Below are 56,236 nucleotides of genomic sequence, written 5' to 3'. Positions count from 1 at the left end.
AAGGACCGGCGATGGGCGTTCGCGGCGGTGCCGTTGAGCGCGCTCACCGGGGGAATGCTCTGGTTCTTCCGCGACCCCGACCGGACTCTCGGCCAGGGGCGCGTGCTGTCGCCCGCCGACGGCGTGGTGCAGAGCATCGACCCCTGGCCCGACGGCCGCACCCGGGTCGCGATCTTCATGAGCCCGCTGAACGTCCACGTCAACCGCGCCCCTCTTGCGGGAAATGTCGCCTCCGTGCAGCATGTGGCGGGTGGGTTCCTGCCGGCGTTCAACAAGGACAGCGACCAGAACGAGCGTGTGGTGTGGCATTTCGAGACCGCGCTGGGCGACATCGAGATGGTGCAGATCGCGGGCGCGGTGGCGCGCAGGATCGTGCCGTACCTGAGCACGGGCGCGAAGGTCGCCCAGGGCGACCGGATCGGGCTCATCCGGTTCGGCTCGCGCGTCGACATCTACCTTCCCGAAGGGATCTCGCCCGCGGTGTCCGTGGGCGAGAAGACGGTTGCGGGGGTGACCAGAATTGACCGCGGCTGACGCCGGCAGCTGGCAGGCGAGCGAGGAAGAACCGCGGGGCCCGGTCGGCAAGGCCTTCCGCCTCTCCGCGGCGGACTCGCTCTCGCTCGGCAACGCGGTCTGCGGCTTCCTCGCCGTGTGCGTGCTCGCCTACTCCGCGATCCAGCAGCTCCAGGTCGCGGGCGGGCGTTTCACGCCGGATCCGAGCTACTTCGCCACCGCGATCGTGCTGCTGCTCATCGGCGCCACGTGCGACCTGTTCGACGGGCTCGTGGCGCGGCGTTTCCGGGCCTCGGCCATGGGCGCCGAGCTCGACAACCTCGCCGACGTCATCAGCTTCGGGTTCGCCCCCGCGTTCATGGTGGTGATCTGGGGAGGGTTCACCGACCAGGTGCCGTTCGCGGCCGTGCTCGTGGCGGCGGCGTCCGTGCTGGTCGCCGGAGTCGTACGGCTGGCCAGGTTCGCCTGCGTCAAGACCAAGAGCGGCGACTTCATGGGGTTGCCCATCCCGATGGGCGCCATGACGGTGATCTCGATCGTGCTGCTGTTCCAGCCGAGCATCTGGACGCTGGTCGGCGTTCTCGGCGTGGCCTGGCTCATGGTCAGCCGGATCGAGTACCCCAAGCCGAAGGGGCAGCTCGCGGCGGTCGTCCTCGGCTGGATCATGGTCAACGTGGCCTTCCTCACCTTCTGGGTGGCCTGGCCCGAGGGCGGTGACCTGCCGATCAAGATCGGTGCGACCATGCAGATCGCGCTCGTGGCGGCGATCCCGCTGCGGATGATGTTCTACAAGCGGGAGCAGCGCCGGGTGGCCGAGCGAATCCACAACTGACGGGATTTTTCGGCATACTTCGGCTTTGATGGATCCATGTCAGCGATGCCGCGCGAGCACACGCGCACGTACCATCTCGGCAAGCTGGCCATGGAGCTGGAGCAGCGCGGGCTGACGGCGACGCTTCGCGCATACCCGCCCGCGCTGCGGATCAGCGTCCCCGACGCCGCCATGCTCGTCGAGACGGTGGACTGCGTACCCCTGCAGGAGGGGTGGTTCTACCGGTGGTCGTGGGGCGAGCTCGTCGGCGTCACGGACGATCCGGCCCTCGCGGCCGATCACATCACGCGCGTGCTCGCCCGCCGCTGACCGCCGAAGGCCCCGCCCCTCCCGGCCGGAGGCGCGAGGCCGGCGGGGCTACCAGCCCCTGGCCTTCCACTCGGGCAGGGAGGGGCGCTCGGCGCCGAGGGTGGTGTCCTTGCCGTGGCCCGGATAGACCCAGGTCTCGTCGGGCAGCCGGTCGAAGACGCGGGTGACCACGTCGTCGTAGAGCTGGTTGAAGCGCTCGGCGTCCTTCCAGGTGTTGCCGACGCCGCCCGGGAAGAGCGAGTCGCCCGTGAACAGGTGCGGCCCCGCCTCGCCGCCGTCGTACAGCAGGGCGATGGAGCCCGGCGTGTGACCGCGCAGGTGGATGACCTCCAGCGAGACGCGGCCCAGCGGGATCGTCTCGCCGTGCTCGACCGTGCGGCGGGCCGGCACCGGGAGCGCCGGGGCGTCGAGCGGGTGGGCGATCACCTCGGCGCCCGTCACCTTGGCCACCTGCTCAAGCGCCTGCCAGTGGTCGCCGTGCTGGTGCGTCGTGACGATCGCGCCGAGGGGCTGGTCGCCGATCAGCGCGAGCAGGCGGTCGGGCTCGGCGGCGGCGTCGATGAGCAGGCCGTCGCCGGTCTCCGCGCAGCGCAGCAGATAGGCGTTGTTGTCGAACGGGCCGACGGCGAGCTTGCAGACCGTCAGCGCGGGCAGCTCACGCACGTCGGCGGGACCGCCGACCTGGACGTCACCTGTATAGGTCATGAAGAGTCCTTCGGGGGCGTCGCGGGCAGATCAGCGGGGGCCGGCATCGTCAGCCACGACGGCGGCGGGTGAAGCCACCCCGCGCGGCCGGGCAGGAACGTCTGCCCCACGAGCACCAGACTAACGCCCCCGCCCTCAGATCTCCCCGCGTGCCGGACCGGCATGTCGGCAGGCGGCCCAACGGCCTCTCCCGAGGGCATGAAACCGCAGGTCAAAGCGTTGATATCGGAAGGCATCCTGCCCAGTCGGCGGATGGCCGTAATCTGGGAGGGAGGGGTTTTCGGGGGACGCGCTGCGGGCCGCCGAAATTGTCGGAGCCCCCGTCTACCATCCCCCGTGGACCTATCCGCCTTTCGACTACCGGGATCGCCGTGGCCGACCGCCTGATCGTGCGTGGTGCACGAGAACACAACCTCAAGGACGTCTCGCTCGATCTGCCGCGAGACTCGCTGATCGTCTTCACCGGCCTCTCCGGCTCGGGCAAGTCGAGCCTGGCCTTCGACACGATCTTCGCTGAGGGCCAGCGGCGCTATGTCGAGTCGCTGTCGGCGTACGCCCGCCAGTTCCTCGGCCAGATGGACAAGCCCGACGTCGACTTCATCGAGGGCCTGTCGCCTGCGGTGTCGATCGACCAGAAGTCCACCAGCAAGAACCCCCGTTCGACCGTCGGCACCATCACCGAGGTCTACGACTACCTCCGCCTGCTGTGGGCCCGGATCGGCAAGCCCCACTGCCCCGTGTGCCGGCGGCCCATCGCCCGCCAGACGCCGCAGCAGATCGTCGACCGCGTGATGGACCTCGACGAGGGCACCCGCTTCCAGGTGCTCGCGCCGGTCGTGCGCGGGCGCAAGGGCGAGTACGCCGAGCTGTTCCGCGAGCTGCAGACCAAGGGCTTCGCGCGGGCCAGGGTCGACGGCACGGTGGTGCGGCTGGAGGAGCCGCCGACCCTCAAGAAGTACGAGAAGCACGACATCGAGGTCATCGTCGACCGCCTGTCGGTCAAGGAGTCGGCGCGCCGCCGGCTCAACGACTCGGTCGAGACCGCGCTGCAGCTGTCCGGCGGCACGATCACCCTCGACTTCGTCGACCTGCCCGAGGACGACCCGGGCCGTGAGCGGTTCTACTCCGAGCACCTCTACTGCCCCTACGACGACCTGTCGTTCGAGGAGCTGGAGCCGCGCTCGTTCTCCTTCAACTCCCCGTTCGGCGCCTGCCCCGAGTGCACCGGCCTCGGCACCAAGATGGAGGTCGACCCCGACCTGGTGGTGCCCGACCCGGAGCGCACGCTGGGCGCGGGCGCGCTGCACCCGTGGTCCGGCGGCCACACCAGCGAATACTTCGTCCGGATGATCGAGGCCCTGGGCAACACCATGGGATTCGGCCTCGACACCCCGTGGGAGCAACTGCCGAAGAAGGCGCAGAAGGCCCTGCTGTACGGCTACGACGAGCAGGTCCACGTCCGCTACAGCAACCGCTACGGCCGTCAGCGCTCCTACTACACCGACTACACCGGCGTCATCACCTGGGTGCAGCGCCGCCACGCCGAGGCGGAGAGCGACTCGAGCCGAGAGCGGTTCGAGGGCTACATGCGCGAGATCCCGTGCCCGGCCTGCAAGGGCGCCCGGCTCAAGCCGGTCACCCTGGCCGTCACGGTGGCCGACAGGTCGATCGCCGACGTCGCGTCCATGTCCATCGGCGAGTGCGCCCAGTTCCTGGCCGAGCTCAAGCTGTCCGACCGCGACATGCACATCGCCGAGCGGGTGGTCAAGGAGATCAACGCCCGCCTCGGGTTCCTGCTCGACGTGGGCCTCGACTACCTCACCATGGACCGCGCCGCCGCCACCCTGGCGGGCGGCGAGGCGCAGCGCATCCGGCTGGCCACGCAGATCGGCTCCGGCCTGGTCGGCGTCCTCTACGTCCTGGACGAGCCCTCCATCGGCCTGCACCAGCGCGACAACCTGCGGCTGCTCGACACGCTCGTCAGGCTGCGCGACATGGGCAACACGCTGATCGTGGTCGAGCACGACGAGGACACCATCGCCGCCGCCGACTGGGTGGTCGACATCGGCCCAGGCGCGGGCGAGCACGGCGGCCAGGTCGTCGTGTCCGGCACCGTCCAGGACCTGCTGAGCAGCGAGGAGTCGCTGACCGGGCAATACCTGTCGGGCCGGCGCGGCATCGAGGTGCCGTCCGGCCGGCGCAAGCGCGACAAGAAGCGGCAGATCACCGTCAAGGGTGCGCGCGAGCACAACCTCAAAGGCGTCGACATCGACTTCCCGCTCGGCCTGTTCACGGCCGTCACCGGCGTGTCAGGGTCGGGCAAGTCGACGCTGGTCAACGACATCCTCTACAGCGCACTGGCCAAGGAGCTCAACGGGGCGCGCACGGTGCCGGGGCGGCACTCCCGCATCAACGGCATGGACCTCGTGGACAAGGTCGTCCACGTCGACCAGTCGCCGATCGGGCGCACCCCGCGCTCCAACCCGGCCACCTACACCGGCGTCTTCGACCACGTCCGCAAGCTGTTCGCGGCCACGACGGAGGCCAAGGTGCGCGGCTACCAGCCCGGGCGCTTCAGCTTCAACGTCAAGGGCGGCCGCTGCGAGGCGTGCGCGGGCGACGGCACCATCAAGATCGAGATGAACTTCCTGCCGGACGTCTACGTCCCCTGCGAGGTCTGCCACGGCGCCCGCTACAACAGGGAGACCCTGGAGGTCCACTACAAGGGCCGGACGATCTCCGAGGTGCTCGACATGCCGATCGAGGAGGCGCTCGGCTTCTTCGACGCCATCCCGGCGATCCGGCGTCACCTGCAGACCCTGCACGACGTGGGTCTCGGCTACGTACGGCTCGGGCAGCCGGCCACCACGCTCTCCGGCGGCGAGGCGCAGCGCGTCAAGCTCGCCTCCGAGCTGCAGCGGCGGCAGACCGGCCGGACGATCTACGTGCTCGACGAGCCCACCACCGGCCTGCACTTCGAGGACATCCGCAGGCTGCTCGGCGTGCTCGGACGGCTGGTCGACGGGGGCAACACCGTCATCGTCATCGAGCACAACCTCGACGTCATCAAGACGGCCGACTGGGTCATCGACATGGGGCCCGAGGGCGGCTCGCGCGGCGGCACGCTCGTCGCCAGCGGCACGCCGGAGGAGGTCGCGCTGGTCGAGGAGAGCCACACGGGGCGGTTCCTCCGCAAGATCCTGTCCGTGTGAGCGCCCGCCGGGCCGCCGCCGGTCCCGCCCCCGGAGCACCTACCCGGAGGCGGGACCGGCGGGGTGCGGCAATACAGTTGTGGCACGGGTAACGGCCTGACCTGCAGGGGGTCAGCGGCGACGCGAAGGGTCGAGGCGATCATGACAGTTACGGAGCGGGGCGGAGCCATGCCTGGACGACGGGGCGAGGGCGTGCCTGGACAGCGGGACGGTGGCGTGCCTGGACAGCGGGACGGTGGCGTGCCTGGACGGCGTGAGGTGCTCGGGGTGGCCGGGGTGGCGGCGTGCGGCGTGGCGCTCGCCGCCTGCGGCACCGGCGACGCCCAGTCGCGGCCCAGCCTGAAGGGACAGGTCATCGCCAAGACGGCAGACGTGCCTGTGGGCGGCGGCAAGCTCATCGGCGACCTGAAGCTCGTGGTGACGCAGCCTCAGCAGGGGGTCTACAAGGCGTTCAGCGCGGCCTGCACGCACAAGGGCTGCACCGTCAGCACGCCGAAGGACAACGTCATCACGTGCGCCTGCCACGGCAGCGAGTTCGCCGCCGACAGCGGCGCCCCCAACAAGGGGCCGGCCACCGCGCCGCTGACCGCCATCGCGGTCAAGGTGGAGGGCGACGGCATCGTGGTGGCCTGAGCAGGTAAATGTACGTGGTCCCCAGGATTGGGTTCGGGCACGCTGAACCGGCGCGCGGGCGCTGCCCGTACCTGAAGGAGAAGCAACCTGGGAGGACGCACCATGACGGATACGACGCGCCGGACGATGATGCTGGGCGCGGGAGGCGCCGGGCTCGCGGCGTTCCTGACGGCGTGCGCGAGCTACGGCACGCCGACGACCGACGCGAGCGCGGCGCCCGCGGACGAGCCGGCCGACGAGGCGTCGTCCGAGGCGCCCAAGAAGAAGACGGCCAAGGCGAAGGCGCTGGCCGACACCTCCGACATCGAGGTGGGCGGCGGCAAGGTCTTCGAGGCGCAGAAGATCGTGGTCACGCAGCCGGTGGAGGGCGACTTCAAGGCGTTCTCGGCGGTCTGCACGCACGCGGGCTGCACGGTCGCCACCGTCCAGAACAAGACGATCAACTGCCCGTGCCACGGCAGCAAGTTCAGCATCGAGGACGGCTCGGTGGCGGACGGGCCCGCGCCCGAGCCGCTCAAGGAGAAGAAGATCACGGTGGACGGCGGCAAGATCCGCCTGGCTTAGCGGAACCGTGGGCGTCTCTCATGCAGGTCTCATGAATTTCTCACCTGGCTGCGGTTGGGTGATCCGCATGGGAGATGACCTTCGAAGCCGACGGACAGTGATAGCGGGCGTCGGAGCCGGTGGCCTCACACTGGCCCTCGCGGCCTGTGGCGGCGGCACCGATGCGGCGACCGGCACCGATGCGGCGACCGGCGGCGACGCCACCGGGTCGGCGGCGCCTCAGGCGAGCGCCGGCGAGTCCAGCGCGCCGCAGACCGCCGAGGCGCTGGCCAAGACGGCCGACATCCCCGTGGGGGGCGGCACGATCCTCAAGGACCAGAAGATCGTGGTCGTGCAGCCCACCGCGGGGGAGTTCAAGGCGTACAGCGCGGTCTGCACGCACAAGGGGTGCGTGGTGGGCAGCGTCGACGGCGGCGCCATCGTCTGCCCGTGCCACAACAGCAGGTTCAACATCGCCGACGGAGCGGTGGCGGGCGGGCCTGCCCAGGGACCGCTGCCGGAGAAAGCGATCAAGGTCGAGGGCGACCAGATCACCCTGGCCTGATCGCTGATTGCTGATTGCTGATTGGCTGGCCGGTTGGCCGGTTGGCCGGTTGGTTGGTCGACGGGCGGCGGGCGGCGGAAGGCGCGAGGGTGCGGGCCCGGCTTGGCGCGAAGCCGGGCCCGCACCCTCGCGCCCTTCGTCCGGCACCGTCGTGGGCCGTCGGCGGGCGGATGAGTCTGTCGGTGGGGGCTACTAGGCTTCAAATGTGGCGAGATCTGCGGGCAGTCCTCTGAGTTTCCGGCCGAAGCCGGGTTCGATCCCCGAGTCCCCGGGGGTCTACCGGTTCAGGGACGCCCACGGCCGGGTGATCTACGTCGGCAAGGCCAAGAGCCTGCGGCAGCGGCTCAACTCGTACTTCGCCGACTTCTCCGCGCTGCACCCGCGCACGCAGTCGATGCTGACCACCGCGGCCGACGTCGACTGGACGGTCGTCGGCACCGAGGTCGAGGCGCTGCAGCTCGAATACTCCTGGATCAAGGAGTTCGACCCGCGTTTCAACGTCAAGTACCGCGACGACAAGTCCTACCCCTACCTCGCGGTCACGATGGGGGAGGACTTCCCCCGGGTGCAGGTCATGCGCGGCGCCAAGCGCAAGGGCACCCGCTACTTCGGCCCCTACTCGCACGCCTGGGCCATCCGGGAGACCGTCGACCTGCTGCTGCGGGTCTTCCCCGTACGCACGTGCAGTGCCGGGGTGTTCAAGCGGGCCGGGCAGATCGGCCGTCCCTGCCTGCTCGGCTACATCGACAAGTGCTCCGCGCCGTGCGTCGGCCGGGTCACCCCCGAGGAGCACCGCGAGCTGGCCGAGGACTTCTGCGACTTCATGGCGGGCAACACCAGCCGCTTCATCAGGCGGCTGGAGAAGGAGATGCGCGCCGCCGCCTCCGAGCAGGAGTACGAGCGCGCCGCCCGGCTCAGGGACGACGTCCAGGCGCTGCAGCGCGCGCTGGAGAAGCAGGCGGTCGTGCTCGGCGAGGGCACCGACGCCGACGTCATCGCCCTGGCCGAGGACCCTCTCGAAGCCGCCGTCATGGTCTTCTACGTGCGCGGCGGGCGCATCCGCGGCCAGCGCGGCTGGGTGGTCGACAAGGTCGAGGAGACCACGCCGGGCGAGCTGGTCGAGCAGTTCCTGCTGCAGATGTACGCCGAGGCCGGCGCCGAGTCGATGCCGCGCGAGGTGCTCGTCCCCGCTCTGCCGCCCGACTGCGAGGCGGTCGCCGAGCTGCTGAGCGAGCAGCGCCGGGCCAGGGTCGAGGTCCGGGTGCCGCAGCGCGGCGACAAGCGCACCCTCATGGAGACCGTCGAGCGCAACGCGAAGGAGTCGCTGGCCCAGCACAAGATCCGGCGCGCCAGCGACCTCACCACCCGCAGCAAGGCGCTGCAGGAGATCGCCGACGCGCTCGACCTCGACCAGGCGCCGCTGCGCATCGAGTGCTACGACGTCTCCCACCTGCAGGGCGAGAACGTCGTCGCGTCCATGGTGGTCTTCGAGGACGGCCTCGCGCGCAAGAGCGAATACCGGCGTTTCTCGGTCAAGACCAAGGAGGGCGACGTCGCCTCGATCCACGAGGTGATCCTCCGCCGGTTCCGCCGCTACCTGCAGGAACGGTCCGACACCGGCGAGCTGGTCCCCGACGAGTACGGCGAGGAAGGCGGGCCCGCTGAGGACGGCGGGCACGGCCCGATCGACCCCGAGACCGGCCGGCCGCGCAAGTTCGCCTACCCGCCCAACCTGGTCGTGGTCGACGGCGCCGGCCCCCAGGCGGCCGCGGCCCAGCGCGCGCTCGACGAGCTGGGCGTGGACGACGTGGCGGTGTGCGGGCTGGCCAAGCGGCTGGAGGAGGTCTGGCTGCCGGGCGACGACCAGCCGGTCATCATGCCCAGGTCCAGCGAAGGGCTCTACCTGCTGCAGCGCGTGCGTGACGAGGCGCACCGCTTCGCCATCACCTACCACCGGTCGAAGCGTTCGCGCGGCATCAAGGAGAGCGCGCTCGACGGCGTTCCCGGGCTCGGGCCGGCGCGGCGGCAGGCGCTGCTCAAGCACTTCGGGTCGGTGAAGAAGCTGCGCGAGGCGAGCGCGGCCGAGATCTGCGAGGTGCCGGGCATCGGGCCGGCCATCGCCGAGGTCATCGTCGCCACCCTGGCGGACGGGTCGCCCAGGCCCGTGTCCACCGAGGCCGGGGCCGGCGCCCGTACGCGGGAGCTCGCGCCCCGGGAAGGGGGAGCGGGGTGACAGGGCGACGCATGGTAGAGGCCGCGTCGCGCTGTGCCATCGCCGCCGTCCGCTATGGTGGATGGCGTGCCGCGATGACCGGGCCGGGCGTGCCGGACGGCCGCCGTGCGGGATGCGCCCGGATCGCTGGGCCGGCGGGCGGTGTCGGCCGGGAAGGGCGTTGACATGGACAGCCGTGAGGGCAGTGCCGGTGGCCGGACTGACGGGCGGAAAGAGCAGATGAGCGCCGACCCGGCGTTCGTCATCGTGACCGGCATGTCCGGGGCGGGCCGCAGCACGGCGGCCAAGGCCCTGGAGGATCTGGGCTGGTTCGTCATCGACAACCTGCCGCCGGGGCTGCTGTTCGCCATGGCCGAGGAGGCGGGCAAGGTCAAGCTGGCCGCCGACAAGGTCGCCGCCGTGGTCGACGTGCGCAGCCTCGCCTTCACCACCGACCTCAACGCGGCCATCGAGGAGCTGGAGGCGCGCGGGGTCCGAGTGCGGGTGGTGTTCCTGGAGGCCAGCGACGAGGAGCTGGTGCGCCGGTTCGAGAACGTCCGCAGGCCCCACCCGTTGCAGGGCGAGGGGCGGCTGGTCGACGGCATCACCCGCGAGCGGGGCATCCTGCGCGAGGTGCGGGCCAACGCCGACCTGGTGATCGACACCTCCTCGCACAACGTCCACGACCTGCGCAACAAGATCGTCGCGTACTTCGGCGGCGAGGACAGGCCGGGGCTGCGGCTCAACGTGGTGTCCTTCGGCTTCAAGTACGGGCTGCCGGTCGACGCCGACCTCGTCGTGGACTGCCGGTTCCTGCCCAACCCGCACTGGGTGCCGGAGCTGCGGCCCATGAACGGGCTCGACGCCTCCGTCAGCGACTACGTCCTCGGGCAGCCGGGCGCCAAGGAGTTCCTCGACGCGTACGAGGAGGTCCTGAAGGTGGTCGCGGCCGGGTACGCGCGTGAGGGCAAGAGCTACGCGACGCTCGCGGTGGGCTGCACGGGCGGCAAGCACCGCAGCGTGGCCATGGCCGAGCAGGTCGCCGCCCGGCTGCGTGACCGCGGCATGGAGGTCCAGGTCAGCCACCGGGATGTGGGGCGCGAGTGACCGATGACGGTTCCGCGGCGCCGGCGGACGCACACTCTGACGACGACCCGCCCGCCTGCGGCCCGGCCGCAACCGTTCTGTCCGACCGGTCGGTGGACGGGCGGGGGCCGCGGGTGGTGGCGCTCGGCGGAGGGCATGGGCTGTTCGCGTCGCTGTCCGCGTTACGGATGGTCACCGACGAGCTGACCGCGGTCGTGACCGTCGCCGACGACGGCGGCTCCAGCGGCCGGTTGCGCCGCGAGCTGGGCGTGCTCCCGCCCGGCGACCTGCGCATGGCGCTGGCGGCGCTGTGCGGCGACGACGAGTGGGGCAGCACCTGGAGCGAAGTGGTGCAGCACCGTTTCCGCAGCGAGGGCGACCTGCACGGGCACGCCGTCGGCAACCTGCTGATCGTGGCCCTGTGGGAGCTGCTGGGCGATCCGGTGGCCGGGCTCGACTGGGTCGGCCGGCTGCTGGGCGCGCACGGCCGGGTGCTGCCGATGGCGTCCGTGCCGCTGGACATCGTCGCCGAGGTGGAGCTCGACGGCGTCATCTCGACCGTCCGCGGCCAGGTCGCGTGCGCCCTGACCCCCGGCCGCGTCCAGGCCATCTCCCTGGTGCCCGAGGACCCGCCCGCGCGGCCCGAGGCCGTGGCGGCGGTGTCGGAGGCCGACTGGGTGGTGTTCGGGCCCGGCTCGTGGTTCACCAGCGTCCTGCCGCACCTCAAGGTGCCCGAGCTGGCCAGGGCGCTGCACGCGACCCGGGCGCGCCGGCTCGTCACGCTCAACCTGGCCCCGCAGGCCGGCGAGACCGACGACTTCTCCCCGCAGCAGCATCTGGAGGTGCTCCGGCAGCACGCGCCGGACCTGTCGATCGACGTCGTCCTCGCCGACACCGGCGTGGTCGACGATCCCGGCGCCCTGGAGAAGGCCGCCGCCGCGCTCGGCGCGCGGGTCGTCATGGCCGACGTGGCGGCCGGCGACGGCTCGCCCCGGCACGACCCACGACGTCTTGCCTCCGTCCTGGACGAGATTTTCCTCCAGAAGCGTTGATCCTGGTCGGGGTGGCGCGAAGGTGCGAGAGACTGGCGTGAGCCGGTCTGAATGGGGGAGAGGACTAAACGCTTATGGCGATGACAGGTGTGGTGAAAGACGAACTGAGCCGCCTGCCGGTGCTGAAGCCCTGCTGCCGCAAGGCCGAGGTTTCCACGCTGCTGCGGTTCGCCAGCGGCCTGCACCTGGTGGGCGGGCGGATCGTGATCGAGGCGGAGCTCGACACCAACGCCACCGCGCGGCGCCTGATCAAGGACATCGGTGAGGTGTTCGGCCACAAGGCGGAGGTGCTCGTGCTGGCCCCCGCCGGCCTGCGCAAGGGCTCCCGTTACGTGGTGCGCGTCTACCGGGACGGCGAGGCGCTCGCCCGCCAGACGGGGTTGATCGACAACCACGGCCGTCCCGTGCGCGGCCTGCCGCGGCAGGTGGTGGCCGGCGCGGCGTGCGACGCCGAGGCGGCCTGGCGTGGCGCGTTCCTGGCGCACGGCTCGCTCACCGAGCCTGGACGGTCGATGTCGCTGGAGGTCACCTGCCCGGGGCCCGAGGCGGCGCTGGCGCTCGTGGGCTCGGCGCGGCGGCTGAAGATCCACGCCAAGGCGCGCGAGGTGCGCGGCGTGGACCGGGTCGTGGTGCGCGACGGCGACGCCATCAGCGCGCTGCTCACCCGCCTGGGAGCGCACGACAGCGTGCTGGCCTGGGAAGAACGGCGGATGCGCCGCGAGGTGCGGGCCACCGCCAACCGGCTGGCCAACTTCGACGACGCCAACCTGCGGCGTTCGGCCCGCGCGGCGGTCGCCGCCGGGGCGCGGGTGCAGCGGGCGCTGGAGATCCTCGGTGACGAGGCGCCGGAGCACCTCGTGGTGGCCGGGCGGCTGCGGGTGGAGCACAAGCAGGCGTCCCTGGAGGAGCTGGGGCAGATCGCCGACCCGCCGCTGACGAAGGACGCGATCGCCGGGCGGATCAGGCGGTTGCTGGCGATGGCGGACAAGCGGGCGTCCGATCTCGGCATCCCCAACACCGAGGCCAACCTCACCGTCGACATGCTCGCGCCCTGACCTGCTCCTTCAGTCATCCCGTACGGCAGAGCCGGGTGGGCCCGGGCCTTCGTGGTTCCGGGTTCCGTGGTTCCGGGCCTCGTGGTGCCGAGCTTCGTGGTTCATGGCGAGCGGCGCGCCGGCCCTGACCGGATGCCGCCCCAGCCACCAGGAACGGCACCGGAGCGGCCCGGAGCGAAACCGGAGCGAGGGTCAGTCGCGGGCGGGTTTGCGAGGGGCGAACAGGTCCGTGGTGGGCTGCTGGCCCGGGGGCTGGGCGGGCTCGAAGGGGGCGCGGTAGTCCGTTTCCTCCTGGCCCTCCTCCGGGGCGCCGGCGCCGGGCTCCGTCCGGCGGCGGTGGGCGCGGCGGGCGGCGAGCACGCGCAGGGTGACCAGCAGGAGGGCGGCCAGCGCGGCCACGGCGAGATAGAGCCAGGCGGCCCAGGTCTCCGCGAAGGGGTCGCGGTAGAGGTTGGGCGCGTGCGGGAGGCCGGCGGTGAAGTTGTCCCATGTGATGTCGGACACCGTGACGTCCGGCGGGCCGGCGGGCGGGGTGCGCAGGGTGGCGCCGATCATGATCGAGGAGCCGAGCACCTGCCCGGCGGCCATGGCGGCCCCGGCGTACAGGGCGGACACGGGGACCAGCGTCAGGGCGCGCGGGCGCGCCGCGCCGACCCCGAGGGCGACCAGCAGCGCGACCAGCAGGGACGAGACCAGCGAGAGGGGGTGCCCGTTGCCGAACGCGGTGACGCCGGCCGGCAGGCGGGTCTGGAACAGCACGGCCGCCCCCAGCGCGGCGGCGCCGACGAGCGCCGCCAACAGGCCCAGCGCTAGTCCGGGAAGGAGTCCGGACCGGTTGTGTGACATCTCAGCCCCCAGAGAATGCACGAATTTACTCCGATGAGTCGGGCACTTTACTCGAAGCCCGCAAAAAGTGTGCGTAGCACCCGCATGCGCTGGGCGGGGGCTGCAGTGGTCTAAACCAATTTAGGTCCGATAGGGTTCGTGGTTGAGGTTTCAGCCCGCCATCTGTTCGAGGAGATCGCGTGAGCATCCGCGTAGGCGTCAACGGCTTCGGCCGCATCGGCCGCAACTTCTGGCGCGCTGTCGCCGCCAGCGGCAAGGACATCGAGATCGTCGCGGTCAACGACCTGACCGACAACGCGACGCTCGCCCACCTTCTGAAGTACGACAGCATTCTGGGCCGCCTGCCCTACGAGGTGAAGGCCACCAGCGACGAGATCACCGTCGACGGCAAGGCGATCAAGGTCTTCGAGGAGCGCGACCCGGGCAAGCTGCCCTGGGGCGACCTCGGCGTGGACGTCGTCGTCGAGTCCACCGGCCTGTTCACCGACGCCAACAAGGCGAGGGCGCACGCCGACAACGGCGCGAAGAAGGTCATCATCTCCGCTCCGGCGAAGAACGAGGACGTCACGATCGTCATGGGGGTCAACGACTCCTCCTACGACCCGGCCAAGCACACGATCATCTCCAACGCGTCCTGCACCACCAACTGCCTGGCGCCGATGGCCAAGGTCATCCACGACTCCTTCACCATCGAGAAGGGTCTGATGACCACCATCCACGCCTACACGCAGGACCAGAACCTGCAGGACGGTCCGCACAAGGACCTGCGCCGCGCCCGCGCCGCCGCGCTCAACGTGGTGCCCACCTCCACCGGCGCCGCCAAGGCCATCGGCCTGGTGCTGCCGGAGCTCAAGGGCAAGCTCGACGGCTTCGCGATGCGCGTGCCGATCCCCACGGGCTCGGCCACCGACCTCACCGTCGAGGTCGGCCGCGACGTCACGGTCGACGAGGTCAACGCCGCGGTCAAGGCCGCCGCCGAGGGCCCGCTCAAGGGCGTCCTCACCTACACGGAGGACCAGATCGTCTCCTCCGACATCGTCACCGACCCGGCCTCCTGCATCTTCGACGCCGGCCTCACCAAGGTCATCGGCAACCAGGTCAAGGTCGTCGGCTGGTACGACAACGAGTGGGGCTACTCCAACCGCCTCGTCGACCTGATCGAGCTGGTCGGCCGCGGCCTCTGACCCGCCGGCCCGGCCGACCCCGGCCGGCCACGAACACGTGCCGGGGCGCGCGCCGAGCGCGCCCCGCGGGAACAGGAGCATGAGAGCATGCGCACGCTCGACGATCTCGACGTGAAGGGTCGGCGCGTGCTGGTGCGCGCCGACCTCAACGTCCCCCTCGACGGGGAGACGATCACCGACGACGGTCGCATCCGCGCGTCGGTGCCGACGATCAAGGCGCTGGCCGGCCGCGGCGCCAGGGTCGTCGTCTGCGCCCATCTGGGCAGGCCCAAGGGCCAGGTCAACCCGAAATACTCGCTGCGGCCGGTCGCGGCCCGCCTGGGCGAGCTGCTGGGCCAGGACGTCGCCTTCGCCACCGACGTGGTCGGCGACAGCGCCCGCGCCACGGCCGAGGCGCTCCAGGACGGCCAGGTCGCGCTGCTGGAGAACCTGCGTTTCGAGCCGGGCGAGGACTCCAAGGACGACGCCGCGCGCGGCGCGTTCGCCGAGAAGCTGGCCGGGCTCGCCGAACTCTACGTGGGCGACGGCTTCGGCGCGGTGCACCGCAAGCACGCCAGCGTCTACGACGTGCCGAGGATCCTGCCGCACGCGGCGGGCGGGCTGATCGTCGCCGAGGTCGAGGTGCTGCGCAAGCTCACCGAGCAGCCCGAGCGCCCCTACGTGGTGGTGCTGGGCGGTGCCAAGGTCTCCGACAAGCTCGGCGTCATCGCCAACCTGCTCACCAAGGTCGACCGGCTGCTCATCGGCGGCGGCATGGCCTACACCTTCCTCAAGGCCCAGGGCCACGAGGTCGGCGGGTCGCTGCTCCAGGAGGACCAGCTCGACCAGGTGCGCGGCTTCCTCGCCGAGGCCGCGGAGCGCGGCGTGGACCTGGTGCTGCCGGTCGACGTGCTGGCCGCCACCGAGTTCGCCGCCGACGCCGAGCACGAGGCGGTCGAGGCCACCGCGATCCCGGCCGACCGCCAGGGGCTCGACATCGGGCCGAAGACCCGCGAGCTGTTCGCCGCCAAGCTGGCCGACGCCAAGACCGTCTTCTGGAACGGGCCCATGGGCGTGTTCGAGTTCGACGCCTTCTCCGGCGGCACCAGGGCCGTGGCCGAGGCGCTCATCGCCTCCGGCGCCTTCACCGTGGTGGGCGGCGGCGACTCCGCGGCCGCCGTGCGCAGGCTCGGCCTCCCCGAGGACGGCTTCTCGCACATCTCCACCGGCGGCGGCGCCAGTCTCGAATACCTTGAGGGGAAGACCCTCCCCGGACTCGCCGCTCTGGAGGAGTAGGTGTCACAGCGCAAGCCGCTCATGGCGGGCAACTGGAAGATGAACCTCAACCACCTCGAGGCCATCGCGCTGGTCCAGAAGCTCGCCTTCACCCTCAGCGACAAGGACTTCGACAAGACCGAGGTCGCCGTCCTGCCACCCTTCACCGACCTGCGCAGCGTCCAGACCCTGGTCGACGGCGACAAGCTCAGGATTGTCTACGGCGCCCAGGACCTCTCCGCGCACGACGGCGGGGCCTACACCGGCGAGGTGTCCGGTCCCATGCTGGCCAAGCTGGGCTGCACGTACGTCGTCATCGGCCACTCCGAGCGGCGGCAGTACCACGGCGAGGACGACGACGTCGTCAACGCCAAGGTGCAGGCGGCCTACCGGCACTCGCTCACGCCCATCCTGTGCGTCGGCGAGGGCCTGGCGGTGCGCCAAGAGGGCGGTCACATCGCGCACAGTCTCGGCCAACTCGACGGCGCTCTGCGCAAGATCTCGGCAGAGCAGGCAAAATCGATAGTGGTGGCCTACGAACCGGTGTGGGCGATCGGCACCGGCGAGGTGGCCACCCCCGACGATGCCCAGGAGGTGTGCGGAGCATTGCGAATCAGACTCGCTGAGCTCTACGACGCCGAAGTGGCCTCGGCGGTCCGTATCCTTTACGGAGGCTCGGTCAAGTCAGGAAATGTCGCCGGAATCATGGCACAACCGGATGTCGATGGCGCGCTCGTGGGCGGTGCCAGCATCGACGCCGGAGAGTTCGCCAAGATCTGCCGATTCTCCGACATGCCAGGCTGAATGAGCCGTTCGGGGGGTGCGACTTGACAGCAGGCCGTACCCTCAGAAGGCAAGTTTGAATCGTCACGCGTAACAGAGCATTGAAGGAACAGGCATACCGTGGAACTCGGAATCTCCATCGCCCTCATCCTGGCGAGCCTTCTCATGATCCTGCTCGTCCTGCTTCACAAGGGCAAGGGTGGTGGCCTGTCTGACATGTTCGGCGGCGGTTTCTCGTCGAACTTCGGCGGTTCCTCCGTGGTGGAGCGCAACCTCGATCGGCTGACCGTGATCACGGGCACCATCTGGTTCGTCTGCATCATCGCTCTCGGGCTGCTCGTGAAGCCCTGAGCAACAAGTCAACGCGTGACAGTGATTCTCCCCCCGTGTTCGCGCGCGGGGCGATCGAGCGAGGAGTTCATCCGTGGGTAGTGGCAACGCGATCCGTGGCAGCCGAGTCGGCGCCGGCCCTATGGGGGAGGCCGAGCGCGGCGAGGCAGCTCCGAGAGTGCGGGTCTCGTTCTGGTGCGCCAACATGCACGAGACGCGCCCCAGTTTCGCCAGTGACGCGGCGGTCCCCGAGCTGTGGGACTGCCCTCGTTGCGGCCTCCCTGCCGGACAGGACGAGTCGAACCCCCCTGCCCCGCCTAGGAACGAGCCGTACAAGACGCACCTCGCGTACGTGAAGGAGCGCAGGAGCGACAAGGACGGCAAGGCGATCCTGGAGGAAGCACTGGAGCGCCTGCGCGCCAACAAGTCCCCCTGGTAGACCGGCGTCGTGAACCCCCGCCCCTCGGGCGGGGGTTCACGCATGCCCGGGCCCCCTACTGGTGGACCGGCTCGCCGTCCACGAAGGTCATCCGCACGCGGGTGGTCCAGATCTCCTCCGGCGGCAGCGCGAACGGGTCGCGGTCCAGCACCACCAGGTCCGCCGGGCGGCCAGGCGCCAGCACGCCCGCCGGGGAGCGGTTGATCCAGGCCGAGCCGGAGGTGTAGGCGGCCATCGCCGTCGCCAGGTCCAGCCGCTGGCCGGGCAGGAACGGCGTGCGCGCCGTCGGATAGCCGGCGTGCACCGAGCCGCCGGGCTCGGTCCGGTTGACCGCCACGTGCATGCCCTGGATGGGGTCGGCGTCCGAGACCGGCCAGTCGCTGCCCGCGCAGAAGCGGGCGCCGTGCTCCAGCAGGTCCCTGAACGGATACTGCCACGACGAGCGCGGCTCGCCCAGGTACGGCAGCGTCAGCTCGTCCATCTGGGCGTGATGGGTGGCCCACAGCGGCTGGAGGTTGGCCGTGACGCCGAGCGCGGCGAAGCGCGGCACGTCCGACGGCTCGATGATCTGCAGGTGCGCGATGTGGTGGCGGTTGGCCGGGTCGGTGCCCTCGAAGCTGTCCAGCGCCTCGCGGACCGCGCGCTCGCCGATCGCGTGGAAGTGCACCTGGAAGCCGAGCCGGTCCAGCTCGGCGACGTACCCGCGGAGCTTGGCGGGGTCCACGTACGACAGGCCGGTGCCGCCGCACAGGCAGTACGGCTCCAGCGTCGCGGCGGTGAAGTTCTCCGTGATGCCGTCCTGCATGATCTTGACCGAGCCCGCCCTGAACCGGTCCAGGCCCTCCGACTCGGCCCGTCGCGCCACCAGCTCGTCGATCTGCTCGGAGCCGCGGGTCCTGTCCCACCACAGGGCGCCCGCCACGCGAGCCCTGAGGCGTCCCTGGCGGGCCGCGGACAGGTAGGTGGGCAACTGGTCGTCGGAGCCCGCGTACGAGCCCACGATGGCGTCCTGCCAGCCTGTGACGCCCAGCGAGAACAGGTGCCGCTGCGCGTCCTCCAGCGCCGCGTCCAGGTCGCGAGAGGTGGGGCGCGGGGTGAGCAGGCCGACGAGGTCCATCGCGCCCTCGTGCAGCACGCCCGACGGCGTTCCGTCGGGGTCGCGCTCGATGCGGCCGTCGGCCGGGTCGGGGGTGTCCCTGGTGATGCCGGCCCGCTCCAGGGCGCGGCCGTTGACCCAGGCGGCGTGGTGGTCGCGCTGGATCAGGTAGACCGGGCGGTCCAGGTGGTCGAGCTGGGACCGGTGGGGGAGGCCGCCGGGGAAGGCCGACATGTCCCAGCCGCCGCCGTCGATCCACTCCTTGTCCGGATGACGCCGGGCGTAGGCGTCGATCGCGGCGAGGTAGGCGTCCAGGCCGTAGACCTCCGACAGGTCGCATCTGGCGCGCTCCAGGCCCGCCTGGACCGGATGGACGTGGGCGTCGGTGAAGCCCGGCGTCAGCAGGCCGCCGGCCAGGTCGACCGTCTCGTGCGACGGCGTGCGGCGGGCCAGCTCCCCCTCCGCGCCCAGGGCGGCGATCCGGCCGCCGGACACCAGCACGGCCGTCTCCCTGACGCCGTCAGGGGTGAAGACGCGGCCGCCGCGGAAGAGGATGTCCATCAAGTCTCCTTCGTGATCTTCACGTTCAGTGCCCCGTGATGAGGTCGGCGAAGCGGGCCAGGACCGAGGTGCGCGGCATCGTGCGCTCGCGCTCGTCGGCCACCCTGTACAGCCGGTACATCGCGTGCACGCCGATCCAGCGCAGCGGCTCAGGCTCCCACGCGCGCACCCTGCGGCCCACCCACGGCAAGGATGTCAGCTCCGTCTCCTCGCCGAGGACGAGGTCGCGCAGCGTGCGGCCGGCCAGGTTCGTGGTGGTGACGCCGTGTCCGGTGTAGCCGCCCGCCCAGCCGAGACCCGTGGAGGGGTCCACGTGGACGGTCGAGCACCAGTCGCGCGGCACGCCGAGCACGCCCGACCAGGCGTGGGCGACCGAGGAGGAGCGCGCGGCCGGGAAGAACTCGGTCAGCAGGCTCCACAGCGCCTCGACCGTCCACTCGTGGGTGTGGCCGCGGGCGTCGACGCGGGAGCCGTACAGGTAGGGGCGGCCCCGGCCGCCGAAGGCGATGCGGTCGTCGGCGGTGCGCTGGGCGTACATGTAGTAGTGGGCCATGTCGCCGAGCAGCTCCGCGCCGCGCCAGCCGACCTCGTCCCAGAACGACTCCGGCAGGGGCTCGGTGACGATCATGGAGCTGTTCATCGGCAGCCACTGGCGGCGCAGGCCGCGCAGGCGGGAGGTGAAGCCCTCCGTGGCGCGGATGACGTGGCCGGCGGTCACGGTGCCGTACGGGGTGACGGCGCGGTGCGGCGCGATCTCGGTGACAGGGGTGCGCTCGTAGATGGGCACGCCGAGATCCCTGACCACCCTGGCCAGGCCCTGGGCGAGCTTGGCGGGCTGGATGCGGGCGCAGTGCGGGCTCCAGGAGCCCTCGATCGCGCCGGCGACCCGCAGGTGGTCGCCGGGGTTCACCAGGCGCAGGTCCTCCTCGCCGATGCCCCAGGGACGGGCCGACTCGACGCTCTCGCGCAGGCGGGAGACCTGGGCGGGGGTGCGGGCCACGTTCAGGACGCCGCCCTTGACCAGGTCGCAGTCGATGCCCTCCTTCTCGCAGACGGCGATGACCTCGTCGATGGAGGTGTACATCTCGCGCTGCAGGCGGCGGGCGCCCTCGCCGTAGCGCTCGTGCGAGCCGGCCAGGTCGCCGGTCAGCCAGCCGCCGTTGCGGCCGGAGGCGCCGAAGCCGGCGAACTCCTGCTCCAGCAGGACCACGCGGAGGGACGGGCGGGCGCGCTTGAGGTAGTACGCGGTCCACAGGCCCGTGTAGCCGGCGCCGACGATCGCCACGTCGGCATCGAGATCGCCGTCGAGACGGGGGCCGGGGGCGGGGACGCCCATGGACCGGTACCAGAAGGACACGTCGCCGTTCACGAACTCGGACGACAAGGGAACACGCACGCTCATGCCCCCGTATCCTGCTATATCCGGACACTGCGCCGCATCTCGCAACGAAATTCGTGATGGATCCTCAACGAGTCAGAGGTGCGGGAGGCGCGCCGCGAGGCCGGTGGGGCGCATGAGGTGTCCCGTGCCCGCTCGTCCCGCCGAGACGGCCGTGCGCCGGGGTCCTTATCGGGATAAATAGGTTCATTTCCTGATGAAACACGTCGTTAGCGGACGTGTAACACCTTCAGGGCATGCTCGGCGCATGGGATTCTTGCGCATCCGCACCACGGTGGACGAGCGGCCCGGCCGGCTGGCCTCTCTGGCGTCGGCCCTGGCCGAGAGGGGCGGCAACATTCTCGGGCTCAGCGTCCAGTCCGACACCGACGGCACCGTCGACGAGTTCGTCGCCGACATCCCCGCCGGCCCGGAGGCCGTGCGCGAGGCCCTGGAGGCGGCCGGCGGGCGCGAGGTGCAGGTGGTCCCCGCCACCGCCCACGAGCTGACCGACGAGCCCACCCGCGCGCTCCTGCTCGCCTCCCGGCTGCGTACGATGCCGTGGCGGCTGCCCGAGCTGCTCGCCGAGCTGCTGCGCGCCGACGACGCCCGGTGGATCTATGGTGATGCCGTGAGTGACCTCCCCGACCCGACGAGGCTCGTCGTGCCCGTCGCCGCCAAGCGCGCGGTCCGGCTGCGCCGTGCCGAACTCCCGTTCACGCTGACCGAGGCCGCCAGGGCCGCCGCCCTCGCCCGGCTCGCCCAGCCCGCCGCCGACCAGATGAGCGCCGAGCGCGGCGTCAAGCTGTCCGATGGCGTCGAGGTCACGGTGCGCCCGCTCACCTCCATCTACCGGGAGGCCGTACGCGACCTGCACGACAGGTGCTCGCCGGAATCGCGCAGGTTCCGCTACTTCACCGCCATGCCCGCGCTGCCGCCCCAGATGTTCGACCGGCTGTGCGACAAGAACCGCGGACACTCCCTGGTCGCCGGGCACGACGGGCAGGTGGTGGCGATGGCCAACCTGATGTTCACGCCGGACCCCGGCATCGCCGAGATGGCCTTCCTCGTCGAGGACCGCTGGCAGGGGCGCGGTCTGGGCGTGGCCATGGCCCGGATGCTGGTGCGCGCCGCCCGCGACCTCGGGTACGCCGAGGTCAGGGCGACCATGCTGTCCGACAACGCGCGGATGCGCCGGCTGCTGGTGTCGCTGGGCGCCACGCTCGGCTACACCGAGGACCCCGGCGTGGTGGAGGCACGGCTGCCGGTCGGCGCGCTGGCGGCTGTCTGAGGGCGGCTGTCCGAGGGCGGCTGGTAAGGGCGGGGCCGGCGGAGGAAGCCCGACGGCGGGGGCCGATGGGCCGATGGGCCGGTGTCAGCCGACGCCCTCGCCCTCCTCGCCCTCGATCCTCCCGTCACGCTCGGCGCCGGCCTGCGGGCGGATGCCGAGGTGGCGTTCGATGCGCTCCAGACTCTCCTGGATCTGGGCGAGCCGCTCGTTCACGGAGCCGGCGCCCGCGAAGAGCACCTCGGGCGGACGCTCCCTGGAGCCCCGCCCGACCCGGTCGAGCAGGCGCTGGCGCAGCCCGGCCAGGTCCGCGCCGGCGTCCACGAGCGCCTCGGCGGCCAGCCCCTCGCCCTCCCTGATCAGCCCGAGCAGGATGTGCTCGGTGCCGATGTAGTTGTGGCGCAGTTGCAGCGCCTCGCGCAGCGACAGCTCCAGGACCTTCTTGGCGCGCTGGGTGAACGGGATGTGCCCGCTCGGCGGCTTGCCGTCGTGTCCCGTCTCGCGCTCGACGAACGCGCGTACGCGGCCCTGCTCCACCCCGCTGTCCTCCAGGACCAGCGCGGCCAGCCCCTCGCCCTCGGCGATGAGACCCAGCAGGATGTGTTCCGTACCGATGTAGCCGTGGTTCATCATCCGCGCCTCCTCCTGAGCGAGGACGACGACCCTGCGCGCTCGGTCGGTGAAGCGTTCGAACACCGGGGGCCTCCGTTCGGCTGGGGGGCTGCCTCCACTATGCGCTAGAAAACCCGCCATGTGGGGTATTTGTCCTGTGTGGATCTTGACGAGGTGGCGGACCGCCTGTACGCCCTCCCGCCGCCGGAGTTCACCGCCGCGCGTACGGCCGAGGCCCGCGCGGCCAGGGAGGCGGGCGACGCCGGGCTCGCCCGCGCGATAGCGAAGCTGCGCAAGCCCACGGTGTCGGCGGCGGCGGTCAACCGGGCGGCCCGCGCGCATCCCGGCGAGGTGGCCGAGCTTCTGGAGGTGGGGGAGCGGCTGCGCGCCGCCTGGGAGGAGCAGGACCCCGACGCGCTCGCCGAGCTGACCCGGCGACGGGGTGAGGTCACCGGCCGGCTCGGGCGGCTCGTCAGGCAGGAGGGCGGGCTGTCGTCCGCTGCTGCCGCCGAGGTGGACCAGACCCTGGACGCCGCCGTCGTGGACGCCGGCGCGGCCGACCAGGTGCGCCGTGGCCGGCTCGCCCAGCCGCTCGCCTACAGCGGCTTCGCGCCCGCGCCCGCGCCGCGCGGACGGCCGGCCAGGAAGAAGAAGCCCGCCCGCGAGGCCAAGACCGCCGCGCCCCGCCCCCGCGAGGAGGCGCCGCCCGAGCAGGCCGAGCAGGCTAGGCAGGCCCAGCAAGCCAGGCAGGCCGAGCAGGACAGGAAGGCCAGGGAGCGGGCCGAGGCGGAGGCCGCGCACCGGGAATGGCAGGAGGCCCTGGAAGCCGCCCAGCGGGACTTCGACGACCGCGCGGCCAAGGTCGAACGGCTGGAGCGCAAACTCGCCAAGGCGCGCCGCAGACTGGACGACAGCGGGAACCGGCTGGAGGTCGCGCGGCGGGAGGAGCGCCACGCCCGCCGGCGGCTGGACCAGTGAGCCACGCCGGGGGAGGTGTAGGCCGCCCCGGCCGGGGTGCGAGTCGCGGTGAAGGGGTGAGGCGTCGGCGGGTCAGGGGTGGTGGGCGTGGGCTATGTGGGCGCAGACGGGGAAGCCGTCGCGGGCGTACGGCGCCGCCAGCCGCTCGTAGTGGGCCCGGACCCGGCCGGTCACCGCCGGCGGCTGCCGTGCGATGGTGCCGAACCTGACCCCGCCGGCGCCCACGACGTCCGTCCACCAGGTGTCGAGGTCCACGCGGTGCCGCCATCGCACGCTCTCCACCTCCGCGCCCGCGAACCCGGCGGCGGCCAGCAGCGCCGCGAACCGCTCGGGGTCGGCGTCGGCGGCGAAGGGCCGGGGCGGCGCCGCGGGGGCCAGGCCCGCCGCGTCCATGGCGTCGGAGAGGACGGCGGTGGCGGTCATCTCCCCGGCCTTCCACCAGCTCAGGGCGAGAGTCCCGCCGGGCCGCAGCACGCGGCGCAGCTCGCGCAGCGACGCGGCGGTGTCGGGCACGTGGTTGATGAGGAAGTTCCCCGCGACGGCGTCGAACGCCCCGTCGCCGAACGGCAGGCCGGGCAGCGCGGCCCGCAGGACCGCCGCCCCGGGGAAGCGCCGCGCGGTCAGCTCGGCCATGGCCGGGTCGGCGTCGACGGCGGTCACCTCGGCCCCCAGGGCGAGCGCCGCCTCCGTGACCACCCCGCTGCCGCAGCCGACGTCGAGCAGCCGCCGCGCGCCATGGGAGCGGGCCAGCAGGGGCGCGACGGTGTGCCGGGTCAGCCGGGCGAACCCGCGATCGTACATCTCGGCGTTCACCACGCCCTCACCATACTCCCCGCACGGAACCTCACACATCTGTGTCAGTTTGGGCCGGGTTCGCTACCGGAACGGGGATCGCGGCCCTTAATGTCGTCGCCATGACCTCCACGACCGCCACCGCCCCCGACCCGGCGCTCGACGCCTTCATCGCCGCGCTCCCCAAGGTCGAGCTGCACGTCCACCTGGTCGGCTCCGCCTCGGTCCCCACCGTCCTGGAGCTGGCCCGCCGCCATCCTGGCGCCACCGAGGTCCCGCGCGACGAGGAGGAGCTGCGCCGCTTCTACACGTTCCGCGACTTCCCGCACTTCGCCCGCGTCTACGCGGCGGTCAACCGGCTCGTCAGCGAGCCCGAGGACGTCGCCACGCTCGTCGTCGGGCTGGCCCGCGACCTCGCCCCCCAAGGCGCCCGGTACGCGGAGCTGCAGGTCACCCCGTACGCCCACCACGTCGTCGGCCTCCCGAAGCGCGCAGTCACCGAGGCCCTGGACCTCGCCGCCCGCCGCGCCGCCGCCGAGCACGGCGTGGAGATCGCCTACATCTTCGACATCCCCGGCGAGTACGGCGAGGAAGCCGCGAGGGTCACCCTCGACCACGCCCTCACGGAACCTCCCGCCGCCTTGGTAGGTTTCGGCATCGCCGGCATCGAGCAGGAACGCGCGAAACACCGCGACGCCTACCGCGCCGCGTTCGCCGCCGCCCGCGCCGCCGGGCTGCACAGCGTCCCGCACGGCGGCGAGATGACCGGTCCTGAGACGATCTGGGAGGTCATCGAGGGCTACGGCGCCGAGCGGATCGGCCACGGCATCACCTGCCTCGCCGACCCCCGCCTGGTCGCGCACCTGCGCGAGACCCGGCTCCCGCTGGACGTCTGCCCCACCTCCAACCTCCGCACCGGGCAGATCGCCCGCATCGAGGACCACCCGCTGCCCCGGATGCTGGAGGAGGGCCTGTACGTCACGCTGAACAGCGACGACCCGCCGATGTTCGCGACCACCCTGGCCGAGGAGTACCGGGTCGCCGCCCGGGTGTTCGGCCTCGGCCGGGCCGGGCTGGCGGAGCTGGCCGCGAACGGGGTGCGGGCGTCGTACCTGAAGGAGGAGCGCAAGCGGGCCCTTCTCGCCGAGATCGACGAGCTGACCGGCGCCGCGGAGGGCGGGGCCGGCTGAGCGTCCGTCAGGGAGAGGCCAGGCGGCCCAGCTCCGGCGGGATCTTCCCGGCCGCCGCCCGGTCGAGCAGGAACAACGTCCGCTGCCGCCCGCGCGCCCCGGCCGCGGGCACCTGGACGGGCCCGGACGCCGACAGGGCCAGGTGGACCGCCCCGGCCTTCTCCGCGCCGGCCGCGACCACCCACACCTCGCGGGCCGCCCGGATGGCCGGCAGCGTCAGCGAGATCCGGGTGGGCGGCGGCTTGGGCGAGCCGTGCACCGCCACCACGGGGCGGGTGTCGTACAGGGCGGGCATGCCGGGGAACAGCGACGCCACGTGCGCGTCGGGGCCCATGCCGAGCAGCATCACGTCGAACCCGGGCACCGGCCCGTGGTCCTCGGGCCGGGCGGCGGCACGCAGCTCGGCGGCGTAGGACTCGGCCGACTCCTCGGCCGTCATGCCGGAGTCGGGGCCGCGCATCACGTGCACCCGCCCGGGGTCCACGTCCACGTGGTCGAGCAGGGCGTCGCGGGCGCCGGTCTCGTTGCGCTCCTTGTCGCCCGCCGGCAGGAAGCGCTCGTCGCCCCACCAGATGTCCAGCCGCCGCCAGTCGACCGCGTCACGGGCCGGGGTGGCGGCGATCGCGGCCAGCGTGGCGATGCCGACCGTGCCGCCGGTGAGCACCAGCGAGGCCGAGCCCTTGGCCGACTGCGCGTCGACCAGGCGGGTGATGATCCGGGCCGCCACCGCCTTCGCCAGGACGTCGGCGTTGCGGTGGACGACGATGCCGGGGGCGCCCACGGACGCCTGTTTCGCAGTCACGGTTTCTCGTGTCATCCCTTGTACGTCCGTGCGAACCGCTTGACCGCGGCCTCGTAGATCTCGTCGCTGTCCAGCCTGCGCAGCTCCTCGGACATCAGCTCCGAGGTGGTGCGCCTGGCGAGGGCCACGTTCCTGTCGGGCTGGCCGGGACGCGAGAGCGTGGCCAGCCGGGCGTCGTTGCGCACCACGGCCAGCTCGCCGTCGCCGGTCTGCAGCCGCACCGCGGTCAGCCCCGGCCCGTCGGACTCGGCCACCTTCATCGTCGCGCCCAGCCGCTCCGACAGCCACGCGGCCAGCAGCGGCGCGCTCGGATGCCCGGCCGCGCCCTCCACGACGCCCTTGCGCACCCGTCCCACCGGCTGGTCGAACGCGGCCGCGAGCAGGCTCCGCCACGGCGTCAGCCGCGCCCACGACAGGTCGGTGTCACCGGGGGCGTAGCCCTTGGCCCGGGTCACCAGCGACTGCACGCCGCCGCCGTCGAAGCCTTTGGCGTCGGTGATGCGGCGCTGCGCCAGCGCGCCGATCGGGTCCTTGGAGGGGACCTCGGGCGCCACGCCCGGCCACCACACCACCACCGGCGTGTCCGGCAGCAGCAGCGGGCTGACCACCGAGTCGGCGTGCCGGGTCAGCTCGCCGTACAGGCGCAGCACGACGACCTCGCCCGGGGTGTTCTCGCCGATGCGCAGCTCGGCGTCGAGCCTGATGGCCTCGTCGGGCTCGCGGGTGATGAGCACGATGATGCGCGAGGGGTGCTCGCGGGCCGCCTCGGTGGCGGCGCGCAGCGCGTCGTACTGGTGCCGCTCCTCGCAGACCACCACCAGCGTGAGCACCATGCCGATGGCCGGTGCGCCCATCTGGTGGCGCAGATGTGTGAACTGCGCGGAGATCTTGCCCGCCGTCGTGTCCGACAGCATGAACGTCGTCATCTAGAGTCTCCTCCACACCCGGCCGTCGCGGGCCATCATCGCGTCGGCCGAATGCGGCCCCCACGAACCCGACTCGTAGGGCTCGGGCTGGCCCTGCGTGGCCCAGAACTCCTCGATCGGGTCGAGGATCGTCCACGACAGCTCCACCTCCCGCTGGTGCGGGAACAGCGGCGGGTCGCCGATCATCACGTCGAGCAGCAGCCGCTCGTACGCCTCGGGCGACGACTCCAGGAACGACTCGCCGTAGGCGAAGTCCATGGACACGTCGCGCACCTCCATGGCCGTCCCCGGCACCTTCGAGCCGAAGCGCACCGTGATGCCCTCGTCCGGCTGGACCCGTACGACGAGGGCGTTCTGGCCGAGGATCTCGGTGTCGGTCTTGCTGAACGGCAGGTGCGGCGCGCGCTGGAACACCACGGCGACCTCGGTCACCCGGCGGCCCAGCCGCTTGCCGGTGCGCAGGTAGAACGGCACCCCGGCCCAGCGCCTGTTGGCGATCTCCAGCTTGATCGCGGCGTAGGTCTCGGTGGTCGACTCGGGGGAGATGCCCTCCTCCTGGAGGTAGCCGACCACCTTCTGGCCGCCCTGCCAGCCCGCGGAGTACTGGCCGCGCGCGGTGTAGGACTTGAGGTCGGCCGGCAGCCGCACCGCCCGCAGCACCTTCTCCTTCTCCCTGCGCAGCGCGGAGGCGTCGAACGAGGTGGGGTCCTCCATCGCCACCAGCGCGAGGAGCTGGAGCAGGTGGTTCTGGATCACGTCGCGGGCCGCGCCGATGCCGTCGTAGTAGCCCGCGCGCCCGCCGATGCCGATGTCCTCGGCCATCGTGATCTGCACGTGGTCGACGAAGCCGCGGTTCCAGATCGGCTCGTAGAGGTTGTTGGCGAACCTCAGCGCCATGATGTTCTGGACCGTCTCCTTGCCCAGGTAGTGATCGATGCGGAAGATCGAGCTCTCCGGGAAGGCCGAGGTCGTGATCTCGTTCAGCTCGTGCGCCGACTGCAGGTCGTGCCCGAACGGCTTCTCGATCACCACCCGCCGCCACGACCCCTCCGGCGCGTCGGCGAGACCGGTCCGCTTGAGCTGCTCGACCACGACGGGGAAGAACTTGGGCGGCACCGACAGGTAGAAGGCGTAGTTGCCGCCCGTGCCGCGCGTCTGGTCGATCTCGTTCAGCGCCATCGCGAGGGCGTCGAAGGCGCCGTCGTCGGAGAACTCGCCGGGGACGAAGTGGATGCCCTCCAGGAGCTGCTTCCAGACCTCCTCCCGGAACGGCGTCCGGGCGTGCGCCTTGACGGCGTCGTGCGTCAGCTGGGCGAAGTCCTGGTCCTTCCAATCGCGCCGGGCGAAGCCGACCAGCGAGAAGCCGGGCGGCAGCAGCCCCCGGTTGCCCAGGTCGTAGATCGCCGGCAGCAGCTTGCGCTTGGCCAGGTCACCGGTCACGCCGAACAACACCATCACACAGGGCCCCGCCACCCGCGGCAGCCGCTTGTCACGGGGGTCGCGCAACGGGTTGGCGGCGGCGGCCTCGATCGTGGTGGCGGTGCCCGCGACGGCCGCCGCCACGGTCATGGACTCCTCCATGGGTGCTGCCGGGTCTGTCATCTCAAACCTCCTGTGCGGCTGCGAGCAGGTGCGCGACTCCCGCCGCGCGGTCGGTCAAATGCAGGCGTACGGCGGGCCGACCCCGCGTCTCCAGCGCCTCCAGGTCGGCGAGGGCCTGGGCGAGCTGGAGGCGGCCCAGGGTGAACGACCGGCCGGGAACCGCGACGTCCTCGGCCACCGCCCCCGTGATCTGCAGGAACACCCCGTTCTGGGGGCCGCCCTTGTGGTACTGCCCCGGCCCGCGCAGGTAGCGCGGCCCCCACCCGAAGGTCACCGGGCGGCTGGTCCGCAGCGCCAGCAGCGCCCGCAGCGTGGCCGGGTCGGCCATCATCCAGGCGTCGGTCATCTGCTCGAAGTCGGCGCCCTCGGGCACCGGCGCGTCGAAGGCCGCCAGCCGGTCGAGGTAGGCCGTCACCGCCAGGTAGCCGTCGGCGGGGACGGCGCGCAGCAGCTCGATGAACACGCCGGGAAGGTCCTTGGCGCCGACCGCGCCGTACACCTCGACCGGGCCGTCGATCAGCGCGGGCGCGCCGGTGGGCAGGTCGGGCAGGCTCAGCAGGGCGGCGGCGGCGCGTTCGGGCTCCGCGGCGTCGGGACGGTCGTCGGGGTCCACGCCCAGCAGCAGCGCGGCCAGGGCGGTGGCGTACTCCCAGACCAGGAACTGCGCGCCGAGCCGCCCGTCCACGCGGACGTCGCCGAGGTCGGTGTCGAGACCGACGACCAGCTCGTCCGCGGCGGGCAGCGGGTCGGCGCCGACGACCGGCAGGATGCCGCGGCCCTGCTTGCCGGTGGACGCCGTGACGAGCGCCTCCACCCAGTCGGGGAGCCCGGCGATGGGCGAGAGCCGGTCCTCCAGCAGCAGCTTGCCGCGCCCGGCGAGCGCCGCGCCGCCGAGGGCCGCGCCGAGGGCGAGGCCCGGGTTGCCGTCGTCGCGCGACAGCAGGGGGAGCACGTCCTCGGCGTCGTCGAGCAGCCGGGCCACGTCGGCTCCCGCCAGCGCGGCGGGCAGCAGCGTGGCGGCCGACAGCGCGCCGCCGTCCCCGGCCGGCACGACGGCGTAGCCGCGCTCGCGGGCGTGCTCCGCCGGCGGCGTGCCCGGGCCGGCGACGACCACCACGCGCCCGGCGGGCGCGAGGCCCGCCCGCTCGAACAGCTCCTCGTACAGGCGCAGGCAGGCGTCGCCCTCGGCGGTGCCGGAGGCGGCGACCACCACCGTGGACTCCGGGCGGTCGGCCAGCGCCCGGCGCACCTGGCCGGGGTCGGCGGTGTCGAGCACGGTGAGCGGCACGTCGGCGGTGTCGCAGATCGCCTCGGCGGCCGCCGCGGCGCCGCCCGTGGCGAGCAGCACCACGTGCGGCCCCTCCTCGCCGGGCTCGACGGCGGCGCGCAGCCGCGCCGCCACCGCGTCCAGCTCGGCGAGCAGGTCGCGGGGGACGCGGAAGGGCCGCCCGCCCTCCGTCTCCCCCTCGGCGTCCTCGTCCCACAGCGTGGGGTCGCCGGCGGCGAGCCTGGCCGGCACGCCGTCGGCGACGAGGCGCCCCGCGACGGAGGAGGCGGCGGCGGCCACCCCCTCCTCGCGGTAGTGCACCTCCATCACGGAACCAGGTTCTTGCTGACGCTCTCCAGCAGCTCGTTCCAGGACGCCTCGAACTTCTGCACGCCCTCCTCCTCCAGCACGCGCACCACGTCGTCGTAGTCGACGCCGGCGTCCTTGAGCGCGGCCATGGTGTTCCAAGCCTGCTCGTAGAAGGGGCGGACGGTGTCGCCGGTGACGTCGGCGTGGTCGGCGCTCGCGTCGAGCGTCTTCTCCGGCATCGTGTTGACGGTGCCGGGGGCGACGAGCTGGTCGACGTAGAGCGTGTCGCTGTAGTCGGGGTTCTTGACGCCGGTCGAGGCCCACAGCGGGCGCTGCGGGCGGGCGCCGGCCGAGCGCAGGCGCTGCCAGCGCTCGGAGTTCATGACCTCCTCGTACGCGGCGTACGCCAGCCGCGCGTTGGCCACGCCCGCCTTGCCCTTCAGCTCCGGCTTGCCGAGCTGGTCGAGGCGCTTGTCGATCTCGGTGTCGACGCGGCTGACGAAGAACGAGGCCACCGACTCGATGGAGGCCAGGTTGAGCCCCTTGGCCTGCGCGGCCTCCAGGCCGGCCAGCCAGGCGTCCATGACCTTGCGGTAGCGCTCCAGCGAGAAGATCAGCGTGACGTTGACGCTGATGCCCTCGGAGATCGCCTGGGTGATCGCCGGCAGGCCCGCCATGGTCGCCGGGATCTTGATCATGAGGTTGGGCCGGTCGACCATCCACCACAGGGCGCGGGCCTCGGCCACGGTCTTGTCGCTGTCGTGCGCCAGGCGCGGGTCGACCTCCAGCGACACCCGGCCGTCGACGCCGCCGGTGGCGTCGTAGACCGGGCGCAGGACGTCGGCCGCCCAGCGGATGTCGTACGTCGTGATCGCGCGCACCGCCTCCTCGACGGTGACGCCGCGCACGGCCAGGTCGTGCAGCTGCACGTCGTAGGCGTCGCCCTTGCTGAGCGCGCCCGCGAAGATCGTCGGGTTGGACGTGACCCCGACGACGTTCTTCTCGCGGATCAGCTGCTCCAGATTGCCGCTGCGCAGGCGCTCACGGCTGATGTCGTCGAGCCAGATGGCAACGCCCTGGCCGGACAGCTTGTTGAGGATCTCGCTCATCGTCTTGTCTCAGTTTCCCGTCGTCTCGCCCTTGTCCTGACCCAGCTTGGCCAGGCTCGCCTTGGCCGCCGCAGCCACGCGCTCGGCCGTCATCCCGAACTGCTCGTACAAGGTCTTGTACGGGGCCGACGCACCGAAGTGTTCGAGGCTGACCACCTCGCCGCACTCGCCGACGTACTCGTGCCAGCCGAGGGCGATGCCCGCCTCGACCGCGACCCGAGCCCTGATCGACGACGGCAGGACGGTCTGCCTGTACGCGGAATCCTGCCCGTTGAACCACTCGACACACGGCATGGAGACCACTCGCGTGGGAATCCCCTGCGCCTCCAGCAGTTCGCGGCCGTGCAGGGCCACCTCGACCTCGCTGCCGGTGGCGATGACGATCACCCTCGGCTGGCCATCCGAGGCGTCGCGCAGGACGTAGCCGCCGCGGGCCACGCCGTCGGCGCTCGTGCCCTCGTAGACCGGCAGGTTCTGGCGGGTCAGCGCCAGCGCGGCGGGCCGGTCCTTGTGCTCCAGCACGGCCTTCCAGGCGTAGGCCGTCTCGTTGGCGTCGGCCGGGCGCACCACGTCGAGGCCGGGGATCGCGCGCAGCGCCCACAGGTGCTCGATCGGCTGGTGGGTCGGGCCGTCCTCGCCGAGGCCGATGGAGTCGTGCGTCCACACGTAGATCACCGGCAGCTTCATCAGCGCGGCCAGGCGCACCGACGGGCGCATGTAGTCGGAGAAGACCAGGAACGTGCCGCCGTACGGGCGGGTGCCGCCGTGCAGCGCGATGCCGTTGAGAATGGCGCCCATCGCGTGCTCGCGGATGCCGAAGTGCAGCGTGCGGCCGTAGCGGTGACCGGGGAACTCCTTGGTCTGGTATTCCTCCGGGATGAAGGACGGCTCGCCCTTCATCGTGGTGTTGTTGGACTCGGCGAGGTCGGCGGAGCCGCCCCACAGCTCGGGCAGCACCCGCGCGAGCGCGTTGAGCACCTCGCCGCTGGCCTTGCGGGTGGCCATGGAGGAGCCCTGCTCGAACGCCGGCAGCGCCGTCGCCCACCCGGCCGGCAGCTCGCGGTGCGAGATCCGGTCGTACTCGGCCGCGCGCTCGGCGTTGGCCAGCCGCCATTCGGCGTAGCGCTTGTCCCACTCGGCGCGGGTGGCGCGGCCGCGCTGCACCACCTCGCGGGCGTGCGCGAGCACCGCGCCGGGCACGTCGAAGGTCTTGGCGGGGTCCATGCCCAGCACCTGCTTGGTGGCGGCCACCTCGGCCTCGCCCAGCGCCGAGCCGTGGATCTTGCCGGTGTTGCGCTTGTTGGGCGCGGGCCAGCCGATGATCGTGCGCAGCCGGATGAACGACGGCCGGCCGGTCTCCGCCCTGGCCGCCTCCAGCGCGTCGTAGAGCGCCTGGACGTCCTCGTGGTAGTCCTCGCCCGAGGTCCAGTCGACGCTCTCGGTGTGCCAGCCGTAGGCCTCGTAGCGCTTGACGACGTCCTCGGACTTGGCGATCAGCGTGTCGTCCTCGATCGAGATGTGGTTGTCGTCCCACACCACGATGAGGTTGCCCAGCTTCTGGTGGCCGGCGATGGCGCTGGCCTCGTGGCTGATGCCCTCCTCGATGTCGCCGTCGCTGACGAAGCACCAGATGTGGTGGTCGAACGGCGAGGAGCCGGCCTCGGCGTCGGGGTCGAACAGGCCGCGCTCGCGGCGGGCCGCCATCGCCATGCCGACCGCGTTGCCGAGGCCCTGGCCCAGCGGGCCGGTCGTGGTCTCGACGCCGGCCGTGTGGCCGTGCTCGGGGTGGCCGGGCGTGAGGCTGTCCCACTGGCGCAGCCGGCGCAGGTCGTCCAGGGTGAGGCCGTAGCCGGAAAGGTAGAGCTGGATGTAGAGCGTCAGGCTGCTGTGGCCGCACGACAGGACGAAACGGTCGCGACCCAGCCAGTTGGGGTCGGTCGGGTCGTGGCGCATCACACGCTGGAACAACAGGTATGCGGCGGGGGCCAGGCTCATGGCGGTGCCGGGGTGACCCGAGCCCGCCTTCTCCACTGCGTCCATCGCCAGGGCTCGAACGACGTCGACCGCCTGGCCGTCCAGGTCGGTCCATTCAAGGGCTGGCACGAGTTCGCTGCTCAAGTGCTCGATCTCCGGATTCTCGATGTCTTCGGCTGTGGATGTCTTTGGCTGTGCCGGTTGGCTATCCCGCCCACAGGGACCCTAACCGAGTGGAGCAGGCGATCAATTCCAATCGGCGCGAGCGTGTCCATGCACGGCGCAAAGCCCCCCATTGGCCGGACCGGCCGTCCCTGCGACTACAGTTTGTTTGTTCGCAGAGGCGTCACCGGCGCCCACCATGGATCCGCTCTAATCAGAGGTTACGCGTTGACCCCGCACAGGCTGGAAGCGCCTTGACGGTGCTCACCAACAGGCAGGCGGCGGCCCGATCTCCGCAGGTGGAGGCGCCGCGCTCGATCGGCATGATCGTCAAGGCCTACATCGCGCTCACCAAACCGCGGATCATCGAGCTGCTGCTGATCACGACGCTGCCGGTGATGTTCCTCGCGGCCGGCGGCCTGCCGCCTCTGTGGACCTCCGTCGCCGTCATGGTGTTCGGCACCCTGTCGGCGGGCAGCGCCAACGCGCTCAACTGCTACGTCGACCGCGACATCGACCAGAAGATGCGCCGCACCCGCCGCCGCCCGCTGGCCAGGCACCAGGTGTCGCCGCGCGGCGCGCTGATCTTCGGCATCGTGCTCGGCATCCTGTCCACCGCCGGCCTGTGGGTCACCACCAACGGGCTGGCGGCGCTGCTCTCCCTCGGCGCGATCCTGTTCTACGTCCTGGTCTACTCGATGATCCTCAAGCGGCGCACGGCCCAGAACATCGTCTGGGGCGGCATCGCGGGCTGCATGCCGGTCATGATCGGCTGGGCGGGCATCACCGAGCGGCTCGACTGGGCCCCGCTGGTGCTCTTCGGCGTCGTGTTCTTCTGGACGCCGCCGCACACCTGGACCCTCGCCATGCGCTACAAGGAGGACTACGCGGCGGCCAAGGTGCCGATGCTGCCGGTGGTGGCCACCGAGCGGCGGGTCATCATGGAGTCCATCGCCTACACGTGGGCGACCGTGCTGTGCTCGCTGGCGCTGTGGCCGGTGGCCGGCACCACGCTGTTCTACCCGGTCGTGGCCGCCGTGCTGGGCGTCATGTGCCTGTGGGAGGTGCACCGCCTGCTGGGCCGGCTCAACGCCGGCAAGACGGGCGTCGACCTGCGGCCCATGCGCTTCTTCCACTGGTCCAACGCCTATCTGGCGCTGCTGTTCCTCACGGTCGCCATCGACCCGCTGCTGGCCTGAGCGGGAGCGGGGACCCGCGTGTCCGTACGGTGATGAGTGGGTGTCCTGGGCGCCCGACCGGCACGGGCCCCGACACACTGATCCGTTAAAGTCACCCTATGGCGAGCCGCGATCCACGCTGGGTGTTGAAGGACCGCCCTTCGACGACGCTGATCGTCGGGCTGGTCCTCACCGGCATCTGCGCGCTGATCTCGTTCTCCTTCGACGTCTTCAACGGCGAGCCGGTGCAGTTCTTCATCGCCCTCGCGCTCGCCCTCGCCCCGGTGCCGCTGCTGCTGGCCGCCGTGCTCGCGCTTGACCGCATGGAGCCGGAGCCGCGCAGCAACCTCATCTTCGCCTTCGCCTGGGGGGCGGGCGTCGCCGTGCTGGTCGCCGGCGTGATCAACTCGCTCAACCTCCACTACTTCATGGACACCGTCAAGCTGTCGCAGGACAGCGCCCGCAACGTCGCGGCCACCTTCGGCGCCCCCGTGGTCGAGGAGACGATGAAGGGCCTGGTGCTGCTGGGCCTGCTCAGGTTCCGCAGGGCCGAGCTCGACGGGCCGACCGACGGCGTCATCTACGCCAGCATGGTCGGTCTCGGCTTCGCCATGAGCGAGAACGTCAGCTACTACCTGGCGGCCCTGTCCACCTCCGGCGTCAAGGGCCTCGCGGTCACCGTGGTGCTGCGCGGCATCCTGTCGCCGCTGGCCCATCCGCTGTTCAGCTCGATGATCGGCGTGGCCGTGGCGTACGCCGCCCAGCGCGGCTCCGAGCGGGTGTTCCTCATCCTGGCCGGCTGGTCGGGGGCGATGATCCTGCACGGCCTGTGGAACGGCCTGGCCTCCTACGGCGGCTTCCCCGGTCTCGTGGTGGCCTACCTGACGCTGCTGGTGGTGCTGGTCGTGCTCATCGGCGTGGTGTTCCGCGACCGGCGGCGCATCGTGGCGCTGATCCAGCGCTACCTGCCGGCGTACGAGCCGACCAAGCTCGTCAACGAGGCCGACATCTTCATGCTGTCGGCCTTCTCCCGCCGCCGCCAGGCCAGGCAGTGGGCCAAGGCCCACGGCGGCAAACGAGGGCTGCGCGCCATGGCCGACTACCAGCTCGCCGCCACCGAGCTGGGGCTGCTGCACGAGCGGGCGGCCCGCCACATGGTGGACGAGCAGACCTTCCACGAGGAGCAGCGGGCGCTGCTGGAGTGCATGAGCACCGCGCGCGGGCAGTTCCCCGTGCCGCCGGCGCACGCCCGGTCGGTCGCGGGCGGCATGCCCCCGCCCGGCTACGCGCCAGGCGCGCCCGGCTGACCGGCGCGCCCGGTCCGCTGGCACGCCCGGCCGGCCGGCGCGGGGCCGGCGAGCGTCAGGGGCGCGGCTCGGTGAGGGCGCGGGCGAGCGAGGTCTCCCGCGGACCGGGGAACACCGGATCGGCATCCAGGACCTTCGCGTCGGCGAACGCCTTGGCCGTGGCGAACAGCTCGCGGGCGGCGTAGACGTAGGTGACGCCGGCCCAGCGCCTGGAGGAGTCGTCGCCCGCCCCGAACGTCTCCAGCCCGGCCGTGCGGCACAGCGTCACCGCGCGCGGCACGTGGAACTCCTGCGTGACGACGGTGACGCTGCGCGCCCCGAAGACCTGCCGGGCCCGTACGCACGAGTCCCAGGTGTCGAAGCCGGCGTAGTCGAGCACCATCGCCGCCTCCGGCACGCCCCGGTCGCGCAGGTAGTCGCGCATCGCGGTCGGCTCGTCGTACTCCTTGCGGCTGTTGTCGCCGCTCAGCAGCAGCGCGCGCACCTTGCCGGCGTGGTAGAGCTCGGCGGCGACGTCGAGCCGGCGGGCCAGCATCGGCGAGGGCCGTCCTGCGTACAGGCCGGCGCCGAGCACCAGCGCCGCCTGCGCCGGGGGCACCCGGGCGGTCCAGCCGGCTCCCTCGGCCGTCACGCGGTGCCCCGAGCTGCTCAGCCACGCCCAGGTCATGGGCGCCAGCGCGAGGACGCTCAGCAGCACCAGCCCCTGGTACGCGCGCCGCAGCGCCTTCCGCGAGGGGCGCACCTTTCCCCGCACATCGCACCTCTTCCGGGCCGGGGGAGTGGCGGACATCTCACCACACACCCTGGCACAACCGATCACACAGTGGCGGCCACTTCGGCGGGGGAGGGGCCGGCCGGAGTGGCGGGCAGCGGCTCGCGGGAACGCAGCGAGGTGACCACCCGCAGCGCGGCGATCCAGACCACGGTGGAGCCGAGCACGTGCAGCAGCACCAGCGCGGCGGGCACGGCCAGGAAGTACTGGGTGTAGCCGATCACGCCCTGCGCCAGCTCCACCACGAGCAGCGCGAGCGCCGCCCGCCGGGCCGCCAGGGGCGCCCCCGACACGCGCAGCCCGAACAGCAGCGCGAACGTCAGCCCCACCACCACGTAGACCACGTCGGCGTGGAACCTGGCCACGGCCTCGATGTCGAGGTCGAAGCGGGAGGCGATCTCGTCGCCCGAGTGCGGGCCTGTGCCGCTCACCACCACGCCGACCACCAGCAGCGTGAACGTCGCGGCCAGCAGCACGTATCCGAGGACGCGCAGGTCCCGGTGGACCACCGTCCTCACCGGGCCGTCGCCCTCGCCGGCGCGGGCGTAGAGCAGCCAGCAGGCCGCGATGAGGCCGGTGGACAGCAGGTAGTGCATGCCCACGGTGAACGGGTTGAGCGCGGTGCGCACCACCAGGCCGCCCCAGAGCGCCTGGGCCAGCACGCCGGCCGGCTGCAGCAGGGCCAGCCGCATCAGCGACCTGCGGCGCGGCACGAGCCGCCAGACCGCGACCACGCAGACCGCGCCCACGGCCAGCACCAGGAAGGTCAGCAGCCGGTTGCCGAACTCGACGAACATGTTGAGCATCGACACCTCGGGGTGCGCCACCGGGACGAAGCTGTCGGGTGTGCACCGGGGCCAGGTGGGGCAGCCGAGCCCTGAGGCGGTGACGCGCACGCCGGCGCCGGTCACCGTGATGCCCGCGTTGGCGACCACCGAGGCCAGCGCCCAGCCGCGCATCGACCGCGGGGTCGGGGCCCAGAACGAGGCGAGTCCGCGCACGAAGGGGTTGCGGTGGTCAGTGGAGAGCTTCACGTCATCGATGGTACGGGCCGTACGGGCCGGTCCCGGAACCGGCAAGGGGGCTTCTCACGCCATGAGGTATGTGACATATTACTGGCGTAAGCGGTGGACCCGTCCCTGGAGGAACCCCTGATGGCCCTGGTGGAACGCAAGCCCTGGCGCGGCGTCATGGTCGCCACCGCGCTTCCCCTGCGCGACGACCTGTCCGTCGACCTCGACGGCTACGCCGGCCACTGCCGCTGGCTCGTCGACAACGGCTGTGACGGCGTCGTGGTCAACGGCTCGCTCGGCGAGTACCAGACGCTCACCGCCGAGGAGCGCGCCGCGGTCGTCGAGACCGCGGTCGCCGCCGTCGGCGGCGCCAACGTCATGGCCGGAGCCGGCGCGTACGGCGCCGCCGAGTCCCGCCGCTGGGCCGAGCAGGCCCGCGAGGCCGGCTGCGGCTCGGTGCTCCTGCTGCCCCCCAACGCCTACCGCGCCGACGAGCGGGCCGTCCTCGCCCACTACCGCGAGGTGGCCGGGGCCGGGCTGCCGGTCGTGGCCTACAACAACCCCTACGACACCAAGGTCGACCTCACCCCCGCGCTGCTGGCCCGGCTGCACGAGGAGGGCCTGATCGTGGCGGTCAAGGAGTTCAGCGGGGACGTGCGGCGGGCGTACGAGCTGGCCGAGCTGGCCCCCGGGCTGGACCTGCTCATCGGCGCCGACGACGTGCTGCTGGAGCTGGCCGTGGCCGGCGCGACCGGCTGGGTGGCCGGCTACCCCAACGCCCTGCCCGCCTCCACCTCCGCCCTCTACCGGGCCGCCGTCGCGGGGGACCTCGCCACCGCGCTGCCGCTGTACCGTACGCTGCACCCGTTGCTGCGCTGGGACTCCAAGACGGAGTTCGTCCAGGCGATCAAGCTGTCCATGGACCTGGCCGGCCGGCGCGGCGGCCCCTGCCGCCAGCCGCGGCAGCCGCTCACCGGCGAGCAGGCCGCGGCGGTCAGGGCCGCCACGGAGAAGGTGCTCGCGGAAGGGCTGAGGTGAGGACTCCGGCATGAGAACCACGCGCGTCTTCCACGCCGTCGACTCGCACACCGAGGGCATGCCCACCCGCGTCATCACCGGCGGCGTCGGCGTGATCCCCGGCGCCACCATGGCCGAGCGGCGGGTCCACTTCCGCGACCACCTCGACCACATCCGCAAGCTGCTCATGAACGAGCCCCGCGGCCACGCCGCGATGAGCGGCGCGATCCTCCAGCCGCCCACCCGGCCGGACGCCGACTTCGGCGTGCTGTTCATCGAGGTGTCGGGGCTGCTGCCGATGTGCGGCCACGGCACCATCGGCGTGGCCACCGTGCTGGTCGAGACCGGCATGGTCGAGGTGACCGAGCCGGTCACCACCGTCCGCCTGGAGGTCCCCGCCGGGCTGGTCGAGGCGGACGTCGCCGTCGAGGACGGCATGGCCATGTCGGTGACCCTGCGCAACGTGCCCTCCTACTGCGACCGGCTCGGCGCCGCCGTCACCGTGCCGGGCTTCGGCGAGATCCCGTACGACCTCGCCTACGGCGGCAACTTCTACGCCATCGTCGACCTCGACGCCTACGGCCTGCCCTTCGACCGCAAGGCCAAGAACGAGATCATCGCCGCCGGCCTGGCGACCATGGAGGCGATCAACGCCGCCGACCGGCCCGTGCACCGCGAGGACCCGCGCATCCAGGGCTGCCACCACGTCTACTTCGCCGCCCCCGGCTCCGACGCCCGCCACTCGCGGCACGCCATGGCCATCCACCCCGGCTGGTTCGACCGCTCCCCGTGCGGCACCGGCACCAGCGCCCGCATGGCCCAGCTCCACGCCCGCGGCGAGCTGCCCCTGGAGCGGGACTTCGTCAACGAGTCCTTCATCGGCACCCGCTTCGTCGGGCGGCTGCTGGGGGAGAGCGAGGTGGGCGGCGCGCCCGCCGTCCTGCCGTCGATCACCGGCCGGGCCTGGGTCACCGGCACCGCCCAGTACTTCCTCGACCCGCGCGACCCCTTCCCGGAGGGCTTCGAACTGTGATCACCACCGTCGACTACCACACCGGCGGCGAGCCGTTCCGCATCGTCACCGGCGGCGGGCCCGACCTGCCCGGCGAGGACGTGCCCGCCCGCCGGATCGCCGCCATGGAGAAGGCCGACGACCTGCGCCGGCTGCTCTGCCACGAGCCGCGCGGCCACGCCGACATGTACGGCTGCTTCCTGGTCCCGCCCGACGACCCCGGAGCGCACCTCGGGGCGCTCTTCTGGCACAAGGACGGCTTCTCCACCGCCTGCGGCCACGGCACCATCGCGCTCGGCGCGTACGCCGTGCACGAGGGCCTGGTGGCGGCCCCGGCGGACGGCGTGACCGACGTGGTGGTCGACGTGCCGTCCGGGCGGGTCACCGCCCGGGTGCGCACCTACGGCGGCCGGGTGCGGGGGGTCACGTTCGTGAACGTGCCGTCGTACGTGCTCGCGCGGGACGTGCCGGCGGCCGGCGTCCGGGTGGACCTGGCCTACGGCGGCGCGATCTACGCCTCGCTGCCGGCCGCCGCCGTGGGCCTGTCCGTGGAGCCCCGGCACCTGACCGCGCTCGTCGGGCACGCCCGGCGGATCAAGGCCGCGCTGGCCGGGCATCCGGCCACCCGGCACCCGGACGACGACCGGCTGTCCGGCGTCTACGGCGTGATCTTCCACGACGAGCTGCCGGACGCGGACGGCGCCGCGCACCAGCGCAACGTCACCGTCTTCGCCGACGGCGAGGTGGACCGCTCGCCCTGCGGCTCGGGCACCGCCGCCCGGCTCGCGCTGCTGCACGACGCCGGGCTGCGCGGCACGCTGGTGCACCACAGCGTCGTCGGCAGCTCCTTCGTCGCCCGGGTGGCCGGGGTCGTCGCGGAGGGGGTCGTGCCCGAGATCGAGGGCATGGCGTACCGGACCGGGCGGCACGTGTTCGAGCTGGATCCCGAGGACCCGATAGGAAGGGGGTTCGTGCTGCGATGAGTGATCTGCCGTACCTCGACGCCGCCACGGTCGAGCGGCTGGTGCCGATGGGCCGGGCCGTACAGGTCCTGGAGGACGCCCTGCGCGCCGGGCTCGACCCGGAGGCCACCCCGCAGCGGTCCGCCGTGGCCGTGCCCGCCGGGCAGCTCCTGCTCATGCCCGCGGCCACCGGCCGCTACGCCGGCGTCAAGGCCGTCTCCATCGCGCCCGCCAACCCGGAGCGCGGGCTGCCCCGCATCCAGGGGACGTACCTGCTGCTCGACGGCGCCACACTGGCCCCGCTGGCCGCGCTGGACGGCCTCGCGCTCACCTCGCTGCGCACCCCGGCGGTCTCCGCGCTGGCCGTCCGCCACCTGGCGAGGCCGGAGGGCGGCCGGCTCGTCGTCTTCGGCAGCGGGCCGCAGGCGTGGGGGCACGTCCTCGCCCTGCGCGAGGTCCGCCCGGTCACCGGCGTCACGGTCGTCGGCCGCGACCCCGGCCGCGCCGCCGCCCTGGCCGGGCGCTGCCGGGCCGCGGGACTGCCCGCCCGCGCCCACGGCCACGAGGAGGCCCGCGCCGTCGCGGCGGCCGTGGCGGAGGCCGACCTGATCGCCTGCTGCACGACCGCCAGGGAACCGCTGTTCCCCGGTAAGCTCGCCCGCGACGGCGTCACCGTCGTCGCCGTCGGCTCCCACGAGCCCGACGCCCGCGAGCTGGACGGCGACCTCGTCGCCCGCGCCACCGTGGTCGTCGAGGCGCGCTCGGCGGCGCTGGAGGAGGCCGGCGATGTGATCGTTCCGATCCGCCACGGTACGATCACCTCTGGTCATCTCGCGGGCAACCTCGCCGAGCTGGTCGCGGGCGCGGTGCCGGTGGGCTCCGGGCCGCGGGTGTTCAAGAGCACCGGCATGGCGTGGGAGGACCTCGTGGTGGCCGCCGCGGCCTACGAGGCATGGGCGGGCGGCGAACCCGGCGAGGGAGCGTAGACAGGGAGGGCGGATGGCTGCCGCAGACCGGCTCGACCTGCCGGCGGTGGGAGAGCGCCAGAGCCTGCGCGAGCAGGTGGCGCAGGCGCTGCGCGCCGCGCTGATCGCCGGCGAGATGCGGCCTGGCGTGGTCTACTCCGCCCCGGTGCTGGCCGCCCAGTTCGGCGTCTCGGCCACCCCCGTCCGGGAGGCCATGCTCGACCTGGCCAAGGAGGGCCTGGTCGAGGCGGTCCGCAACAAGGGCTTCCGGGTGACCGAGCTGTCCGACCGCGACCTCGACGAGCTGACCGAGCTGCGCCGCCTCATCGAGGTGCCGACGGTGGCGAGGCTCGCCGGCACGCTGGAGGCCGCCGCGTTCGAGCGGCTGCGGCCGATCGCCGAGGAGATCGTCGTCGCCGGCGAGGCCGGCGACCTGCTCGCCTACGTCGACGCCGACCTGCGCTTCCACGTCGAGCTGCTGGCGCTGTCCGGCAACGCGCGCCTGGTGTCCGTCGTGCGCGACCTGCGCAACCGGGCCCGGCTCTACGGCCTGTCCCAGCTCTCCGAACGCGACGCGCTCGGCGACTCCGCCCGCGAGCACCTCGCGCTCCTCGACGCGCTCGCCGGCGGCGACGGCGAGGCCGTGGCCCGGCTCATGGACGAGCACATCGGCCACGTCCGCGGCATCTGGGCCGCGCACGCCGAATCCTGACCCCGAGGATCCGGCGCACGAGTTTGGACATTCGGGGATCGAGCGATTCCCCCGCGAGGTAATCTCATTGCGGGCCCGCCGGAAGACACCGCAGGGCCCGCAACCACCGCCCCCGCGGCCGGCCGGCCGCGCTCCCCGCGCGAGGAGACCGCGTGGGAAGACGGGGCGGCACCCCACACGCTCGGTCACGCGGAATCCCGCCCTCCGCTGGCCTTCCTCGGGCTCGGCACCACCCCGCCCATCGACGCCGAGCCCTCCGCCGCGCGCCCGCGAGTTCCCGTCCCGGGGCGCGCGGCGGACCCCTCCTCCTGCGCCTTCCTCCGGGCCTGCCGCTACGCCTTTCCGCGCCTGGTCGAGCCCAGGCTGGCGGCGACCACGCAGACGATCGCCACCCAGTGCTGCGCGTGCAGGATCTCGCTCAGCAGCAGCACGCCGATCAGCGCCGCCACGGCCGGCTCCAGGCTCATCAGGATGCCGAACACCCGCGGCGGCATGCGCCGCAGCGCCTGCAGCTCCAGCGAGTACGGGATCACCGACGACAGCAGCCCCACGCCCACCCCGATGAGCAGCAACTCCGGCCGCAGCAGGTCGGCCCCGCCGGTCGTGACCCCGACCGGGGCGATCACCACGGCCGACACCATCATGGCGAACGCCAGACCGCTCGTCCCCGGGAAGCGCCGCCCGGCCGCCGCCGACAGCAGGATGTAGCCCGCCCAGCAGGCCCCGGCCACCAGCGCGAAGCCGATGCCGAGCCAGCTCGCCGCGGCCGGATCGCCCCAGGGCGCGAGCAGCGCCACGCCGGTGCCCGCCAGGGCCACCCACAGCAGGTCGATCCGCCGCCGCGAGGCCGCGACGGCCACCCCCAGCGGCCCCAGGAACTCGATCGCCACGGCGATGCCCATCGGCAGCCGCGCCAGCGCCTCGTAGAACGACAGGTTCATCAGCGCCAGCGTCAGGCCGAACCCGACGCCGACCGCCCAGTCACGCCAGGACAGCCCCTTCAGCCGCGGCCGGACGAAGGCCCCCATGATGAGCGCGCCGGCCGCGATGCGCACGAACACCACCGCGCTCGGCGGCAGCACCGCGAACAGCTCCTTGGCCAGGCCCGCGCCGAGCTGCACCGAGAAGATCGCCAGCACCACCAGCGAGGACGGCGGGATCGAGTCGGCCGCCGCGCGCAGCACGCTGCCCGGCCGCGGCAGGCCGGGGCCGCGCTCGAACGAGTCGTCCAGGGCGAAGGCGGTCACGAGGCTCCTCGCGGAAAGGTGGGATGAACAGCGGACCGGTAGAGCCTACTCGGGATGGACGACATTTCCGCACTTAGGGGCACGTTTAGAGTGGTACGTCATGGACGCCGCCCCCGCCCCCACCGTCAGCCTCGCCGCTCCTCCGCTGGGCGTGTCCGCCGCCTCGTTCGTCAGCAGCTTCGACCGCTTCGCCGTCAGCCCCATGCTCGTCGTGATCGCCACCGACCTCGGCGTGCCGCTGTCGGCGTCGGTCACCGCGGCCAGCGGCTACTACCTGGCCTACGGGCTCACCCAGCCGCTGTGGGGCGTGCTGTCGGACCGGTTCGGGCGGGTGCGGGTCATGCGCGGCGCGCTGGCGGGCGCGGCCGTGGCGGGGCTGGTCTCGGCGCTCATGCCCGCGCTCTGGGCGCTGGTGGCCGCCCGGGTCGTGACCGGCGCCTGCTTCGGCGCGGTGATCCCGACCGGGCTCACGTACGTGGGCGACACCGTACGGCCCGCGCTCCGGCAGCGCGCGCTCACCGACCTCATGAGCGCGACCGCGCTCGGCACCGCCCTCGCCACCGGGCTCGGCGGCGCGCTCGCCGGGCTGGTGAGCTGGCGGGCCGCCTTCACCGTGCCCGCCGTCTGCGCCCTGGCCTGCGCGCTGGCCCTGCGCTCGCTGCCCGAGCCGCCCCGCGACGGCGCGCCGGCGGGCGTGCGGCGCTTCCTCGGCCTGGTGCTCGGGCACCGCTGGGCGCTGCTGGTCTTCGCGCTCGCCTTCGCCGAGGGCGCGATCATACTCGGCGTGATGCCGTTCCTCGCCCCCGCGCTGGAGCACTCCGGCGTCGCCGCCGCCCTCGCCGGGCTCGGCATCACCGCGTACGGTATCGGGCTCTGGGCGCAGGCGAGGCTGGTCAAGCGGCTGTCGGGACGCTGGCCCGCGCCGCTGCTGATGACCGTGGGCGGGGCGCAGCTCGTCGCCGGCTTCGCGCTGGCCGCGGCGCGGGTGAACCTGGTCACCGTGGCCGTCACCGCGCTGCTGCTCGGCGGCGGCTGGTCGTTCCTGCACTCCTCGCTGCAGACCTGGGCCACGTCGGTGGTGCCGCGGGCCAGGGGCACCACGATCGCGTTCTTCGCCGCCGCGCTCTTCGTCGGCAGCGCCGTCTCCTCGTGGGCGGCCGGGCCGCTGGCCGAGGCGGGCCGCTACCCGCTGCTGTTCGGGCTGGCCGCCGCCGCGGCGGCGCCGCTGACCGCCGTGGCCGCGCTCACCCGCCGCCGCTACGGCGGCGTACGCGCGGGCTGACGGCCGCCAGGGTCACTCCCAGCGGAACGTCCGCGACACCAGCCCCAGCGACAGCACCGCCCAGGCCGTCAGCACGCCCAGAGGGACGAGCGGCAGCGCCGCCCCCTCGGCGAGCACCGCGCGCAGCCCGTCGGTCAGCGCCGAGATCGGCAGCACCTCCAGCGCCGGCCGTACGCTCTCGGGGAACTTCGTCAGCGGGAAGACCACCCCGCCGGCCCCGAGCAGCACCAGGTAGACGAGGTTGGCGGCGGCCAGCGTGGCCTCCGCGCGCAGGGTGCCCGCCATGAGCAGGCCGAGGCCGCTGAAGGCCGCCGTGCCTGCCACGATCAGCAGCGCCACGGCCAGGAACGACCCTTGCGGCCGCCAGCCCAGCGCCAGCCCGACGGCCACGATCACCACCGCCTGGATGGCCTCCACGGCCAGCACCGCCAGGGTCTTGGCCAGCATGAGCCCGGACCGCGTCAGCGGGGTCGCGCCGAGCCGCTTGAGCACGCCGTAGCGGCGTTCGAAGCCGGTCGCGATGGCCTGCCCGGTGAAGGCCGTGGACATCACCGCGAGGGCCAGCACGCCGGGCACGAGGAAGTCGACGCGCCGCCCGCCGCCCAGGTCGATCAGCGGGGCCAGCGAGAAGCCCACCAGCAGCAGCACCGGGATGATCAGGGTGAGCAGGAGCTGCTCGCCGTTGCGCAGGGTGGCCCGCAGCTCGGCGCCGGCCTGCGCCAGCACCATGCGCGGGAACGGCGCCGCTCCCGGCGCGGGGGTGAGGTCCAGCGCGCCCGTGGCCCGCTCGTACGCGCTCATCGCAGCTCCCTGCCGGTCAGCTCCAGGAAGACGTCCTCAAGGGTGCGCCGCTCGATGCGCAGGTCGTCGGCCGTGACGCCCTCGGCGGCGCACCAGGCGGTGACGGTGGCCAGCAGCTCGGGGCCGACCTGGCCCTCGATGATGTAGTGGCCGGCCGGCGACTCCTTGGCCGCGCTGCCCGCGGGGAGCGCGTTGAGCAGCTCCTCCAGCGTCAGCCCCGGCCGGGCGCGGAACCTGAGCTGCCGCTCGGCGCCGGTCAGCGAGGCGGGCGTGCCCTCGGCGACCACCCGGCCCTGGTCGATGATGACCACGTGGTCGGCAAGGCGTTCGGCCTCGTCCATGTGGTGGGTGGTGAGCACCACCGACACCCCGGCGGAGCGCAGCTCGCCCACCAGCTCCCAGCAGGCGTGTCTCGCCTGCGGGTCGAGGCCGGCGGTGGGCTCGTCGAGGAAGACCAGCTCGGGGCGGCCGATGACGGCGGCGGCCAGCGACAGCCGCTGCTGCTGCCCGCCCGACATGCGGCGGAAGGGGGTGCGGGCGTGGCCGGCGAGCCCGAGCCGGGTCAGCAGCGCGCCGGGGTCGAGCGGCCGGGCGTGGAAGCGCGCGACCAGGCGCAGCCACTCGCCGCAGCGCACCGCCGGCGGCACCCCGCCGGACTGGAGCATGACGCCGACCCTGGCGCGCAGCTCGGGATGCTCGGGGGCCAGCCCCAGCACCCGTACGGTGCCCGCGTCGGCGGTGCGGAACCCCTCGCAGATCTCGACCGTGGTCGTCTTGCCCGCGCCGTTGGGGCCGAGGACGGCCGTGACCGCGCCGCGCTCGGCGCGCAGGGCGAGGCCGTCGAGCGCGGTGGCGGCGCCGTAACGTTTGACCAGGTCGAGGATCTCGACGGCTGGGGATTCCATGACGACGAGTGTAAGGACTGCGCGGGGCGGTCCGGGCCGCAGGTGAGCCGGTGCGGCGAGGGCTGTTCATGGAAAATTGACGAAATATCTGATAATTGGGAATTAGGAGGATCGGACAGCGGTTGCCGTGCCTCGGCCCTCGTGGGCCACCTGGTTCGCGAGGAGAGAGGGTTCACGCATGTCCGTGGCCACCGCCACATCCACCGCCGTCGGAGCCGAGAAGAAGAGCCGCAGGGCGCTGCTCCTGGTGATCCTCGGCGCGCTCTCGGCCATCGGGCCGCTCTCCATCGACATGTACCTCCCCGCGCTGCCCGCCATCACCTCCGAGATGCTGAGCGGCCCCGCCCAGGTCCAGCTCACCCTCACCTCCTGCCTCATCGGCGTGTCGGTCGGGCAGGTCATCGCCGGCCCGGTCAGCGACGTGCGCGGGCGGCGGGTGCCGCTGCTGGTGGGCGTGGCCGGGTTCATGGCCGCCTCGCTGCTGTGCGCGTTCGCGCCGTCGGTGCCGATGCTCATCGCCTTCCGCCTGCTGCAGGGCATGCTCGGCGGGGCGGCCCTGGTCATCGTGCGCGCCGTGGTGCGCGACCTGTACGACGGCGCCGCCATCGCCCGCATCTTCGCCACGCTCATGCTGGTCAGCGGCCTGGCGCCGATCCTCGCCCCGATCGCGGGGGCGCAGCTGCTGGCGTTCACCTCGTGGCGGGGCGTCTTCGTGGCGCTCAGCCTGGCCGGCCTCGTGCTGCTGGTCGCGGTGCTCGCGGGGGTGCGCGAGACGCTGCCGGCCGGCAGCCGCGAGAGCGGCGGGCTCGGGCACACCGTCAGGACCTTCTGGCAGCTGCTGCGCGACCGCTCGTTCATGGGGTACGCGCTCACCGGCGGCCTGGCCTTCGCCTCGATGTTCGGCTACATCGCGGGCTCGCCGTTCGTGCTGCAGGAGATCTACGGCGCCACCCCGACGCAGTACTCCCTCGTCTTCGGGCTCAACGCCCTCGCCCTCACCGGCATGGCCCAGGTCGGCGGCCGGCTGGCGGGGCGGGTGCCCCCGGTGGCCCTCGTGGTGACGGGCCTGGCCGTCAGCCTGGCGGGCGGGGTCCTGCTCATGGTGGCCGCGCTCACCGGGCTCGGCCTGTGGGGCCTCGTGGCGGGCCTGGTCGTCGTCATGCTGGGCCAGGGCCTGACGCTGCCGGGCACCGGCGCGCTGGCGCTGGGCTCGCAGCCCGCCCAGGTGGCCGGCAGCGCCGCGGCGCTGATGGGCGTGCTGCAGTTCGCGCTGGGCGCGGCGGCGGCGCCGCTGGTCGGCGTCCTCGGCGAGGGCAGCGCCGTGCCGATGGCCTCCGTGATACTCGGTCCCATCGTCTGCGCCGTCGTGGCCTTCGCCGTCCTGGGGCGGCCCTGGGCGGCGAGCAGGAGTTAGGTAAGGCTACCCTGCGTGACAAATTCCATTGCCGGGCTGCTCCGATCCGTTTGTGAGGCGGGAAGGATTTACGGCACACTGATGTTGTGAAAAACATGCCCACGATCGAGCCCGGAAGCGAGCGCGGCACCCGTGCCCGCGTCGCCCGGCTGATCCTTGAGCATGGTCCCGTCGCGGCCGCCGCCCTCGGCGAGCGGCTCGGGCTCACGCCCGCCGCGGTCCGGCGTCACCTCGACGCCCTGCTGGCCGACGGGATGATCGAGCCCCGCACGGTGCGCCCGCGCGGACAGCGCGGGCGGGGGCGGCCGGCCAAGCTGTTCGCCATCACCGACGCGGGGCGCAGTGCCTTCGAGCACGCCTATGACGACCTGGCGGGCAGCGCGCTGCGCTACCTGGCTGATCGCATGGGGCAGGACGCGGTGACCGACTTCGCCCGCTCGCAGGTCTCGGGCCTGCTCAAGCGGCTGGAGCCGGTCATGCGGGCGGTGCCGGCCGAGCAGCGCGTACAAGTGCTGGCGCAGGCGCTGTCGGCGGACGGCTACGCCGCCTCGGCCAGCAAGGCCAAGTCCGGCGGAGACCAGCTCTGCCAGCATCACTGCCCGGTGGCCCACGCCGCTGCGGAGTTCCCTCAGCTCTGCGAGGCGGAGACAGAGGCGTTCGCGCAGCTCCTCGGCACACCGGTGCAGCGCCTGGCCACGATCGCGCACGGCGACGGGGTCTGCACGACACACGTGAGCCCGCAGACGCTGGGCGAATCCGCACACAAGGACAAAAGTCCTCACGATACGAGCAAGGAGACCGGAAGGTGACTGTCACCGACCGCCCGGAGCTGGAAGGCCTCGGGAATTACAAGTTCGGCTGGGCCGACCCGGACATCGCGGGTGCGACGGCCAGGCGAGGCCTGTCCGAAGAGGTCGTCCGCGAGATCTCCGCGCTGAAGAGCGAGCCGGAGTGGATGCTCGACCTGCGCCTCAAGGGTCTCCGGCTGTTCGGCAAGAAGCCTCTGCCCACCTGGGGCGCCGACCTCACGGACATCGACTTCGACAACATCAAGTACTTCGTCCGCTCGACGGAGAAGCAGGCCGCCTCCTGGGACGAGCTGCCCGCCGACATCAAGAACACCTACGACAAGCTCGGCATCCCCGAGGCCGAGAAGCAGCGCCTCATCGCCGGCGTCGCCGCCCAGTACGAGTCCGAGGTCGTCTATCACAAGATCCGTGAGGACCTCGAGGAGAAGGGCGTCATCTTCGTCGACACCGACACGGGCCTGAAGGAGCACGAGGAGCTCTTCAAGGAGTACTTCGGCTCGGTGATCCCGGTCGGCGACAACAAGTTCGCGGCGCTCAACACCTCCGTGTGGTCCGGTGGCTCGTTCATCTACGTGCCGCCGAACGTCGAGGTCGAGATCCCGCTGCAGGCCTACTTCCGGATCAACACCGAGAACATGGGCCAGTTCGAGCGGACCCTCATCATCGTCGACGAGAACAGCTACGTGCACTACGTCGAGGGCTGCACCGCGCCGATCTACTCCAGCGACTCGCTGCACAGCGCGGTCGTCGAGATCATCGTGAAGAAGAACGCCCGCTGCCGTTACACGACCATCCAGAACTGGTCCAACAACGTCTACAACCTGGTCACCAAGCGCGCCGTCGCCTACGAGGGCGCGACCATGGAGTGGATCGACGGCAACATCGGCTCCAAGGTCACGATGAAGTACCCGGCCGTCTACCTCATGGGCGAGCACGCCAAGGGCGAGACCCTGAGCGTCGCCTTCGCCGGCGAGGGCCAGCACCAGGACGCCGGCTCCAAGATGGTGCACCTGGCGCCCAACACCAGCTCCAGCGTCATCTCCAAGTCGGTGGCGCGCGGCGGCGGCCGCACCTCCTACCGCGGTCTGGTGCAGATCGAGGAGGGCGCCCACGGCAGCGCCAGCACCGTCAAGTGCGACGCGCTGCTGGTCGACCAGATCAGCCGCTCCGACACCTACCCCTACGTCGACGTCCGCGAGGACGACGTCTCGATGGGCCACGAGGCCACGGTCTCCAAGGTCAGCGAGGACCAGCTGTTCTACCTCATGAGCCGCGGGCTCGACGAGGACGAGGCGATGGCGATGATCGTGCGCGGCTTCGTGGAGCCGATCGCGCGTGAGCTGCCCATGGAATACGCGCTCGAGCTCAACCGGCTGATCGAGCTGCAGATGGAAGGAGCCGTCGGCTGATGGGCCTGAACGAGAAGCCCCTGTCGACCCTGCACGAGAAGGCGTCCTACGACCTGGGCGACTTCGAGGTCCCGACCGGCCGCGAGGAGGCCTGGCGGTTCACGCCGCTCACGCGGCTGAAGGGCCTGCACAACGGCAAGGCCGAGGCGGCGGGTCACGTCCGCCTCGACGTCGACGCCGCCCCCGAGGTCACCGTCGAGACGGTCGGCCGCGACGACGCCCGCGTCGGCAAGGCGTTCACGCCCACCGACCGGGTCAGCGCCCAGGCGTGGAACAGCTTCGAGAAGGCCACCGTCATCACGGTGCCGCGCGAGGCCGTCGCCTCCAGGCCGACCGTGCTCACCCTCACCGGCGAGGGCGACGGCGCCGCCTACGGCCACCTCGTGGTCAAGGTGGAGCCGCTGGCCGAGGCCGTGATCGTGCTCGACCACAAGGGCAGCGCCGTCTACGCCGACAACATCGAGTTCGTCGTCGGCGAGGGCGCCAGCCTCAAGGTCGTCAGCCTCCAGGACTGGGACGACGACGCCGTGCACGTCTCGCACCACCACGCCCAGCTCGCCAAGGACGCGACCTTCCGCAGCTTCGTGGTGACGCTCGGCGGCGACCTCGTGCGCCTGTCGCCCAGCGTCGCCTACACCGCGCCGGGCGGCGACGCCGACCTGTCGGGCGTCTACTTCGTGGACGCCGGGCAGCACCTGGAGCACCGCCTGCTGGTCGACCACTCCCAGCCCCACTGCAAGAGCAACGTCGACTACCGCGGCGCGCTGCAGGGCGACCGGGCGCACGCCGTCTGGATCGGCGACGTGATCATCAGGGTCGAGGCCGAGGGCACCGACACCTACGAGCTCAACCGCAACCTCATCCTCACCGACGGCGCCCGCGCCGACTCGGTGCCCAACCTGGAGATCCTCACCGGCGAGGTCGCGGGAGCGGGGCACGCCTCCGCCTCCGGCCGCCTCGACGACGAGCACATCTTCTACCTCCAGGCCCGCGGCATCCCCCACGACGAGGCGCGCCGCCTGGTCGTGCGGGGCTTCCTCGGCCAGCTCATCGAGAAGATCCAGATCGAGGAGCTGCGCGAGCGCGTCATGAGCGCCGTCGAGGCGGAGCTCGCGCGATGAGCGACGCCGGGAGCTTCGAGAAGGTGTGCTCGCTCGCCGACATCCCCGACGGGGGAGTGATCGGCGTCGAGGTGGGGGAGACCCCAGTGGCGCTGGTGCGCAAGGGCGAGCGCGTGTTCGCCCTGCACGACGTCTGCTCCCACGCCGAGGTCAAGCTCAGCGAGGGCGAGGTCTACGACGACACGCTGGAGTGCTGGCTGCACGGCTCGTGCTTCGACGTGCACACCGGCAAGCCGACCGGCCCGCCCGCCATCAAGCCCGTGAACGTCTACACAGTCAAGATCGACGGCGATGACGTCCTCGTCTCGCTCTCGAAGGAGTCATAAGCAATCATGTCCACCCTTGAGATTCGCGACCTGCACGTCGCCGTCGAGGACAAGGAAATCCTGCGCGGCGTCAACCTCACGGTGAGCGCCGGCCAGACGCACGCCATCATGGGCCCCAACGGCTCGGGCAAGTCGACGCTGGCCTACGCGATCGCCGGCCATCCCAAGTACACCGTCACCGGCGGGCAGGTCCTGCTCGACGGCGTCGACCTGCTGGAGCTGTCGGTCGACGAACGCGCCCGCGCGGGCCTGTTCCTCGCCATGCAGTACCCGGTCGAGGTCCCCGGCGTGTCGGTCTCGAACTTCCTGCGCTCGGCCGTCACCTCCGTCCGCGGCGAGGCGCCCAAGCTGCGCGAGTTCGCCAAGGACCTCAAGAACGGCATGGACGCGCTGTCCATCGACCCCGCCTTCGCCCAGCGCAACCTCAACGAGGGCTTCTCCGGCGGCGAGAAGAAGCGGCACGAGATCCTCCAGATGGAGCTGCTCAAGCCGAAGATCGCCGTCCTCGACGAGACCGACTCCGGCCTCGACGTCGACGCGCTGCGCGTGGTGTCCGAGGGCATCAACCGCTTCCGCGCGAGCGGCGAGACCGGTGTGCTGCTGATCACGCACTACACCCGCATCCTGCGCTACGTGAAGCCCGACTTCGTGCACGTCTTCGCCGGCGGGCGCATCGTCGAGGCGGGCGGGCCGGAGCTGGCCGACAAGCTCGAGGCCGAGGGCTACGAGCAGTACACGAAGGCGTCTGCATGACTTCCACCAGCTTGGACGTGGAGAGGATCAGGAAGGACTTCCCGGTCTTCTCCCGCGAGCTGCCCGACGGGCGACCGCTCGTCTACCTCGACTCGGGCAACTCCTCGCAGAAGCCCAACCTGGTCATCGAGACCATGCGCGAGCATCTGGCCCTGCACTACAGCAACGTGGGGCGGGCCATGCACGTGCTCGGCGCGGAGTCCACGGAGGCGTACGAGGGCGCCCGCGACAAGGTCGCGGCGTTCGTCGGCGCGTCACGCGACGAGGTGGTCTTCACCAAGAACGCCTCCGAGGCGCTCAACCTCGTCGCCTACTCCTTCGGCAACCCCGCCAACACCGACCCCCGCTTCACCCTCGGGCCCGGCGACGAGATCGTCATCACCGAGATGGAGCACCACTCCAACATCGTGCCGTGGCAGCTGCTCGCGCAGCGCACCGGCGCCACGCTGAAGTGGTTCGGCGTCACCGACGAGGGCCGGCTCGACCTGGCCGACGGCGTCATCACCGAGCGGACGAAGATCGTCTCGGTGGCCCACCAGTCCAACGTGCTCGGCACCGTCAACCCGGTGGTCGAGCTGGCCAGGCGGGCCCACGAGGCCGGCGCGCTCATCCTGCTGGACGCCTCCCAGTCCGTGCCGCACCACCCGGTGGACGTGGCCGCGCTGGACGCCGACTTCGTGGCCTTCACCGGCCACAAGATGGTGGGCCCCTCCGGCATCGGCGTGCTGTGGGCGCGGGCCGAGCTGCTCGACGCCATGCCCCCGTTCCTCGGCGGCGGTGAGATGATCGAGGCGGTCTGGATGGACCACTCGACCTACGCGCCGGCTCCGCACAAGTTCGAGGCCGGCACGCCGCCGATCGTCGAGGCCATCGGCCTCGGCGCCGCCGTCGACTACCTCACCGGGGTCGGCCTGGAGGCGATCGAGGCGCACGAGCGCGAGCTGACCCGCTACGCGCTGGAGGCGCTGGGCGAGGTGCCGCGGCTGCGCGTCATCGGGCCCGCCACGCTGGAGGCGCGGGGCGGCACGGTGTCGTTCACGCTGGAGGGCATCCACCCGCACGACGTCGGGCAGATCCTCGACGACCGGTTCGGCGTCGCGGTGCGCGTCGGGCACCACTGTGCCCGCCCGCTGCACCTGCGGTTCGGAATACCCGCGACCACGCGGGCGTCGTTCTACCTGTACAACACCACGGGCGAGATCGACGCCCTGGTGCGCGGCCTGCATCACGTCCAGAAGGTGTTCGCATAGCCATGATCGGCGAGTCGATGTACCAGGAGCTGATCCTGGAGCACTACAAGCACCCGCAGGGGCGCGGGCTGCGCGAGCCGTACGACGCCGAGGTCCACCACGTCAACCCGACCTGCGGCGACGAGATCACGCTCAGGGTCAAGCTGGACGGCGGCAAGGTGCTCGACGTCTCCTACGACGGGCAGGGCTGCTCGATCAGCCAGGCCGCCGCCTCGGTGCTGCACGAGCTGACGACCGGCTTGTCGGTCGAGGAGTCGCTGTCGGTCGTCGACGAGTTCACCCGGCTCATGCAGGGCAGGGGTCAGGTGGAGGCCGACGAGGACGTGCTCGGCGACGCGGTCGCCTTCGCGGGCGTGGCCAAGTTCCCGGCCCGCGTGAAGTGCGCGTTGCTGTCCTGGATGGCCTACAAGGACGCAGTGGTGAGGAGTGCCGCTCAATGAGCAAGCCAACGGAGACGCCGACCACCGACTTCGACGGTGACATCACCGTCGAGGAGGTCATGGAGGCGCTCAAGGACGTCGTCGACCCCGAGCTGGGCATCAACGTCGTCGACCTGGGCCTGGTCTACGGCCTCAACCTCGACCCGGCCGGCGGCGGCAAGCCCGTGGCCACCATCGACATGACGCTGACCAGCGCGGCCTGCCCGCTGACCGACGTCATCGAGGACCAGGCGCACTCGGCGCTCGACGGCATGGTCTCCGACGTCAAGATCAACTGGGTCTGGCTGCCGCCGTGGGGCCCGGACAAGATTACCGACGAGGGGCGTGAGCAGCTCCGTATGCTAGGCTTCAACGTCTGATCTCTTTCGCTGCGCGGCTGGCGTCCGACGTCAGCCGTTTCAGCGTGTCCATCAGGGTTTTCGGAAGGTCCGAACCTGGCCGGGAAATATCCGATAACATCCCGGCGTTGGAAAAACAGATGCACCTGACGCCTCATCGCGCGTTTCAGCATCGCCTGCGGCCGGTGCGCCGGTGCATCCTCCCCCTCTTTTTCTGATCTGGTACGGCACGATGCTGTACATCTTGGCTCGTCCTTTCGCAGAAGTGACGTGCCACTTCGACGGAAAGGCACGACTTTCGTGACCATGCTTGACGCTGTCATGCCCGCGCTCGACGAGCAGAGCGTCTCCAGCGCGCCCTCCGCGGCCGCCACGGAGACGGGCCCGTCCGAGTTCGAGCTCCTGGGCCTGCCCAGGCCGCTCGTCTCCGGGCTGGCCCGCCAGGGCATCGACAGCCCCTTCCCGATCCAGAGCGCCACCATCCCCGACGTGCTGGCCGGCAACGACGTACTCGGCCGTGGCCAGACCGGCTCCGGCAAGACCCTCGCCTTCGGCCTGCCCACCATGGCGCGCCTCGCCGGCGTCCGGCCCGCTCCCGGGCGGCCCCGCGCGATGATCCTCGTACCGACCCGTGAGCTCGCGCTCCAGGTCCACGACGCCCTCGAACCTCTCGGCCGCGGCCTCGGGCTGCGCATGAAGGTTGTCGTCGGCGGCATGTCCATGGGCAAGCAGATCGAGGCGCTGCGGCGCGGCGTCGACCTCGTCATCGCCACCCCCGGGCGGCTCGGCGACCTGATCCGTCAAGGCGAGTGCTCGCTCGCCGAGGTCGAGGTCAGCGTCCTGGACGAGGCCGACCACATGTGCGACCTCGGCTTCTTCCCGGTCGTCACCGAGCTGCTCGCGCAGACCCCGGCCGACGGGCAGCGGCTGCTGTTCTCCGCCACTCTCGACGGCGACGTCGACAAGCTGGTGCAGCGCTTCCTCAAGAACCCGATCACGCACTCCGTGGCTCCCGCGACCTCGCCGGTCGACACGATGGAGCACCACGTGATGCAGGTCACCCGCGACGAGAAGTTCGACGTGGCGGCCGAGATCGCCAACCGCGAGGGCCGCACCATCATCTTCGTGCGCACCCAGCACGGCGTGGACCGGCTGTGCAAGCAGCTCGCCCGCGTCGGCGTCAAGGCCGGCGGCCTGCACGGCGGCAAGCGCCAGAACCAGCGCACCCGCATCCTCGCCGAGTTCCGCGAGGGCTCGGTCAACGTGCTGGTCTGCACCGACGTCGCGGCGCGCGGCATCCACGTGGACAACATCTCGCTGGTGCTGCACCTCGACCCGCCCCAGGACCACAAGAGCTACCTGCACCGCGGCGGGCGCACCGCGCGGGCCGGCGAGAAGGGCACCGTCGTCACGCTGGTGCTGCCGAACGAGCGGCGCTCCACCGACGCGCTGACCCGCCGGGCCGGCATCCACCCGTTCCGCCTCAAGGCCACCCCGGGGCACCCGCGGCTCGCCGAGGTGACCGGCGCCCGCGTCCCGAGCGGCGAGGCCATCCCCGTGTGGGAGCCCGACGTCCGCAAGCCGCTGCGGCCCCGCCGCGACGG

Annotated in this window: 53 protein-coding genes and 1 pseudogene (2 of these 54 running past the window's edge); 37 read left to right on the top strand and 17 right to left on the bottom strand. The window is 72.1% G+C overall.

Features of this window, described 5'->3' with window-relative positions:
- The 3 genes in view from Nocox_RS27115 to Nocox_RS27105 are tightly spaced (at most 36 nt apart) and all read left to right on the top strand, a layout consistent with a single transcriptional unit that may run on beyond the window.
- Positions 1-534 carry the 3' portion of a phosphatidylserine decarboxylase gene (locus Nocox_RS27115; RefSeq protein ID WP_084685752.1) on the top strand. 108 nt of this gene lie to the left of the window's left edge, so 534 of the gene's 642 nt are visible here — the last part of the coding sequence; its start codon lies beyond the left edge, outside the window; its stop codon occupies positions 532-534.
- Entirely contained in the window at positions 521-1,345 is an 825-nt protein-coding gene (pssA, locus tag Nocox_RS27110) for a CDP-diacylglycerol--serine O-phosphatidyltransferase (RefSeq protein WP_020544756.1), read from the top strand. Before Nocox_RS27115 ends, pssA begins: the two co-directional genes overlap by 14 nt.
- 36 nt (positions 1,346-1,381) lie before the next feature.
- The gene (locus Nocox_RS27105; RefSeq protein ID WP_246649555.1) at positions 1,382-1,654 is read left to right on the top strand and encodes a hypothetical protein; all 273 of its coding nucleotides are present in this window, start codon (positions 1,382-1,384) and stop codon (positions 1,652-1,654) included.
- Positions 1,655-1,702: 48 nt separating this feature from the next.
- Here Nocox_RS27105 and Nocox_RS27100 read toward each other — a convergent pair whose 3' ends face one another.
- Positions 1,703-2,359, bottom strand: a complete 657-nt coding sequence (locus Nocox_RS27100; protein WP_020544758.1) for an MBL fold metallo-hydrolase — start codon at positions 2,357-2,359, stop codon at positions 1,703-1,705.
- Between the two features lie 371 nt (positions 2,360-2,730).
- Here Nocox_RS27100 and uvrA point away from each other — a divergent pair, with 371 nt between their 5' ends.
- The 8 genes from uvrA to whiA all read left to right on the top strand — a co-directional run bounded on the left by uvrA (position 2,731) and on the right by whiA (position 12,717).
- On the top strand, positions 2,731-5,571 hold the full coding sequence (uvrA, locus tag Nocox_RS27095) for an excinuclease ABC subunit UvrA (protein ID WP_020544759.1): 2,841 nt from the start codon (positions 2,731-2,733) through the stop codon (positions 5,569-5,571).
- A 240-nt stretch (positions 5,572-5,811) separates the two neighbouring features.
- Complete coding sequence (locus Nocox_RS27090; protein ID WP_026214663.1) at positions 5,812-6,204, top strand: Rieske (2Fe-2S) protein; 393 nt, start codon at positions 5,812-5,814, stop codon at positions 6,202-6,204.
- A gap of 102 nt (positions 6,205-6,306) precedes the next feature.
- Positions 6,307-6,768 (top strand): Rieske (2Fe-2S) protein, encoded by a 462-nt coding sequence (locus Nocox_RS27085; RefSeq protein ID WP_026214664.1) that lies wholly within the window; start codon positions 6,307-6,309, stop codon positions 6,766-6,768.
- A gap of 97 nt (positions 6,769-6,865) precedes the next feature.
- Positions 6,866-7,312 (top strand): Rieske (2Fe-2S) protein, encoded by a 447-nt coding sequence (locus tag Nocox_RS27080; protein ID WP_020544762.1) that lies wholly within the window; start codon positions 6,866-6,868, stop codon positions 7,310-7,312.
- Positions 7,313-7,517: 205 nt separating this feature from the next.
- The gene (uvrC, locus tag Nocox_RS27075) at positions 7,518-9,545 is read left to right on the top strand and encodes an excinuclease ABC subunit UvrC (protein WP_084685754.1); all 2,028 of its coding nucleotides are present in this window, start codon (positions 7,518-7,520) and stop codon (positions 9,543-9,545) included.
- A 219-nt stretch (positions 9,546-9,764) separates the two neighbouring features.
- Positions 9,765-10,631 (top strand): RNase adapter RapZ, encoded by an 867-nt coding sequence (gene rapZ, locus Nocox_RS27070; RefSeq protein WP_020544764.1) that lies wholly within the window; start codon positions 9,765-9,767, stop codon positions 10,629-10,631.
- Positions 10,628-11,662, top strand: a complete 1,035-nt coding sequence (locus Nocox_RS27065) for a gluconeogenesis factor YvcK family protein (RefSeq protein WP_020544765.1) — start codon at positions 10,628-10,630, stop codon at positions 11,660-11,662. The genes rapZ and Nocox_RS27065 overlap by 4 nt, the downstream gene beginning before the upstream one ends.
- A 74-nt stretch (positions 11,663-11,736) precedes the next feature.
- Positions 11,737-12,717, top strand: coding sequence for a DNA-binding protein WhiA (gene whiA, locus Nocox_RS27060; RefSeq protein WP_026214667.1), 981 nt, complete (start codon positions 11,737-11,739; stop codon positions 12,715-12,717).
- A 192-nt stretch (positions 12,718-12,909) separates the two neighbouring features.
- Here whiA and Nocox_RS27055 read toward each other — a convergent pair whose 3' ends face one another.
- Positions 12,910-13,515 carry a hypothetical protein gene (locus Nocox_RS27055; protein WP_020544767.1) on the bottom strand — a complete coding sequence of 202 codons (606 nt, stop codon included), beginning with the start codon at positions 13,513-13,515 and terminating at the stop codon, positions 12,910-12,912.
- Between the two features lie 227 nt (positions 13,516-13,742).
- Here Nocox_RS27055 and gap point away from each other — a divergent pair, with 227 nt between their 5' ends.
- From gap to Nocox_RS27030, 5 genes are all read left to right on the top strand, one after another.
- Positions 13,743-14,747 carry a type I glyceraldehyde-3-phosphate dehydrogenase gene (gene gap / locus Nocox_RS27050; protein ID WP_020544768.1) on the top strand — a complete coding sequence of 335 codons (1,005 nt, stop codon included), beginning with the start codon at positions 13,743-13,745 and terminating at the stop codon, positions 14,745-14,747.
- A gap of 87 nt (positions 14,748-14,834) precedes the next feature.
- Positions 14,835-16,022, top strand: coding sequence for a phosphoglycerate kinase (locus Nocox_RS27045; protein ID WP_020544769.1), 1,188 nt, complete (start codon positions 14,835-14,837; stop codon positions 16,020-16,022).
- A complete protein-coding gene (gene tpiA, locus Nocox_RS27040; protein ID WP_020544770.1) occupies positions 16,023-16,805 on the top strand; it encodes a triose-phosphate isomerase in 783 nt (260 codons plus the stop codon).
- Between the two features lie 99 nt (positions 16,806-16,904).
- Positions 16,905-17,135: a preprotein translocase subunit SecG gene (gene secG, locus Nocox_RS27035; protein WP_020544771.1), complete on the top strand. Its 231-nt coding sequence runs from the start codon at positions 16,905-16,907 to the stop codon at positions 17,133-17,135.
- 73 nt (positions 17,136-17,208) lie between these two features.
- Positions 17,209-17,553: an RNA polymerase-binding protein RbpA gene (locus Nocox_RS27030; RefSeq protein ID WP_084685755.1), complete on the top strand. Its 345-nt coding sequence runs from the start codon at positions 17,209-17,211 to the stop codon at positions 17,551-17,553.
- 55 nt (positions 17,554-17,608) lie between these two features.
- Here Nocox_RS27030 and Nocox_RS27025 read toward each other — a convergent pair whose 3' ends face one another.
- Positions 17,609-19,210 carry an amidohydrolase gene (locus Nocox_RS27025; RefSeq protein WP_020544773.1) on the bottom strand — a complete coding sequence of 534 codons (1,602 nt, stop codon included), beginning with the start codon at positions 19,208-19,210 and terminating at the stop codon, positions 17,609-17,611.
- A gap of 25 nt (positions 19,211-19,235) precedes the next feature.
- Positions 19,236-20,612 (bottom strand): NAD(P)/FAD-dependent oxidoreductase, encoded by a 1,377-nt coding sequence (locus Nocox_RS27020; RefSeq protein WP_026214669.1) that lies wholly within the window; start codon positions 20,610-20,612, stop codon positions 19,236-19,238.
- 244 nt (positions 20,613-20,856) lie between these two features.
- Here Nocox_RS27020 and Nocox_RS27015 point away from each other — a divergent pair, with 244 nt between their 5' ends.
- Positions 20,857-21,879: a GNAT family N-acetyltransferase gene (locus tag Nocox_RS27015; protein ID WP_020544775.1), complete on the top strand. Its 1,023-nt coding sequence runs from the start codon at positions 20,857-20,859 to the stop codon at positions 21,877-21,879.
- Positions 21,880-22,155: 276 nt separating this feature from the next.
- Here the strand turns inward: Nocox_RS27015 and Nocox_RS27010 are convergent.
- A pseudogene (locus Nocox_RS27010) lies at positions 22,156-22,509 on the bottom strand (Clp protease N-terminal domain-containing protein); the annotation flags it as partial.
- A gap of 138 nt (positions 22,510-22,647) precedes the next feature.
- On the opposite strand from Nocox_RS27010, the gene Nocox_RS27005 reads away from it, so the two are divergent.
- A complete protein-coding gene (locus Nocox_RS27005) occupies positions 22,648-23,466 on the top strand; it encodes a hypothetical protein (RefSeq protein ID WP_157383201.1) in 819 nt (272 codons plus the stop codon).
- Positions 23,467-23,538: 72 nt separating this feature from the next.
- Here Nocox_RS27005 and Nocox_RS27000 read toward each other — a convergent pair whose 3' ends face one another.
- Positions 23,539-24,282, bottom strand: a complete 744-nt coding sequence (locus Nocox_RS27000) for a class I SAM-dependent methyltransferase (RefSeq protein WP_169577057.1) — start codon at positions 24,280-24,282, stop codon at positions 23,539-23,541.
- Positions 24,283-24,380: 98 nt separating this feature from the next.
- Between Nocox_RS27000 and add the strand changes: the two genes are divergently transcribed.
- Entirely contained in the window at positions 24,381-25,448 is a 1,068-nt protein-coding gene (gene add / locus Nocox_RS26995; RefSeq protein WP_020544779.1) for an adenosine deaminase, read from the top strand.
- 7 nt (positions 25,449-25,455) lie between these two features.
- Here add and pgl read toward each other — a convergent pair whose 3' ends face one another.
- The 6 genes from pgl to tkt are packed head-to-tail and all read right to left on the bottom strand — an operon-like array spanning position 25,456 to position 33,503.
- The gene (gene pgl / locus Nocox_RS26990; protein ID WP_020544780.1) at positions 25,456-26,229 is read right to left on the bottom strand and encodes a 6-phosphogluconolactonase; all 774 of its coding nucleotides are present in this window, start codon (positions 26,227-26,229) and stop codon (positions 25,456-25,458) included.
- A gap of 32 nt (positions 26,230-26,261) precedes the next feature.
- Positions 26,262-27,176, bottom strand: a complete 915-nt coding sequence (locus Nocox_RS26985; RefSeq protein ID WP_020544781.1) for a glucose-6-phosphate dehydrogenase assembly protein OpcA — start codon at positions 27,174-27,176, stop codon at positions 26,262-26,264.
- Positions 27,177-28,757 carry a glucose-6-phosphate dehydrogenase gene (zwf, locus tag Nocox_RS26980; protein WP_020544782.1) on the bottom strand — a complete coding sequence of 527 codons (1,581 nt, stop codon included), beginning with the start codon at positions 28,755-28,757 and terminating at the stop codon, positions 27,177-27,179.
- A 22-nt stretch (positions 28,758-28,779) separates the two neighbouring features.
- Positions 28,780-30,372, bottom strand: coding sequence for a hypothetical protein (locus Nocox_RS26975; RefSeq protein WP_020544783.1), 1,593 nt, complete (start codon positions 30,370-30,372; stop codon positions 28,780-28,782).
- On the bottom strand, positions 30,372-31,463 hold the full coding sequence (gene tal, locus Nocox_RS26970; protein WP_020544784.1) for a transaldolase: 1,092 nt from the start codon (positions 31,461-31,463) through the stop codon (positions 30,372-30,374). The genes Nocox_RS26975 and tal overlap by 1 nt, the downstream gene beginning before the upstream one ends.
- 9 nt (positions 31,464-31,472) lie before the next feature.
- Positions 31,473-33,503 (bottom strand): transketolase, encoded by a 2,031-nt coding sequence (gene tkt / locus Nocox_RS26965; RefSeq protein ID WP_246649902.1) that lies wholly within the window; start codon positions 33,501-33,503, stop codon positions 31,473-31,475.
- Positions 33,504-33,853: 350 nt separating this feature from the next.
- Here tkt and Nocox_RS26960 point away from each other — a divergent pair, with 350 nt between their 5' ends.
- The gene (locus Nocox_RS26960) at positions 33,854-34,798 is read left to right on the top strand and encodes a heme o synthase (RefSeq protein ID WP_020544786.1); all 945 of its coding nucleotides are present in this window, start codon (positions 33,854-33,856) and stop codon (positions 34,796-34,798) included.
- A 98-nt stretch (positions 34,799-34,896) separates the two neighbouring features.
- Complete coding sequence (locus tag Nocox_RS26955) at positions 34,897-36,084, top strand: PrsW family intramembrane metalloprotease (RefSeq protein ID WP_020544787.1); 1,188 nt, start codon at positions 34,897-34,899, stop codon at positions 36,082-36,084.
- 55 nt (positions 36,085-36,139) lie between these two features.
- Here Nocox_RS26955 and Nocox_RS26950 read toward each other — a convergent pair whose 3' ends face one another.
- Together Nocox_RS26950 and Nocox_RS26945 are read right to left on the bottom strand one after the other, a co-directional pair.
- Entirely contained in the window at positions 36,140-36,826 is a 687-nt protein-coding gene (locus Nocox_RS26950) for a SanA/YdcF family protein (protein WP_020544788.1), read from the bottom strand.
- Between the two features lie 74 nt (positions 36,827-36,900).
- Positions 36,901-37,890: a COX15/CtaA family protein gene (locus tag Nocox_RS26945; protein ID WP_020544789.1), complete on the bottom strand. Its 990-nt coding sequence runs from the start codon at positions 37,888-37,890 to the stop codon at positions 36,901-36,903.
- Between the two features lie 120 nt (positions 37,891-38,010).
- Between Nocox_RS26945 and Nocox_RS26940 the strand changes: the two genes are divergently transcribed.
- The 5 genes from Nocox_RS26940 to Nocox_RS26920 are packed head-to-tail and all read left to right on the top strand — an operon-like array spanning position 38,011 to position 42,537.
- A complete protein-coding gene (locus Nocox_RS26940; protein ID WP_026214671.1) occupies positions 38,011-38,907 on the top strand; it encodes a dihydrodipicolinate synthase family protein in 897 nt (298 codons plus the stop codon).
- 10 nt (positions 38,908-38,917) lie between these two features.
- Complete coding sequence (locus Nocox_RS26935; RefSeq protein WP_020544791.1) at positions 38,918-39,919, top strand: proline racemase family protein; 1,002 nt, start codon at positions 38,918-38,920, stop codon at positions 39,917-39,919.
- Positions 39,916-40,881: a proline racemase family protein gene (locus Nocox_RS26930; protein ID WP_020544792.1), complete on the top strand. Its 966-nt coding sequence runs from the start codon at positions 39,916-39,918 to the stop codon at positions 40,879-40,881. Before Nocox_RS26935 ends, Nocox_RS26930 begins: the two co-directional genes overlap by 4 nt.
- Positions 40,878-41,846, top strand: a complete 969-nt coding sequence (locus Nocox_RS26925; RefSeq protein ID WP_020544793.1) for an ornithine cyclodeaminase family protein — start codon at positions 40,878-40,880, stop codon at positions 41,844-41,846. The genes Nocox_RS26930 and Nocox_RS26925 overlap by 4 nt, the downstream gene beginning before the upstream one ends.
- 13 nt (positions 41,847-41,859) lie before the next feature.
- Positions 41,860-42,537, top strand: coding sequence for a GntR family transcriptional regulator (locus Nocox_RS26920; protein WP_020544794.1), 678 nt, complete (start codon positions 41,860-41,862; stop codon positions 42,535-42,537).
- Positions 42,538-42,869: 332 nt separating this feature from the next.
- Here Nocox_RS26920 and Nocox_RS26915 read toward each other — a convergent pair whose 3' ends face one another.
- Positions 42,870-43,784: an EamA family transporter gene (locus tag Nocox_RS26915; RefSeq protein WP_020544795.1), complete on the bottom strand. Its 915-nt coding sequence runs from the start codon at positions 43,782-43,784 to the stop codon at positions 42,870-42,872.
- A 100-nt stretch (positions 43,785-43,884) separates the two neighbouring features.
- On the opposite strand from Nocox_RS26915, the gene Nocox_RS26910 reads away from it, so the two are divergent.
- Positions 43,885-45,066, top strand: a complete 1,182-nt coding sequence (locus Nocox_RS26910) for an MFS transporter (protein ID WP_020544796.1) — start codon at positions 43,885-43,887, stop codon at positions 45,064-45,066.
- A 12-nt stretch (positions 45,067-45,078) separates the two neighbouring features.
- Here Nocox_RS26910 and Nocox_RS26905 read toward each other — a convergent pair whose 3' ends face one another.
- Both Nocox_RS26905 and Nocox_RS26900 read right to left on the bottom strand, forming a co-directional pair.
- On the bottom strand, positions 45,079-45,867 hold the full coding sequence (locus Nocox_RS26905) for an ABC transporter permease (protein ID WP_020544797.1): 789 nt from the start codon (positions 45,865-45,867) through the stop codon (positions 45,079-45,081).
- Positions 45,864-46,772, bottom strand: a complete 909-nt coding sequence (locus tag Nocox_RS26900) for an ABC transporter ATP-binding protein (RefSeq protein ID WP_020544798.1) — start codon at positions 46,770-46,772, stop codon at positions 45,864-45,866. The genes Nocox_RS26905 and Nocox_RS26900 overlap by 4 nt, the downstream gene beginning before the upstream one ends.
- 178 nt (positions 46,773-46,950) lie before the next feature.
- Between Nocox_RS26900 and Nocox_RS26895 the strand changes: the two genes are divergently transcribed.
- From Nocox_RS26895 to Nocox_RS26850, 10 genes are all read left to right on the top strand, one after another.
- Positions 46,951-48,186, top strand: coding sequence for a multidrug effflux MFS transporter (locus Nocox_RS26895; RefSeq protein WP_020544799.1), 1,236 nt, complete (start codon positions 46,951-46,953; stop codon positions 48,184-48,186).
- Positions 48,187-48,281: 95 nt separating this feature from the next.
- The gene (locus Nocox_RS26890) at positions 48,282-48,995 is read left to right on the top strand and encodes a helix-turn-helix transcriptional regulator (protein WP_020544800.1); all 714 of its coding nucleotides are present in this window, start codon (positions 48,282-48,284) and stop codon (positions 48,993-48,995) included.
- Positions 48,992-50,404, top strand: a complete 1,413-nt coding sequence (gene sufB, locus Nocox_RS26885; RefSeq protein WP_020544801.1) for a Fe-S cluster assembly protein SufB — start codon at positions 48,992-48,994, stop codon at positions 50,402-50,404. The genes Nocox_RS26890 and sufB overlap by 4 nt, the downstream gene beginning before the upstream one ends.
- Positions 50,404-51,525, top strand: a complete 1,122-nt coding sequence (gene sufD / locus Nocox_RS26880; RefSeq protein WP_020544802.1) for a Fe-S cluster assembly protein SufD — start codon at positions 50,404-50,406, stop codon at positions 51,523-51,525. The genes sufB and sufD overlap by 1 nt, the downstream gene beginning before the upstream one ends.
- On the top strand, positions 51,522-51,851 hold the full coding sequence (locus Nocox_RS26875; protein ID WP_020544803.1) for a non-heme iron oxygenase ferredoxin subunit: 330 nt from the start codon (positions 51,522-51,524) through the stop codon (positions 51,849-51,851). Before sufD ends, Nocox_RS26875 begins: the two co-directional genes overlap by 4 nt.
- 6 nt (positions 51,852-51,857) lie before the next feature.
- Positions 51,858-52,604, top strand: a complete 747-nt coding sequence (gene sufC, locus Nocox_RS26870; protein WP_020544804.1) for a Fe-S cluster assembly ATPase SufC — start codon at positions 51,858-51,860, stop codon at positions 52,602-52,604.
- Positions 52,601-53,854, top strand: coding sequence for a cysteine desulfurase (locus Nocox_RS26865; protein ID WP_033409893.1), 1,254 nt, complete (start codon positions 52,601-52,603; stop codon positions 53,852-53,854). The genes sufC and Nocox_RS26865 overlap by 4 nt, the downstream gene beginning before the upstream one ends.
- Before the next feature lie 2 nt (positions 53,855-53,856).
- Positions 53,857-54,294 carry a Fe-S cluster assembly sulfur transfer protein SufU gene (gene sufU, locus Nocox_RS26860; RefSeq protein ID WP_020544806.1) on the top strand — a complete coding sequence of 146 codons (438 nt, stop codon included), beginning with the start codon at positions 53,857-53,859 and terminating at the stop codon, positions 54,292-54,294.
- Positions 54,291-54,653 carry a metal-sulfur cluster assembly factor gene (locus Nocox_RS26855; RefSeq protein ID WP_020544807.1) on the top strand — a complete coding sequence of 121 codons (363 nt, stop codon included), beginning with the start codon at positions 54,291-54,293 and terminating at the stop codon, positions 54,651-54,653. Before sufU ends, Nocox_RS26855 begins: the two co-directional genes overlap by 4 nt.
- A 285-nt stretch (positions 54,654-54,938) precedes the next feature.
- On the top strand, positions 54,939-56,236 hold the 5' portion of the coding sequence (locus tag Nocox_RS26850) for a DEAD/DEAH box helicase (RefSeq protein WP_157383202.1). Its footprint extends 682 nt past the window's final position; the window shows 1,298 of its 1,980 coding nt (coding positions 1-1,298); the start codon lies at positions 54,939-54,941; the stop codon falls past the right edge of the window.

Source organism: Nonomuraea coxensis DSM 45129 (assembly GCF_019397265.1).
Classification (GTDB): domain Bacteria; phylum Actinomycetota; class Actinomycetes; order Streptosporangiales; family Streptosporangiaceae; genus Nonomuraea; species Nonomuraea coxensis.
This window is presented reverse-complemented; position numbering and strand designations above follow the sequence as displayed.

Excerpts from the sequence above, each read along its gene's own strand:
- whiA (WP_026214667.1), top strand. The coding sequence starts at position 11,737 with ATGGCGATGACAGGTGTGGTGAAAGACGAACTGAGCCGCCTGCCGGTG.
- sufD (WP_020544802.1), top strand. The coding sequence starts at position 50,404 with ATGGGCCTGAACGAGAAGCCCCTGTCGACCCTGCACGAGAAGGCGTCC.
- sufU (WP_020544806.1), top strand. The coding sequence starts at position 53,857 with ATGATCGGCGAGTCGATGTACCAGGAGCTGATCCTGGAGCACTACAAG.
- Nocox_RS27015 (WP_020544775.1), top strand. The coding sequence starts at position 20,857 with ATGGGATTCTTGCGCATCCGCACCACGGTGGACGAGCGGCCCGGCCGG.
- Nocox_RS26910 (WP_020544796.1), top strand. The coding sequence starts at position 43,885 with ATGGACGCCGCCCCCGCCCCCACCGTCAGCCTCGCCGCTCCTCCGCTG.
- Nocox_RS26855 (WP_020544807.1), top strand. The coding sequence starts at position 54,291 with ATGAGCAAGCCAACGGAGACGCCGACCACCGACTTCGACGGTGACATC.
- Nocox_RS26865 (WP_033409893.1), top strand. The coding sequence starts at position 52,601 with ATGACTTCCACCAGCTTGGACGTGGAGAGGATCAGGAAGGACTTCCCG.
- Nocox_RS26890 (WP_020544800.1), top strand. The coding sequence starts at position 48,282 with ATGCCCACGATCGAGCCCGGAAGCGAGCGCGGCACCCGTGCCCGCGTC.
- Nocox_RS26875 (WP_020544803.1), top strand. The coding sequence starts at position 51,522 with ATGAGCGACGCCGGGAGCTTCGAGAAGGTGTGCTCGCTCGCCGACATC.
- Nocox_RS26925 (WP_020544793.1), top strand. The coding sequence starts at position 40,878 with ATGAGTGATCTGCCGTACCTCGACGCCGCCACGGTCGAGCGGCTGGTG.
- sufC (WP_020544804.1), top strand. The coding sequence starts at position 51,858 with ATGTCCACCCTTGAGATTCGCGACCTGCACGTCGCCGTCGAGGACAAG.
- tkt (WP_246649902.1), bottom strand. The coding sequence starts at position 33,503 with ATGGACGCAGTGGAGAAGGCGGGCTCGGGTCACCCCGGCACCGCCATG.
- tal (WP_020544784.1), bottom strand. The coding sequence starts at position 31,463 with ATGAGCGAGATCCTCAACAAGCTGTCCGGCCAGGGCGTTGCCATCTGG.
- zwf (WP_020544782.1), bottom strand. The coding sequence starts at position 28,757 with ATGGAGGAGTCCATGACCGTGGCGGCGGCCGTCGCGGGCACCGCCACC.
- rapZ (WP_020544764.1), top strand. The coding sequence starts at position 9,765 with ATGAGCGCCGACCCGGCGTTCGTCATCGTGACCGGCATGTCCGGGGCG.
- Nocox_RS27020 (WP_026214669.1), bottom strand. The coding sequence starts at position 20,612 with ATGAGCGTGCGTGTTCCCTTGTCGTCCGAGTTCGTGAACGGCGACGTG.
- Nocox_RS26920 (WP_020544794.1), top strand. The coding sequence starts at position 41,860 with ATGGCTGCCGCAGACCGGCTCGACCTGCCGGCGGTGGGAGAGCGCCAG.
- Nocox_RS26985 (WP_020544781.1), bottom strand. The coding sequence starts at position 27,176 with ATGACGACGTTCATGCTGTCGGACACGACGGCGGGCAAGATCTCCGCG.
- Nocox_RS27025 (WP_020544773.1), bottom strand. The coding sequence starts at position 19,210 with ATGGACATCCTCTTCCGCGGCGGCCGCGTCTTCACCCCTGACGGCGTC.
- Nocox_RS26895 (WP_020544799.1), top strand. The coding sequence starts at position 46,951 with ATGTCCGTGGCCACCGCCACATCCACCGCCGTCGGAGCCGAGAAGAAG.
- Nocox_RS26975 (WP_020544783.1), bottom strand. The coding sequence starts at position 30,372 with ATGGAGGTGCACTACCGCGAGGAGGGGGTGGCCGCCGCCGCCTCCTCC.
- Nocox_RS26940 (WP_026214671.1), top strand. The coding sequence starts at position 38,011 with ATGGCCCTGGTGGAACGCAAGCCCTGGCGCGGCGTCATGGTCGCCACC.
- Nocox_RS26905 (WP_020544797.1), bottom strand. The coding sequence starts at position 45,867 with ATGAGCGCGTACGAGCGGGCCACGGGCGCGCTGGACCTCACCCCCGCG.
- Nocox_RS27045 (WP_020544769.1), top strand. The coding sequence starts at position 14,835 with ATGCGCACGCTCGACGATCTCGACGTGAAGGGTCGGCGCGTGCTGGTG.
- Nocox_RS27085 (WP_026214664.1), top strand. The coding sequence starts at position 6,307 with ATGACGGATACGACGCGCCGGACGATGATGCTGGGCGCGGGAGGCGCC.
- Nocox_RS26935 (WP_020544791.1), top strand. The coding sequence starts at position 38,918 with ATGAGAACCACGCGCGTCTTCCACGCCGTCGACTCGCACACCGAGGGC.
- Nocox_RS27105 (WP_246649555.1), top strand. The coding sequence starts at position 1,382 with ATGTCAGCGATGCCGCGCGAGCACACGCGCACGTACCATCTCGGCAAG.
- Nocox_RS26900 (WP_020544798.1), bottom strand. The coding sequence starts at position 46,772 with ATGGAATCCCCAGCCGTCGAGATCCTCGACCTGGTCAAACGTTACGGC.
- add (WP_020544779.1), top strand. The coding sequence starts at position 24,381 with ATGACCTCCACGACCGCCACCGCCCCCGACCCGGCGCTCGACGCCTTC.
- Nocox_RS26955 (WP_020544787.1), top strand. The coding sequence starts at position 34,897 with ATGGCGAGCCGCGATCCACGCTGGGTGTTGAAGGACCGCCCTTCGACG.
- Nocox_RS27100 (WP_020544758.1), bottom strand. The coding sequence starts at position 2,359 with ATGACCTATACAGGTGACGTCCAGGTCGGCGGTCCCGCCGACGTGCGT.